This window comes from Halomonas sp. B23F22_10, assembly GCF_043496975.1.
GTDB lineage: Bacteria > Pseudomonadota > Gammaproteobacteria > Pseudomonadales > Halomonadaceae > Halomonas > Halomonas smyrnensis.
Map to the genome: position 1 here is coordinate 1 of NZ_JBIEKF010000002.1, position 48960 is coordinate 48960.

General features: G+C 66.7%; 44 protein-coding genes. 18 read left to right on the top strand and 26 right to left on the bottom strand.

Translation table 11 applies throughout. The annotated features are described in order from the left end of the window. Nucleotides 1-396: 396 nt before the first annotated feature. Entirely contained in the window at nt 397-870 is a 474-nt protein-coding gene (locus ACGTNF_RS04085) for a pilin (RefSeq protein WP_394601074.1), read from the bottom strand. A 319-nt stretch (nt 871-1189) separates the two neighbouring features. Between ACGTNF_RS04085 and pilB the strand changes: the two genes are divergently transcribed. Together pilB and ACGTNF_RS04095 are read left to right on the top strand one after the other, a co-directional pair. After that, nucleotides 1190-2977 (top strand): type IV-A pilus assembly ATPase PilB, encoded by a 1788-nt coding sequence (gene pilB, locus ACGTNF_RS04090; protein ID WP_394600549.1) that lies wholly within the window; start codon nt 1190-1192, stop codon nt 2975-2977. Nucleotides 2978-3001: 24 nt separating this feature from the next. Further along, nucleotides 3002-4234, top strand: a complete 1233-nt coding sequence (locus tag ACGTNF_RS04095) for a type II secretion system F family protein (RefSeq protein ID WP_394600550.1) — start codon at nt 3002-3004, stop codon at nt 4232-4234. A 340-nt stretch (nt 4235-4574) separates the two neighbouring features. On the opposite strand, the gene ACGTNF_RS04100 is transcribed toward ACGTNF_RS04095, so the two are convergent. Then, the gene (locus ACGTNF_RS04100; protein ID WP_394600551.1) at nt 4575-5219 is read right to left on the bottom strand and encodes a TetR/AcrR family transcriptional regulator; all 645 of its coding nucleotides are present in this window, start codon (nt 5217-5219) and stop codon (nt 4575-4577) included. Nucleotides 5220-5462: 243 nt separating this feature from the next. Here ACGTNF_RS04100 and lexA point away from each other — a divergent pair, with 243 nt between their 5' ends. Continuing rightward, nucleotides 5463-6125, top strand: coding sequence for a transcriptional repressor LexA (lexA, locus tag ACGTNF_RS04105; protein WP_394600552.1), 663 nt, complete (start codon nt 5463-5465; stop codon nt 6123-6125). A 154-nt stretch (nt 6126-6279) separates the two neighbouring features. Further along, complete coding sequence (gene dinB, locus ACGTNF_RS04110; protein WP_394600553.1) at nt 6280-7329, top strand: DNA polymerase IV; 1050 nt, start codon at nt 6280-6282, stop codon at nt 7327-7329. Nucleotides 7330-7469: 140 nt separating this feature from the next. Here the strand turns inward: dinB and purU are convergent, their stop codons facing one another. Next, nucleotides 7470-8324: a formyltetrahydrofolate deformylase gene (gene purU, locus ACGTNF_RS04115; RefSeq protein ID WP_394600554.1), complete on the bottom strand. Its 855-nt coding sequence runs from the start codon at nt 8322-8324 to the stop codon at nt 7470-7472. A 236-nt stretch (nt 8325-8560) separates the two neighbouring features. Between purU and ACGTNF_RS04120 the strand changes: the two genes are divergently transcribed. Then, nucleotides 8561-10153, top strand: coding sequence for a ribonuclease J (locus ACGTNF_RS04120; RefSeq protein ID WP_394601075.1), 1593 nt, complete (start codon nt 8561-8563; stop codon nt 10151-10153). Between the two features lie 261 nt (nt 10154-10414). On the opposite strand, the gene ACGTNF_RS04125 is transcribed toward ACGTNF_RS04120, so the two are convergent. From ACGTNF_RS04125 to mobA, 7 genes are all read right to left on the bottom strand, one after another. Then, nucleotides 10415-10708 carry an H-NS family histone-like protein gene (locus ACGTNF_RS04125; RefSeq protein ID WP_152479103.1) on the bottom strand — a complete coding sequence of 98 codons (294 nt, stop codon included), beginning with the start codon at nt 10706-10708 and terminating at the stop codon, nt 10415-10417. 253 nt (nt 10709-10961) lie between these two features. After that, a complete protein-coding gene (gene moaA, locus ACGTNF_RS04130) occupies nt 10962-11954 on the bottom strand; it encodes a GTP 3',8-cyclase MoaA (RefSeq protein ID WP_394600555.1) in 993 nt (330 codons plus the stop codon). Continuing rightward, the gene (gene moaE / locus ACGTNF_RS04135; RefSeq protein ID WP_394600556.1) at nt 11951-12412 is read right to left on the bottom strand and encodes a molybdopterin synthase catalytic subunit MoaE; all 462 of its coding nucleotides are present in this window, start codon (nt 12410-12412) and stop codon (nt 11951-11953) included. The genes moaA and moaE overlap by 4 nt, the downstream gene beginning before the upstream one ends. Before the next feature lie 2 nt (nt 12413-12414). Further along, nucleotides 12415-13224: a cyclic pyranopterin monophosphate synthase MoaC gene (gene moaC / locus ACGTNF_RS04140; protein ID WP_394600557.1), complete on the bottom strand. Its 810-nt coding sequence runs from the start codon at nt 13222-13224 to the stop codon at nt 12415-12417. Nucleotides 13225-13233: 9 nt separating this feature from the next. Further along, on the bottom strand, nt 13234-14496 hold the full coding sequence (gene moeA, locus ACGTNF_RS04145) for a molybdopterin molybdotransferase MoeA (protein ID WP_394600558.1): 1263 nt from the start codon (nt 14494-14496) through the stop codon (nt 13234-13236). Continuing rightward, nucleotides 14493-15080: a molybdopterin-guanine dinucleotide biosynthesis protein B gene (mobB, locus tag ACGTNF_RS04150; protein WP_394600559.1), complete on the bottom strand. Its 588-nt coding sequence runs from the start codon at nt 15078-15080 to the stop codon at nt 14493-14495. The genes moeA and mobB overlap by 4 nt, the downstream gene beginning before the upstream one ends. Next, nucleotides 15077-15679 (bottom strand): molybdenum cofactor guanylyltransferase MobA, encoded by a 603-nt coding sequence (gene mobA / locus ACGTNF_RS04155; protein WP_394600560.1) that lies wholly within the window; start codon nt 15677-15679, stop codon nt 15077-15079. Before mobA ends, mobB begins: the two co-directional genes overlap by 4 nt. 216 nt (nt 15680-15895) lie before the next feature. On the opposite strand from mobA, the gene ACGTNF_RS04160 reads away from it, so the two are divergent. Then, complete coding sequence (locus ACGTNF_RS04160; protein ID WP_394600561.1) at nt 15896-16480, top strand: cupin domain-containing protein; 585 nt, start codon at nt 15896-15898, stop codon at nt 16478-16480. A 6-nt stretch (nt 16481-16486) separates the two neighbouring features. On the opposite strand, the gene mmsB is transcribed toward ACGTNF_RS04160, so the two are convergent. The 3 genes from mmsB to ACGTNF_RS04175 all read right to left on the bottom strand — a co-directional run bounded on the left by mmsB (nt 16487) and on the right by ACGTNF_RS04175 (nt 19826). Further along, nucleotides 16487-17383, bottom strand: a complete 897-nt coding sequence (gene mmsB / locus ACGTNF_RS04165) for a 3-hydroxyisobutyrate dehydrogenase (RefSeq protein WP_394600562.1) — start codon at nt 17381-17383, stop codon at nt 16487-16489. Nucleotides 17384-17442: 59 nt separating this feature from the next. Next, nucleotides 17443-18582, bottom strand: coding sequence for an enoyl-CoA hydratase/isomerase family protein (locus tag ACGTNF_RS04170; protein ID WP_394600563.1), 1140 nt, complete (start codon nt 18580-18582; stop codon nt 17443-17445). Between the two features lie 77 nt (nt 18583-18659). After that, nucleotides 18660-19826, bottom strand: a complete 1167-nt coding sequence (locus ACGTNF_RS04175) for an acyl-CoA dehydrogenase family protein (protein WP_394600564.1) — start codon at nt 19824-19826, stop codon at nt 18660-18662. Nucleotides 19827-20047: 221 nt separating this feature from the next. On the opposite strand from ACGTNF_RS04175, the gene ACGTNF_RS04180 reads away from it, so the two are divergent. Next, entirely contained in the window at nt 20048-20491 is a 444-nt protein-coding gene (locus tag ACGTNF_RS04180) for a MerR family transcriptional regulator (protein ID WP_016856454.1), read from the top strand. An 85-nt stretch (nt 20492-20576) separates the two neighbouring features. Beyond that, entirely contained in the window at nt 20577-22268 is a 1692-nt protein-coding gene (locus ACGTNF_RS04185; protein ID WP_394600565.1) for an AMP-binding protein, read from the top strand. Nucleotides 22269-22507: 239 nt separating this feature from the next. Here the strand turns inward: ACGTNF_RS04185 and ACGTNF_RS04190 are convergent, their stop codons facing one another. Continuing rightward, the gene (locus ACGTNF_RS04190) at nt 22508-23086 is read right to left on the bottom strand and encodes a hypoxanthine-guanine phosphoribosyltransferase (protein WP_016856457.1); all 579 of its coding nucleotides are present in this window, start codon (nt 23084-23086) and stop codon (nt 22508-22510) included. Between the two features lie 49 nt (nt 23087-23135). Beyond that, nucleotides 23136-24149 (bottom strand): beta-N-acetylhexosaminidase, encoded by a 1014-nt coding sequence (nagZ, locus tag ACGTNF_RS04195; protein ID WP_394600566.1) that lies wholly within the window; start codon nt 24147-24149, stop codon nt 23136-23138. Nucleotides 24150-24325: 176 nt separating this feature from the next. Between nagZ and ACGTNF_RS04200 the strand changes: the two genes are divergently transcribed. From ACGTNF_RS04200 to ACGTNF_RS04215, 4 genes are read left to right on the top strand one after another with little or no spacing between them, the layout of a single operon-like run. Beyond that, nucleotides 24326-25177: a prepilin peptidase gene (locus tag ACGTNF_RS04200; RefSeq protein WP_394600567.1), complete on the top strand. Its 852-nt coding sequence runs from the start codon at nt 24326-24328 to the stop codon at nt 25175-25177. A 1-nt stretch (nt 25178) separates the two neighbouring features. After that, nucleotides 25179-25808: a dephospho-CoA kinase gene (gene coaE / locus ACGTNF_RS04205; protein ID WP_394600568.1), complete on the top strand. Its 630-nt coding sequence runs from the start codon at nt 25179-25181 to the stop codon at nt 25806-25808. Between the two features lie 43 nt (nt 25809-25851). Then, a complete protein-coding gene (gene yacG, locus ACGTNF_RS04210) occupies nt 25852-26082 on the top strand; it encodes a DNA gyrase inhibitor YacG (protein ID WP_035593542.1) in 231 nt (76 codons plus the stop codon). A 3-nt stretch (nt 26083-26085) separates the two neighbouring features. Then, on the top strand, nt 26086-26958 hold the full coding sequence (locus ACGTNF_RS04215; protein WP_394600569.1) for a DNA replication terminus site-binding protein: 873 nt from the start codon (nt 26086-26088) through the stop codon (nt 26956-26958). A 40-nt stretch (nt 26959-26998) separates the two neighbouring features. Here the strand turns inward: ACGTNF_RS04215 and ACGTNF_RS04220 are convergent, their stop codons facing one another. Then, nucleotides 26999-27304 (bottom strand): hypothetical protein, encoded by a 306-nt coding sequence (locus tag ACGTNF_RS04220; RefSeq protein WP_394600570.1) that lies wholly within the window; start codon nt 27302-27304, stop codon nt 26999-27001. A 322-nt stretch (nt 27305-27626) separates the two neighbouring features. On the opposite strand from ACGTNF_RS04220, the gene ACGTNF_RS04225 reads away from it, so the two are divergent. Continuing rightward, entirely contained in the window at nt 27627-28421 is a 795-nt protein-coding gene (locus ACGTNF_RS04225; protein ID WP_394600571.1) for a helix-turn-helix domain-containing protein, read from the top strand. Between the two features lie 96 nt (nt 28422-28517). Here the strand turns inward: ACGTNF_RS04225 and ACGTNF_RS04230 are convergent, their stop codons facing one another. The 8 genes from ACGTNF_RS04230 to ACGTNF_RS04265 form a co-directional block, all read right to left on the bottom strand. Beyond that, nucleotides 28518-28895 carry a histone-like nucleoid-structuring protein, MvaT/MvaU family gene (locus ACGTNF_RS04230; RefSeq protein WP_152479119.1) on the bottom strand — a complete coding sequence of 126 codons (378 nt, stop codon included), beginning with the start codon at nt 28893-28895 and terminating at the stop codon, nt 28518-28520. A 318-nt stretch (nt 28896-29213) separates the two neighbouring features. Further along, nucleotides 29214-30893 carry a 30S ribosomal protein S1 gene (gene rpsA, locus ACGTNF_RS04235; protein WP_394600572.1) on the bottom strand — a complete coding sequence of 560 codons (1680 nt, stop codon included), beginning with the start codon at nt 30891-30893 and terminating at the stop codon, nt 29214-29216. A gap of 177 nt (nt 30894-31070) precedes the next feature. Further along, complete coding sequence (gene cmk / locus ACGTNF_RS04240) at nt 31071-31760, bottom strand: (d)CMP kinase (RefSeq protein ID WP_394600573.1); 690 nt, start codon at nt 31758-31760, stop codon at nt 31071-31073. Beyond that, the gene (locus ACGTNF_RS04245; RefSeq protein ID WP_394600574.1) at nt 31757-34159 is read right to left on the bottom strand and encodes a bifunctional prephenate dehydrogenase/3-phosphoshikimate 1-carboxyvinyltransferase; all 2403 of its coding nucleotides are present in this window, start codon (nt 34157-34159) and stop codon (nt 31757-31759) included. Before ACGTNF_RS04245 ends, cmk begins: the two co-directional genes overlap by 4 nt. 1 nt (nt 34160) lies before the next feature. Beyond that, nucleotides 34161-35252, bottom strand: a complete 1092-nt coding sequence (pheA, locus tag ACGTNF_RS04250) for a prephenate dehydratase (RefSeq protein WP_394600575.1) — start codon at nt 35250-35252, stop codon at nt 34161-34163. 90 nt (nt 35253-35342) lie between these two features. Continuing rightward, a complete protein-coding gene (serC, locus tag ACGTNF_RS04255; protein ID WP_394600576.1) occupies nt 35343-36446 on the bottom strand; it encodes a 3-phosphoserine/phosphohydroxythreonine transaminase in 1104 nt (367 codons plus the stop codon). Nucleotides 36447-36469: 23 nt separating this feature from the next. Beyond that, nucleotides 36470-39172 carry a DNA gyrase subunit A gene (gyrA, locus tag ACGTNF_RS04260; RefSeq protein ID WP_394600577.1) on the bottom strand — a complete coding sequence of 901 codons (2703 nt, stop codon included), beginning with the start codon at nt 39170-39172 and terminating at the stop codon, nt 36470-36472. A gap of 108 nt (nt 39173-39280) precedes the next feature. Next, complete coding sequence (locus ACGTNF_RS04265; protein ID WP_394600578.1) at nt 39281-39700, bottom strand: acyl-CoA thioesterase; 420 nt, start codon at nt 39698-39700, stop codon at nt 39281-39283. 159 nt (nt 39701-39859) lie between these two features. On the opposite strand from ACGTNF_RS04265, the gene ACGTNF_RS04270 reads away from it, so the two are divergent. From ACGTNF_RS04270 to ACGTNF_RS04290, 5 genes are all read left to right on the top strand, one after another. After that, nucleotides 39860-40792 (top strand): recombination-associated protein RdgC, encoded by a 933-nt coding sequence (locus ACGTNF_RS04270; protein WP_016856473.1) that lies wholly within the window; start codon nt 39860-39862, stop codon nt 40790-40792. 26 nt (nt 40793-40818) lie between these two features. After that, nucleotides 40819-41973, top strand: coding sequence for a 1-acyl-sn-glycerol-3-phosphate acyltransferase (locus ACGTNF_RS04275; protein ID WP_016856474.1), 1155 nt, complete (start codon nt 40819-40821; stop codon nt 41971-41973). 63 nt (nt 41974-42036) lie between these two features. Then, nucleotides 42037-43203 carry a cation diffusion facilitator family transporter gene (locus tag ACGTNF_RS04280; RefSeq protein WP_394600579.1) on the top strand — a complete coding sequence of 389 codons (1167 nt, stop codon included), beginning with the start codon at nt 42037-42039 and terminating at the stop codon, nt 43201-43203. Nucleotides 43204-43277: 74 nt separating this feature from the next. Further along, nucleotides 43278-43994 (top strand): transglutaminase-like cysteine peptidase, encoded by a 717-nt coding sequence (locus ACGTNF_RS04285; RefSeq protein WP_394600580.1) that lies wholly within the window; start codon nt 43278-43280, stop codon nt 43992-43994. A gap of 3 nt (nt 43995-43997) precedes the next feature. Next, nucleotides 43998-45914 carry an EAL domain-containing protein gene (locus ACGTNF_RS04290; RefSeq protein WP_394600581.1) on the top strand — a complete coding sequence of 639 codons (1917 nt, stop codon included), beginning with the start codon at nt 43998-44000 and terminating at the stop codon, nt 45912-45914. 84 nt (nt 45915-45998) lie between these two features. Here the strand turns inward: ACGTNF_RS04290 and ACGTNF_RS04295 are convergent, their stop codons facing one another. Both ACGTNF_RS04295 and ACGTNF_RS04300 read right to left on the bottom strand, forming a co-directional pair. Beyond that, entirely contained in the window at nt 45999-46331 is a 333-nt protein-coding gene (locus ACGTNF_RS04295; protein WP_394600582.1) for a tryptophan synthase subunit beta like protein, read from the bottom strand. 94 nt (nt 46332-46425) lie between these two features. Continuing rightward, nucleotides 46426-48960, bottom strand: a 2535-nt coding sequence (locus ACGTNF_RS04300; protein WP_394600583.1) for a beta strand repeat-containing protein, incomplete at its 5' end; no start/stop codon positions are given.

Consider the following 48960-nt stretch of genomic DNA (forward strand, 5'->3'; position numbering starts at 1 on the left):
TGTCGTCGTCGCTTGCTTATGCAGCTTGATGTCCATGAATCTGCTCCCGGATGAATTGCTGAAGAAGCTCTCTGGCGGCTAGCAGAGGATAACTTCTATAGGCGATCCGATCATCCGGGACCCTACACCTAACAAAAAGAAGATGGCCGGCATAAGCCAACCATCTCCTTTAATTGGGGTCTTTAATTGGGGTCTGTCCCCGATTGTCCACGTTCTTAATTGGGGTCTGTCCCCGATTACGTTCCGATTTCGTCACGTTAATTGAATTGGGGTCTGTCCCCGATTGTGTCCCCGATTGGGGTCTGTAAACCCAAAAACGACTGGAAGCCCAACAAAGAAAACGGCCGGCATATGCCGACCGTTTCCGTTCATTTCGTTAGTTGGGGTCTGCCCCGATTACCCCTGCGTGGCGTTTGGATCAACGCCTTGACAGCTGCCAGGACGATATTCAGCGGAAATGCTACCACCACAAGTCCAGCCTGTTATCCTAAGATCTGTTCCAGAAGTACCAGATGTTTTAGGAGTGAGAGTCACTGTACCAGTCACGCCAGAGCTTAAATTCGTAGATGTAGCGACAATATTACTACCGTCCCATGTAGTCCCGCTCACAAATTGAGAATTTTGATTTGCAATAGAGAAAGTATCTGGAGGTAAAGAGCTATTAGATGACACATACTCAGAAACAGCAGTCCTACCAGCCGAAGCAGCCATGATTACCTCTGAAACTTGCGATCGAACAACGTATGCTTGATATCTCGGTATAGCCACCGCCGCCAGAATCCCGATAATCGCCACCACGATCATCAGCTCGATCAGGGTAAAGCCGCCCTGAGCGCGCCGCATGCCTTTCTTCATGCTCTGTGCCTTCATCTCGTTCACCCCTTGCTCGTTGTCCTTCACGGCGGCTGACTCTCAGCCCCGTGCACGGCGGCGACCCGCCACCCTGTCGATTACGTTAAGTTACGGCCAGCGCGACTGCAAGGCCGTCATCCATGCAAAATCTAATATATCATCCTTCGCTCAACCTAATATCGCATGACCTCACTCAGGTCAAAGGTTGATAGGACGCTCATCGCCTATGGCCGCTACCCGCGCGAAGGGACTAGAATCGCCATTAAGCCCCCATCATGATGCCGGCCAGGCCTCGCACTCGCCACACGGGGCCACCGGCCGGCCACCCAGGAGCTCCATGAACGACTATCGTCCTCCCGCCGCCGATCGCCAGCCTTCCTCACACCAGGCGGACACCTCATCCGCCGGCCGCCTGCGCGGCATGCGCGGCCTGGCCCGCCGGCTGGTGACGGACGGCCTGCTGACCGAGGCGGCGGCACAGCTCGCCGAGCAGGAGGCCCGGGAGGCCGAGACCTCGCTGCTCAAGCACGTCATCAGCACGGGGCTGGTCCAGGCGCGCCAGGCCACGCTCACGGCCGCCTGGGAATATGGCCTGCCGATCATCGATCTGGATGCCCTGCGGCTGGAGAGCCTGCCAGACGCCGGCGACTATCCCGACAAGCTGCTGCGAAGGCTCGGCGTGCTGCCACTGCACCGCCGCGGCCACAAGCTCACTGTCGCCGTGCCCTACCCCAGCACCCTGGCCCAGCTCGACGAGCTGCAGTTCGCCACCGGCCTGTCGCTGGAGGGCGTGCTGGCCCCGATCGATCAGCTCGGCCCGGTGCTGGAGGCCTACCTCGCCCGCAGCGAGTCGTCGATGCTCGACGAGCTGTCCAACGTCGACGATGCCGTGGGCGAGCTGGAATTCGGCGAGGACGTCGTCGACGTCACCAACGAACAGCAGGCGATCGCCAACGCCGGCGATGACGCGCCGATCGTCAAGTTCGTCAACAAGATCCTGCTCGACGCCATCCGCCGCGGCGCCTCGGACATCCACTTCGAGCCCTACGAGACCAGCTACCGGGTGCGCTTTCGCATCGACGGCATCCTGCACGATGCGGCCCATCCGCCCTTCGCCATGCGCAACCGCATCGCCGCCCGCCTCAAGGTCATGGCGCGGCTGGACATCTCCGAGCGCCGCCTGCCCCAGGACGGCGCCATCAAGCTCAAGGTCTCCTCGACCCGCTCCATCGACTTCCGCGTCAACTCGCTGCCCACCGTCTACGGCGAGAAACTGGTGCTGCGTATCCTCGATCCCAGCTCGGCCCAGATGGGCATCGAGCAGCTGGGCTTCACGCCAGAGCAGCGCGCCATGTACGAGAACGTGCTGGAGCACCCTCAGGGCATGATCCTGGTCACCGGCCCCACCGGCAGCGGCAAGACGGTGACGCTCTACACCGGCATCAACATCCTCAACGAGATCGAGCGCAACATCTGCACCGCCGAGGACCCGGTGGAGATCAGGGTACCCGGCGTCAACCAGGTCAACGTGATGCCGCGCATCGGGCTCGACTTCGCCAGCGCCCTGCGCGCCTTCCTGCGCCAGGACCCGGACGTGGTGATGGTCGGCGAGATCCGCGACCTGGAAACCGCCGAGATCGCGGTCAAGGCCTCCCAGACCGGCCACCTGGTGCTCTCCACCGTGCACACCAACTCCGCGGCGGAGACCCTCACCCGCCTGGCCAACATGGGCGTGGCGCCGTTCAATATCGCCAGCTCCGTGAGCCTGATCATCGCCCAGCGCCTGGCCCGGCGGCTGTGCCCGAACTGCAAGCAGCCCGCCGACATTCCGCGCGAGGCGCTGCTGGCCCAGGGCTTCAGCGAGGAAGAGGTCGAGGGCGCCACCATCTACGAACCGGTGGGCTGCCAGCACTGCACCCAGGGCTTCAAGGGCCGGGTCGGCATCTACGAGGTGGTGCCGATCTCCCATGCCATGAGCCAGCTGATCATGACCCACGGCAACGCCATGGACTTCGATACCCAGGCGCGCGAGGAAGGCCACCCGGACCTGCGCCGCAGCGGGCTGCTGAAGGTCATGCAGGGCATGACCAGCCTGGCCGAGGTCAACCGGGTCACCAAGGAATAACGCACGCAACGCGGGGAACGCACCATGGCAACGGCCACCTACCAGAAGGCCCGGAAGCTCAGGCTGTATCGCTGGCACTGGTCCGGCAAGGGCCCGCAGGGCCGCAAGATCAGCGGCGAGATCATCGCCAAGAGCCGTGTCGAGGTCGAGAAGGAACTCTCCGGCCAGAACATCATCGTCAAGACCATCCGCCGCAAGAGCGGCATCGGCAACGGCATGGGCAAGGTCAAGCCGCGCGACATCATGCTGTTCGCCCGCCAGATGGCGACCATGATCCGCGCCGGCGTACCGGCCCTGCAGGCCTTCCAGGTGGTGGCCGAGAGCATGAGGAAGCCGGCCATGCGCGGCCTGGTGCAGGAGCTGATGAACGAGGTCGCCGCCGGCGCCAGCTTCTCCGAGACGCTACGGCGTCATCCGGCCTACTTCGACCGGCTGTTCTGCAACCTGGTGGAGGCCGGCGAGCAGTCCGGCTCGCTGGACCGCATGCTCGAGCGCGTGGCCACCTACAAGGAGAAGGTGGAATCGCTCAAGGCCCGGGTGAAGAAGGCGCTGTGGTACCCCACCGCGGTGATCGCGGTGGGCATCGGCGTCACCGCGATCCTGCTGATCAAGGTGGTGCCGCAGTTCGAGAGCCTGTTCCAGGGCTTCGGCGCCGAACTGCCGGCGATGACGCGCATGACCATCCAGCTCTCGGAGCTGGCCCAGCAGTACTGGCTGTGGGCGCTGGGCGCGGTGGTGGCCGCCATCTTCTTCATCCGCGCCGGCATCGAGCGCTCCGAGCCCTTCGCCTACCGCATGCACGCCCTGGCGCTGCGTCTTCCGGTGATCGGCGACATCCTCGACAAGTCCTGCGTGGCCCGCTACTCGCGCACCCTGGCCACCACCTTCGGCGCCGGCGTGCCGCTGGTCGAGGCGCTGGAGACCGCCGCCGGCGCCTCCGGCAACAAGGTCTACGAGCGCGCGGTCGAGCAGGTCCGCGACGACGTCGCCACCGGCCAGCAGCTGCACTTCGCCATGCGCCTGACCGAGCAGTTCCCGGCGCTGGCGGTGCAGATGGTCGGCATCGGCGAGGAAGCCGGCGCCCTGGACGCCATGCTCAACCGGGTGGCGGACTATTACGAGGAAGACGTCGACAACAAGGTCGACGCCCTCACCTCGCTGCTCGAGCCGTTCATCATCGTGGTGCTGGGGGTGCTGGTCGGCGGGCTGGTGATCTCGATGTATCTGCCGATCTTCGAGCTGGGCAGCGTGGTCTAAAGGGCAAGCTGCAAGCTGCAAGCTGCAAGCTGCAAGCTGCAAGCTGCAAGCTGCAAGCTGCAAGCTGCAAGTCGGCAGCCTGAAACCGCCCGAAGCAAAAGAAACCCCGAAGGCCATGGCCTTCGGGGTTTCTTGTCGCTCGGCGCTTGTCGCTCGGCGCTTGTCGCTCGGCGCTTGTCGCTCGGCGCTTGTCGCTCGGCGCTTGTCGCTCGGCGCTTGTCGCTCGGCGCTTGTCGCTCGGCGCTTGTCGCTCGGCGCTTGTCACTCGGCGCTTGTCGCTCGGCGCTTGTCACTCGGCGCTTGTCACTCGGCGCTTGTAGCTCGGCGCTTGTCGCCGGCGCTATTCCGGCAGAGGTGCCTGAATGGCGGCGACCACCACCGGGCGCAGCTTCTGCACCAGCTCCGACACCGAGACCCGCTCGCCGTAGTCGTGCTCGGCGATGTCGCGCAGCGCATCCAGCCCGGAAAGCGTGAAGATCACCGACCCCAGGATGAAGTGCAGGCGCCAGAAGCGCTCGGCGTCAGGCAGCTCCGGCGTGGCCTGCCGCACCAGCTCGATGAAGCGGTTGAAGGCCTCGCCGTACTGCGCCTGGATGTAGCCGCGCAGGTGCCCCTGGGCCTGGCTGTAGGCGAGGCCCAACAGGCGCATGAACACCTTCAGGCTGTCCCGCTCGGCGGGCACCTCCAGCACCGTGCGGGCCATGGTCTCCAGCAGCTCCTCGAGCGGAATCTTGCTGCCGTCGCGGGCATGGCGCGCCTCGAGCTCGTCCAGCGCCAGATGAAAGCGTTCGGTGAAAGGATCGAGGTAGCGGGCGAACACCGCCTGGATCAGCGACTTCTTGGAGCCGAAGTGGTAGTTGACCGCCGCCAGATTCACCTTGGCCTTGCTGGTGATGTTCCGCAGCGAGGTCTCGGCGAAGCCGCGCTCGGCGAACAGCACCTCGGCGGTATCGAGAATGCGAGTGACGGTATCGGGCTGGGCCATCGGTTCGATCCGGTGTTGTGTGGTCTCGGGCGTGAGAAAACGCCTGTTTCAAACTGTCCTTGAATCATGAGAGTGCAGCGTCAGGCGCGGCAAGGTCAACCATCATACGTTTGAAACGGATTGGCCGAACACCACGGTGAGGAGGCTCGGTAGGAAAACGGCGCCGCGACCACGCTTTTACTGGATGGAATCCCATGCTGTATACTTGATCAATACTCGCCCCCCATCCGCTCCGGAGGCCGCATGACTCGCCCCCTCACGTCACGCCAGCAGAACGTCTATGACTTCATCGTCAAGACCATGAACGAGCTGGGCTATCCGCCGACCCGAGCGGAAATCTCCCGTGCCCTGGGCTTCAAGTCGCCCAACGCCGCCGAGGAGCACCTGCGCGCCCTGGAGCGCAAGGGCGTGATCCGCGTGATTCGCGGCACCTCCCGCGGCATCCGCCTGCCGGCCCAGGAGGCCGAGGCCAGCGAGGGCGCGGCGAACGACGAGCCGAGCCAGAGCCAGGGCCTGCCGATCATCGGCGAGGTCGCCGCCGGGAGCCCGATCCTGGCCGCCGAGCATATCGACCGCTATTGCCCGCTGCCGGCGGAATACTTCACCCCCAGGGCCGACTACCTGCTGCGGGTGCGCGGCCTGTCGATGAAGGACGTCGGCATCATGGAAGGCGACCTGCTCGCCGTTCACCGCACCGAGCGCATCCGCGACGGCCAGATCGTGGTCGCACGCCTGGAAGACGAAGTCACGGTCAAGCGCTTCCACCGCCAGGGGCACAAGGTTCGCCTCGACGCGGAGAATGCCGACTTCGATCCCATCGAGGTCGACCTGCGCCATGACGCCTTCGAGATCGAGGGCATCGGCGTGGGGGTCATCCGCGGCGGCAACGGCCAGGCTTTAGCGTAGGCACTTCCTGAGCTTGTCCATACGGCGTTAAAGCTCTCCTCAGAATGCTCATTGAACCGCTCGTCAACTCGCGCGCGAGCCCGGTCCGCCTCTCGTCGAGCTTTGCCTTGTCTGGACTGCGCTCAGAAAGCGCTATAGCCAGGAGGTTTCTTCCTTGACGCGCAAGATCCTGCACGCCGACTGCGACTGCTTCTACGCCGCCGTCGAGATGCGCGACGATCCGAGCCTGCGCGATATCCCCATCGCCATCGGCCGCTCGCGCGAGCATCGCGGGGTCATCGCCACCTGCAACTACCCCGCCCGGGCCTTCGGCATCCACTCGGCGATGCCCACGGCCCAGGCCCTGCGCCTCTGCCCGCACCTCACCCTGCTGCCGGGCGACTTCGACAAGTACCGCGAGGTCTCCCGGCAGATCCAGGCCGTGTTCTATGAACTGACCCCGCTGGTGGAGCCGCTGTCGCTGGACGAGGCCTATCTGGACGTCACCGATGTCGAGGGCTTCCAGGGCAGCGCCACCTGGATGGCGCAGTGGATCAAGCGGGAATGCTTCGCGCGCACCGGCATCACCGTCTCGGTGGGCGCCGCGCCGGCCAAGTTCCTGGCCAAGGTGGCCAGCGACTGGGAGAAGCCCGATGGGCTGACGGTGATACCGCCGGATCGCGTGGCGGCGTTCGTGTCGCAGCTGCCGGTCGGCAAGCTGCACGGCGTGGGGCCCGCCACCAAAGCCCGACTCGAGGCGCTGGACGTGGCGACCTGCGCGGACCTACGCCGCCTGCCACGCGAACGACTGCTAGAGGAGTTCGGCAAGTTCGGCCAGCGGCTGTTCGAGCTGGCCCGCGGCATCGACGAGCGCCCGGTGAAGGTGGAACGGGAGCGCAAGTCGGTCAGCGTCGAGAGCACCTTCGACCGCGACCTGCCCGACCTGGCCAGCGCCCAGGCGGCGCTTTCGCCGCTCTGCGACAAGCTAGTCCAACGCCTGGCCCGGCACGGCGAGCCGGCGGTCGCCGGCCTGTTCGTCAAGGTGCGCTTCGACGACTTCAGCCTGACCACGCTGGAAAGCCGCGGCCAGGCCATCGACCGCGACAGCTACCAGCGCCTGCTGGAACAGGCCTGGGCCCGGGCCTCGCGCCCGGTGCGCCTGCTGGGCGTGGGCGTTCGGCTGCAGCCGGAGGCCGCCCGTCAGCAGCTGACGCTGCCCCTCTAGGCATCTCGCCCCGGCGGCTGGCGCCGCCTCCCGGCCATAAGGCAGAAAAAGAGCGCAGGAAAAGAGCGCCGGGTCAGGCCGTCAAGACGGAGCCGGCCACGCACGGGCCGGCTCGAAGACGGGCGCCTCAGCGGCGCCGGTCAGGCAAACACCACCGTCTTGTTGCCGTGCACCAGCACGCGGTCCTCGAGGTGCCAGCGCAGGCCGCGGGCCAGCACGGTCTTCTCGACGTCGCGACCGAAACGCACCAGATCGTTGGGCGTGTGGCAGTGGCTGACCCGGTGGATGTCCTGCTCGATGATCGGGCCGGCATCCAGCTCCTGGGTGACGTAGTGGCAGGTGGCCCCGATCAGCTTCACGCCGCGCTGGTAGGCCTGATGGTAGGGCTTGGCCCCGGCGAAGGACGGCAGGAAGCTGTGATGGATATTGATCACGCGACCGGCGTAGCGCTCGCAGAGGCTCGGCGGCAGGATCTGCATGTAACGGGCCAGCACGATGGTGTCGGCCCGCGCTTCCTCGACCAGGCGCTGCACTTCAGAGAAGGCGATCGACTTGTCCGCGGGATCGACCGGCACGTGATGGTAGGGAATGCCGTGCCATTCGACCAGCGACCGCATGTCCTCATGATTGGAGATGACCGCGGCGATGTCGCAGTCCAGCTCGTTGGCCGTCCAGCGATAGAGCAGGTCCACCAGGCAGTGGCTCTCGCGGGACACCATCAGCACCACGCGCTGTCGCGTCTGGGTGTCGGTCAGCGACCAGTCCATCTCGAATTCGTCGGCGATCGGGGCGAAGGCGTCGCGCAGCGTCTCGGCGGACATGCCGATGGAATCCGCGAGTATCACGTAGCGCATGAAGAAGCGCCCGGACTCCAGGTCGGAGTGCTGGCTGGCCTCGGTGATGGAGCCGCCCTGCCCGGCGATGAAGCTCGAGACACGCGAGACGATCCCCAGGCGATCGGGGCAGGAAACCACGAGACGGTAGTAGTGTGACATCGAAAGACCGTAGATTGGATAAGCCGAATAATCCCCCATTGTAGCGAAATCCTGCCCGTCGAGTCAGACCCCGCGCGTCCGAGGCGTCGCGTTGTGACGCCGTGCCACCATCCCGTATAGTGATCGGCACATTTTCCGTCGACGTCCCTTCGATGCCACAACCCCGCGCCCAGATCCGCCCCCGCCGCCGACCTCCCTTGCGTTTCCTGCCGCTGGGTGGCTGCGGTGAGATCGGCATGAACCTCAACCTCTATGGGTATGCAGAAAAGGAGCACGAGGAGCGCTGGATCGCCGTGGACTGCGGCATGATGATCCGCCAGGACCTGCCGGACAGCCCGCTGCAGGTGCCCGATCTGTCCACCCTGGACACGCTGGGCATCGCGCCCGAGGCGCTGATCATCACCCACGGGCACGAGGACCATATCGGGGCCGCCGCCTGGCTGTGGCCGCAGTGGGGCTGCCCGATCCACGCCACGCCGTTGGCGGCGGGGCTGCTGCGCGCCAAGTTCGCCGAACGCGGCCTGTCGCAGTCGGCGATCCACGTCATCGAGCCCGGCGAGGCGCTGAGCGTCGGCCCCTACAGCCTGCGCTACCTGCCGCTCACCCACTCGATTCCCGAGAGCTGCGCGCTGCTGATCACCGCGGGCTCGCATCGCGTGCTGCACACCGGTGACTGGAAGCTGGATCCCGAGCCGCTGATCGGCCCCGCCGTGGATGCCGAGCTCTATCGCGCCCTGGCGCCGGTCGATCTGGTGGTCGGCGATTCCACCAACGCCCCCCTCCCCGGCCACTCGCGCAGCGAGGGCGAGGTCGCCGAGGCCCTGACCCGCGCCATCGAAGGCTGTCGGGGACGCGTGGTGGTGAGCTGCTTCGCCAGCAACCTGGCCCGGGTGCTGGCCATCGGCCGCGCCGCCGAGCGCTGCGGCCGGCGCGTCGCGCTGATGGGGCGCTCCATGGAGCGCATGGTCGGCGTGGCCCGCGGCCTCGGCTATCTGGACGACATGCCGCCGCTTGTCCCGATCTCCGACATGGGCTACCTGCCGCCCGAGGAAGTGCTGGTGATCGCCACCGGCAGCCAGGGCGAACCGCGGGCGGCGCTGTCACGACTGGCGCGGGGCCGCCATCCCCACGTCGAGCTGGAAGCCGGCGACAGCGTGATCTTCTCCTCCAAGGCGATTCCCGGGAACGAGCGCCTGATCGAGCGGCTCAAGCGCGGCCTGAGTCATCTCGGCGTGTCGCTGCTCGACGAGAGCAATCATGAAGAGCTGCACGCCTCCGGACACCCCGCCCAGGACGAACTGACCACCTTCTACGGCTGGTCTCGCCCGCGCCATTTGCTGCCGGTACACGGCGAGCCTCGCCATCAGCAGGCCCATCAAAGCCTCGCGCAGTCGCTCGGCATCGAGGCGCCGATCATCCCGCGCAACGGCGACATGATTCGCCTCGACGCCGACGGCCTGCATCGGGAAGCCCGCCACGCCCAGACGCCGCGCATCATTCATCAGGACGAAGTCGCTCGCCTGCCAGGCCTGGGCGGCGGCGAGGCGCGCCACGGACAGCTGCATCTGGCCCTCACGGTCATGGCCACCGAGCAAGGGTGGACGCGCATCGGGCGCCTGCTGCTGGATGTCAGCGAGGCCAGCCCGCTGGACGAGGATGCCTTCGTCGACTGGCTGGACGACTGTCTGGACGACATTCAGGTGGAGTCGCTGGCGGATCTTCGTCTAGCCCTGCGGCCGCGCATGCTCGCCTGGTTCGGCGATCACCTGCGCCGGATGCCGGAGATCCATCTGCAGATCCTCGCCGCCGAGGCCGAGACGTCGGGATAACGCGGCAAGCGGCAAGCGGCAAGCGGCAAGCGGCAAGCGGCAAGCGGCAAGCGGCAAGCGGCAAGCGGCAAGCGGCAAGCGGCAAGCGGCAAGCGGCAAGCGGCAAGCGGCAAGTCGACAGCCTGAAACCGCCCGAAGCAAAAGAAACCCCCGAAGGCTACACCTCCGGGGGTTTCTTTTAGCTCGGCGCTTGTAGCTCGGCGCTTGTAGCTCGGCGCTTGTAGCTCGGCGCTTGTAGCTCGGCGCTTGTAGCTCGGCGCGTCACGCCTTGTCGGCGGCCTTCTTCGGCGGACGACCGCGCTTGCGCTGGGGCTGCTCGGGCACCAGATCCTCGACGGAAAGCCCCGCCTCGTTGATCTGTTCGCGAATCTCGGCGAGCTTGCGAGCCTTGTCGGCTTCCTCTTCCTGGCGCTGACGCTCCTCGTCATTCTTCTGCTCGATGACTTCGCCGATGACCTCGGCCAGCTTGTGCAGTTGCTCCATGCTGAGCTGACGAGCCGCCGCACGGGCCACGTTCTTGTTGCGAGCGATACGCTCCAGGGTTTGCTCGGTCATTGCCCCCTCCAGGACGCTGATTGATGGCCGGTTACAGTCAACCGATAACGATAAAAGTATATGCTCTACGGCAGGGTTGGCAAGCAATGTTGGCAAGAAAAAGCCGCCGGAAATATCGCGCATACCGCGAAGAAAGAAGGAGGCATCGCGACAGCGAGGAGAGGATTGCTCTGGAAAAGTCGTGCGAATGACTCGGGAAGGAAGCACGGCCGGGAGACCGATAATGCCTGATTCCCGGCCCAGGCGAGTGTCGTTAGCCGCCGGTCATGTTCATGAAGCGCACCACCTGCACATCGCCATCGGTGGTGAAGTGGTGTCGCTCGGGTTTGAGCGGCATGGCCTTGATGATCGCCGCCTTGAGCGCCTCGATATCGCCGGGGTGACGGCGCATCACGGCGCGTAGGTCCACCGAGTGTTCGTTGCCCAGACACAGCAGCAGCCGGCCCTCCGCCGTGACGCGCACCCGATTGCAGCTGGAGCAGAAGTTGTGGCTGTGCGGCGAGATGAAACCGACCCGGGTATCGCTGTCCGGCATGCGGAAATAGCGCGACGGCCCGAGCGTCGATTCGGTGGTCGGCAGCAGGGTGTGACGCGTCTCGACCAGCGCCTGCACCTCGTCGCTGGAACAGAAGGTTTCCTCGCGCCCGTGATCGGAGACCTCGCCCAGCGGCATCTCCTCGATGAAGCTGATGTCGAGCCCCTCGCGGCGGGCGAAGTCGACCAGATCGATGACCTCGTCGTCGTTGCGCCCCTTGAGGATGACGGCGTTGAGCTTGATGCGCTCGAAACCGGCCGCCTTGGCGGCGCGAATGCCGTCGATCACCCGCTGCAGATCACCGGTACGGGTCAGCCGCCGGAAGCGCTCCGGGTCCAGCGAATCGATGCTGATATTGAGCCGCTGGAGACCGCCCTCACGCAGGCGCTCGGCATACCGGGGCAGACTGGCACCGTTGGTGGTCATGGCGAAGTCCTTGAGCCCCGGCAAAGCGCCGATGTCATCCACCAGACGATCGATGTCGCGCCGCACCAGCGGCTCGCCGCCGGTCAGACGCACCTTCTCCACCCCGAGTTCGGTAAAGGCGCGGGCCACCAGCGCCAGCTCCTCCAGGGTCAGCACCTGGGCACGAGGCAGAAAGGTCATCTCCTCGCTCATGCAGTAGACGCAGCGAAAATCGCAGCGATCAGTCACCGAGATACGCACGTAGCGCACCCGCCTGCCGAAGTCGTCGATGAGCTCGTCGGTCATGATGACACCTCCCAGCGCTCGGCATCGCGATGATCGGTCTGGCGCTCGGCCACCCAATAATCACCGCTGGCCGTGTGCTCCTTCTTCCAGAAGGGAGCACGGGTCTTAAGATAATCCATGATGAAGTCGCAGGCCTCGAAGGCGGCTCGCCGATGGGCACTGGCGACCACCACCAGCACGATGGGGTCGCCCGGCAACAGCCGGCCGATGCGATGAATCACCCGCACCCCCTGCAGGGGCCAGCGGGACTCGGCCTCATCGACGATGGCCTCGAGAGCGGCCTCGGTCATGCCCGGGTAGTGTTCCAGGCTGAGCGCCTGCACCTCGGGACGTTCATTGAAGTCTCGCACCAGGCCGGTAAACCCGACCACGGCGCCGATATCGGTGCGCGCTTCGATCAACCGGCGCTGTTCCTCGCCGGCGTCGAAGGCCTGTTGTTGTACTCGCACACGTGACATGGTCAGCCTCCGGTGACCGGGGGGAAGAAGGCCACCTCGTCCTCGGCGGTCAGCGGCGTGGCATTGCCCGCCATCACCTGATTGACCGCGCACAGCACGCGCCCCTCGTCGAGGCCGGCGAAGCGCGGGTCCGAGGCCTTGAGGGCGGCCTTGAGCCCGCCCACGTCGGCCCGCTCGAGGGCATCGAAGGGCAACGACACCTCGCCGACCCCGAGGCGCTCGCGAAGCTCGGCGAGGCATTTCACCAGGATGCAGGGCTCGCCGGCGGCACAGCGCGCCCCGAGCGAGACCTCGCCGGCCTCGCCCTCGCCGGTGACGATCGGGGCCTCGGCGACCTCGCCTTCCCGAGCGTAGTCCCCGGACTTGCCGCCGGTCTTGGTCTCGAGGCGGATCTCGCCGATCTCCATCGCCTTGTCCACCGCCTTGCACATGTCGTAGAGCGTGAGGCAGGCCACGGACACGGCGGTCAGCGCTTCCATCTCGACGCCGGTGCGGCCGTTGAGCCGGCAGGTGGCGGAGACGCGCACGCTGGCACTGGCCTCGTCGAGCTCGAAGTCCACGCTGACCTTGGACAGCGCCAGCGAATGGCACAGCGGGATCAGCTCGTGAGTGCGCTTGGCGGCCTGGATGCCGGCGATGCGGGCCGTGGCCAGCACGTCGCCCTTGGGCAGTTCGCCATCGGCGAGCAGCGCCAGGGTCTCCGGGCGCATGCGAATGGCCCCGGAAGCACGCGCCTCACGGCGGCTCTCGGCCTTCTCGCCGACGTCAACCATGTGGGCTTCGCCGCGGGCGTTGAGGTGGGTCAGGCTCATAAAGGCGCCTCATGACAGTCGAAAAAGGGGTTGGATGGCCACCGCCTCACCGGGTTCGACAACGGCACGCGCCGCATCGATCTCGATCAGGCAGTCGGCAGCCACCATGGAAGACAGGATACCGGAGCCCTGGGCCTCGGTGGGCCGCACCCACAGCCGTCCCTCGTCGTCGCTGCGACAGGTGGCGCGCAGGAAATCGGTGCGCCCGACGCGGCCCTTGAGCGACGTCTCGGCCAGGGCCGTGTGGCGCCGCGGGGCGAGATCGTCACGCCCCTGGAGTCGCCTCAGCAGCGGCGCCACGAACTGCAGGAAGGTCACCATCGCCGCCACCGGGTTGCCGGGCAGGCCGATGAAGGGCACCTCCCGCTCGCCGAGCGTGCCGCAGGCCAGCGGTCGCCCGGGGCGAATGGCCAGCCGCCAGAAGGCCAGCCGGCCGACGCCCTCCAGCGCCTGGCGGGTGAAGTCGGCCTGCCCCGCCGACACGCCGCCGCTGGTCAGGACCAGATCGGCACCGCGGGCGGCACCGCCGAGCGCCTCGACCAGCGCCTCATGGTCATCGTCGAGGATGCCGAGATCGATCACCTCGGCGCCATGCTCGGCCAGCAGGCCGGCCAGCGAGAAACGGTTGGCATCATAGATGCCGGCCGACGGCAGCGCCTCGCCCGGGGCGGTGACCTCGTCGCCGGTGGAGAAGATCGCCACCCGGGGCCGACGATGCACGGCGGCCTCGGCGAGGCCCAGCGAGGCCAGCAGGCCCAGCTCGGCCGCCCCCAGGCGGGTCCCGGCGGCCAGCGCCGGCTGACCGCGGGCGATGTCCTCGCCGGCCTGGCGCACGTTCTGGCCGCGACACACGGTCTCCGGCCGCTCCACCGCGACGTCATCACCGGTGACGCTCAGCTGCTCGCCCATGATCACGGTATCGGCGTCCGGCGGCAACGGGGCCCCGGTGGTGATCGTCACGCACTCGCCGGCGGCCAGCGGCGCCTCGCGGCGATGCCCGGCCAGCACGGCACCCACCCGGCGCCAGCGAGCGGGACGCTCGCCATCCGCCTCGTCATCGCCCCATGCCAGCGCGATGCCGTCCATGGCGGCATTGGTGTTCTGCGGCACATCGATGGGCGAGCGCAGCGCCTCGGCCAGCACCCGGCCCTGCAGCGCGGACAGCGCCACCCGCTCGGCGGGCAGCGGCCCCGCCACCAGCGCCATCAAGGCCTCACGGGCCTCGTCCGGCGACAGCGTGCGCTCGCCGAGATCGAAGCAGGACAGCGTCATGACGCCGCGTCCTCGCCCCGAGGGCGACGCCGGTCAGGCCAGCGTGACGGCCAGGCGGCGATCCAGTCGGCGAGTCGTTCGGGATCGTTCAGGTCGAGCCGCTCGACGTCGTCGGGCAGATCAGGCTCGCCGTCGCTGGCCACCGCCACGATCCAGGCGTCCTCGGCCGCGCGCAGCGGCTTGCCCACCGCCTCACGGTAGAGCTCGAGCTTGGGCAGCGACCAGGCCTTGAAGCCTTCGACCAGCACCAGGTCCGGCCGCTGAGGGCGCACCATCTCGATCAGCTCGGCGAGATCGGCCTCCTCGCGATCGGGGGTCTCCATCATCAGCGCGACCCGGGCCCGGGACGCCACCAGGATCGGCTCGGCGCCGGCCTGACGCAGGCGATGGCTGTCCTTGCCCGGCTGATCGACGTCGAAGGCGTGATGGGCATGCTTGATCACCGCCACCCGCAGGCCGCGCTCGCGCAGCGCCGGCAGCAGGCGCTCCAGCAGCGTCGTCTTGCCGGTGCCGCTCCAGGCGGCAATGCCCAGCAGCGGCAGGTCATCCTCCAGCGGCACGGAGCCGACGGGTGTGTCGCTCATGGGCGCAGTGTCTCCCGGCGACGCGCTTCCAGGCGCCGCGTGTCATCCAGGGTGTTGAGATTGACGAAGGCCTCGGCGCGGTCCGACATGTCCACCGCGCACCAGGCATGTCGCGCGATCCAGCGGTCGACCTTGCGCTCGCCGGCGGCCAGCGCCTGGCCCAGGTCGTCGACCAGCGAGCGGCGCAGCAGCATCACCACCGGCTGCAGGCGCTCGCCGTCGTGGGCCACCGCGATATCGGCGTCGCCTCGGCCCGCCACGAGCCGCGCCACCAGGTCGTCCGGCAGCGCCGGGCAATCGCAGGGCACCGCCACCACCCAGTCGCTGGCCGCCGAGCGCAGGCCGCTGTAGAGGCCCATCAACGGGCCCATGTAGCCCGCCTCGGCGTCGGCGATGACCCGATCGGCCCACTCGGCGTAGGCCTCGGGATGCCGGTTGGCGCTGATCAACAGCTCCGCCACCCGCCCGACCAGCGGCGCGATGGCATGGCTCACCAAAGGACGGCCGTCGAAGGGCGCGAGCCCCTTGTCGCATCCGCCCATGCGGCGGCCCTGGCCGCCGGCCAGCACCAGTCCAGTGAGGGCATCACGCTCTATCACGACCCGGCTCCCGCGAGGCATTCGGTAGTGCGTCCCATGATGCCTCAGCGCCACGATGGGTGCCATGTCCACAGAGGCAGCGCCCTGTCCGAGACCGACCTTTGACGTCGCGCCTTATCGTCGCCGCCGGGAGACGGTATCATCCGTCCATAATTCTGCACGACAGATGCTTCGCCGACCGACAGAGGACCGCCACCCGCACGCGGACAAACGACGATGGAAGACGGTTTCAATGTAGGCGCACGGCTGCGCCAGCTACGCAAGGAAAAGGGGCTCTCCCAGCGCGAGCTCGCCAAGCGCGCCAAGGTGACCAACAGCAGCATCTCGCTGATCGAACAGAACAGCGTCAGCCCGTCGGTGAGCTCGCTGAAGAAGATCCTCGACGCCCTGCCGGTGTCGATCAGCACCTTCTTCGCCGGCGAGGAGGCCAGCCACCCCCGGCCCTTCTACAAGGCCAGTGAGCTCACCGAGATCGGCGATGGCCTGCTGTCCTGGCGACTGGTGGCGGCGCGCCGCCCGGATCGGCGCATGTCGATCCTGCACGAGCGCTACCCGCCCGGCGCCGACAGCGGCGCGGACATGCTGGAACACGACGGCGAGGAAGGCGGCGTGGTGATCTCGGGCCAGATCGAGATCACCGTCAGCGGCGAGGTGGAGGTGCTGTCACAGGGCGATGGCTACTACTTCGACTCGCGCCTGCCCCACCGCTTTCGCAATGTCGGCGACGAGGAGTGCGTGATCGTCAGCGCCAACACCCCGCCGTCGTTCTCCGACGGCGGGGAAGAGCTGCATCACGGCTGAGCGCGCTCACTCACCGGCGCGATAGAGCCACTGGATGCTGGAGAAATCGCGCTGGCCGCTGCCCTGGGCGCTGTGCAACGCGAACAGGTTGCGCGCCTGGGAGCCCATGGGCACGCTGGCCCGAGCCTTGAGCGCCAGCTCCCAGGCCAGGCCCAGATCCTTGGCCATCAGGTCAGTCAGAAAGCCGCCCTGATAGTCTCGCGACGCCGCCGAGCCTTCCATCACCCCCGGCCAGGGGTTGTAGACGTTGAGCGCCCAGTTGCCGCCGCTGCTCTGCTTCATGATCTCGGACAGCACCGCCGGGTCGAGCCCGTTCTTCACCCCCAGCGCCAGCGCCTCGGCGGTGCCGCTCATCAGGATGCCGAGCAGCATGTTGTTGCAGATCTTGGCGACCTGCCCCGCCCCGACGTCCCCGGCGTGGAAGATGTTCTTGCCCATGACCTCGAGCACCGGCCGGGCCTGCTCGAAGCCTGACTCGCTGCCGCCGACGATGAAGGTCAGCGTGCCGGCCTTGGCCCCGCCGATTCCCCCGGAGACCGGCGCGTCCAGATAGCTCAGCCCCCGCTCGGCCGCCGCTGCGCCGACCCGGCACGCATCGTCCGGCGAGATGGTCGAGGCATCGATCACCAGCGGCTTGTGCGTCAGCGCATCGAGCAACCCGGGCGCCCCATCGCGGCCGAGGTAAAGGCCGAGCACGTGGGCCCCGGCCGGCAGCATGGAAATGACCACCTCGGCGTCGCAACAGGCCGCCTCGGCGCTGTCGGCGCGCCGGGCGCCCTGCCCCTCGAGCTCCGCCATGGCGGCCTCGACCAGGTCGAAGACGCAGACGTCGTGGCCCGCACTCAGCAGGTTGGCGGCCATCGGCGAACCCATGTTGCCGAGTCCGATAAAAGCGATGTTCATGGCGTGGCTCCTTGTCTTGTTGTATTGGCAAACCCTGAAAAATCACGGCCCGGAGGCCGTCAGCCGACCCGCTGCCCGACGCCCAGATCCCTCAACGGATGCGCCTCGCTCGACCACGGCGAGGCGAGCATCGCCTGGAGGTCGGCCTCCGGCACGCTGGCCACATCGGCATGCGACCAGCGCGGCGTCTTGTCCTTGTCGACCAGCAGCGCGCGCACGCCTTCGGCCAGATCGCCGCGCTGGCAGCACTGCACCGAGAGCCCGAGCTCGTCGCGGAAGGCGTCGGCCAGCCCGGTGTGGCGATGACGCTCGAGCATCCGCCACACCAGGTGCGCGGTCAGCGGACAGCCGGCGGCGAGGCGCGCGCGATTGGCCGCGAGCCACGCATCGTCACGGTCGTCGGCGAGAATGCGCGCCACGGCATCGGCGGCACTCGTCTCGCCGACCAGCGACTGCAGGTGATCGCGCCGTGGCCAGACCTGCCCCTCCGGGGCCTGCTCGCGGGCCTCGAAGCGGTCGAGCACCCCTTCCACCGCCAGCCGGCACGCCGCCGGGGCATGATCGCCGTGGTCGGCCTCGACCAGGGCGGCGAGCAGATCATCGCGGCGCGCGCGGGGCACGAAGCGATCGGCCAGCCCCAGGTCCAGGGCATCGCGGGCGTTGAGCTGGGCCCCGGTCAGCCCCAGGTAGGCGCCGATGCCGGGCGGCATGCGATTGAGGAACCAGCTCGCGCCGATGTCGGGGTAGAGCCCGATGGTGATCTCGGGCATGGCGATCAGGGTGGTCTCGGTGACCACACGCTGGAAGCCGCCGGCCAGCAGCCCCAGGCCGCCGCCCATGACGATGCCGTCGCCCCACACCAGCAGCGGCTTGGGATAGGTGTGGATGCGGTGATCCAGCCGGTACTCGGCGGTGAAGTAGCGCGTGGCGAAGGTCTCGTCACGGGCCGCGTCGTCGGCCAGCGATCGATACAGCGCCACCACGTCGCCGCCGGCGCAGAAGGCCTTGCCGCCGGTGCCTTCCAGCCACACCGCCACCACCCGCTCGTCCCGCGCCCAGGCCTCGAGCCGGTCTTCCAGCAGCTGGATCATCTCCAGCGACAGCGCATTCAGCGCCTTGGGCGCATTGAGGGTCGCCACGCCGATCCGGCCGCCGCCGCGCGTGGGGAGTTCGTCGAAGCTGACCACGGGGTCCGACATCACTGTCTCCTGATAGTCCGTGTGAGAGAGTCCGTACGAGGGTGACGGCCGTCCGCCGGCCGCTCCCGGGTGTCGGGTCACTGCAGGCCTTCGACGACGCCGTCGGCCAGCAGCCGGCGAGCGACGATCAGCCGCATGATCTCGTTGGTGCCCTCGAGGATCTGGTGCACGCGCGTGTCGCGCACCAGCCGCTCGAGGGGATATTCGCGGATATAACCATAGCCACCGTGCAGCTGCAGGGCCTCGTTGCAGACGTTGAAGCCCATGTCGGTGGCGAAGCGCTTGGCCATGGCGCAGTGGGCGGTGGCCTCCGGGTCGCCCTGGTCGAGCCGCCAGGCGGCGTGGCGCACCATCAGCCGTGCCGCGCTGAGCTCGCTGGCCATGTCGGCCAGCTTGAACTGCAGCGCCTGGAAGCTCGCCAGCTCGCGACCGAACTGCTTGCGCTCGCCCAGGTAGTCCCGCGACAGCGTCAGCGCCTGCTGGGCCGCGCCCAGCGAGCAGCTGGCGATATTGAGCCGCCCGCCGTCGAGCCCCTTCATGGCGAAGCGGAAGCCTTCGCCCTCCTCGCCCAGCCGGTTGCCCACCGGCACGCGCACGCCGTCGAAGCTGATCAGGCAGGTGGGCTGGCTCTTCCAGCCCATCTTCTCTTCCTTCTTGCCGACCGCGATGCCGGCGGCATCGGCCGGCACCAGGATCGCCGAGATGCCGCCAGCGCCGCTGTCCGGCGCGCCGGTGCGCGCCATCACCACCAGCACCTGGGTCGCGCCGGCGCCGGAGATAAACATCTTGCTGCCGGAAATCACGTACTCGTCGCCGTCACGCACCGCCCGGGTGGTGAGGCTGGCGGCGTCCGAGCCGGCGCCCGGCTCGGTGAGGCAGTAGGAGCCCAGGGCGTCACCCGCTATCATGGCCGGCAGATAGCGCTCGCGCAGGGCATCGCTGCCCCAGCTGGCGACCATCCAGGTCACCATGTTGTGAATGGTGAGGTAGGCGGTGGTACTGATGCAGCCCTGGGCCAGGCGCTCGAAGATCAGCGAGGCATCGAGTCGCGACAGCCCCAGCCCGCCGTGTTCCTCCGGGGTATAGAGGCCGAGGAAGCCGGCCTCGCCGGCCCGACGGATGACGTCGACGGGAAAATGGCTGCGGGCGTCCCAGTCGGCGGCATGATCGGCCAGCTCGGCCCGGGCAAAGTCGGCGGCCGCATCGGCCAGCGCTCGCTGGTCTTCGGTCAGCGCAAAATCCATGGAAACACCTCCGTCGAGAGAATCGGGAACGGCCGAGTGCCGGGCCAGCGATGCACATCCGCGGGATCCTCCCGGCGGCTATCGCCAACCTAGCAATGGCTCGGGTTATCCCATATCCCGCCATGGTCTAACAAGCACTTTACGTTAACGTAAACCTCGTCTAGGGTTCTCGGACGAGGTGGGAAACCGCCGGTGGACCACCCGGCTACAGGATCGATCACATGACGCGAACGCCCTCCCAGGCACAGGACAGCGACAACGACGCCCTACCCCGGCAGCAGCGCACCTACACCATCGGGGAGCTGGCCCAGATCTTCGAGGTCACGCCCCGCACCATTCGCTTCTACGAGCAGGAGGGCCTGCTGGCCCCCTCGCGCCAGGGGCAGAAGCGCATCTACCGCGAGAAGGATCGCGTGCGCCTCAAGCTGACCCTGCGCGGCAAGCGCCTGGGCTTCTCGCTGGCCGAGATCCGCGAGGTGGTGATGATGTACGACGCCATGCCGGACGGTAACGCGCGCCAGCTCAAGCGGCTGCTGGAGCTGCTGGCGGAGAAGCGGGCCAACCTGGAGCGCCAGCTCGAGGACATCCGCCTGATGCGCCTGGAGATCGACGATGTGGATCAGCGGGCGCGGGACGTGCTGCGCCAGCTGGAGGACACGCCGTAGCCGGGGCGGCCACCGAGGCAGGGTTTCCCGATTTTCCCGAGACAACACCGCCATGTCCCGAGATAACACAACAAAGAGAGCCACCATGCCACGCCAGCCTCGACACGCCAGCTATCTGAGCGGCATCAGCGACACCCCTCTCAAGGGCCAGACCATCGGCGACTGCTTCGACGACACGGTCGCGCGCTTCCCCGACCGGGACGCCCTGATCAGCCGCCACCAGGGCCTGCGCTACCGCTGGCGGGAGCTGCAGGACGCGGTGAACCGCGCGGCCCGCGCGCTGATGGCGCTGGGCGTGGCCAAGGGCGATCGGGTCGGCATCTGGTCGCCCAACACCGCCGAGTGGGCCATCACCCAGTTCGCCACCGCCAAGATCGGCGCCATCCTGGTCAACATCAATCCCAGCTACCGCACCCACGAGCTGGAGTATGCGCTGCGCCAGTCCGGCACCTCGACGCTGATCCTGCAGGGGCAGTTCAAGACCACCGACTACGTAGCGATGCTGGCCGAGCTGGTGCCGGAGCTCGATGACGTCGCGCCCGCGGACCTCACGAGCGCCACCCTGCCCAACCTCAGGCGGGTGATCTGCCTGGATGGCGCCCGGGCGCTGTCCGGCATGCACAGCTGGGCGACCATGCTCACCCACGCCGACCGGGTCAGCGACGCGCAGCTGGCCGAGCGACAGGCCGAACTCGAGTTCGACGAGCCGATCAATATCCAGTACACCTCTGGCACCACCGGCGCCCCCAAGGGCGCCACGCTCTCCCACCACAACATCCTCAACAACGGCTTCTTCGTCGCCCGCACCCTCGACCTCACCGAGGCCGATCGCATGGTGATCCCGGTGCCGCTCTACCACTGCTTCGGCATGGTGATGGGCAACCTCGGCTGCATGACCCACGGCGCGGCGATGATCTATCCCGGTGACGGCTTCGACCCGCAGGCCACCCTGGCGGCGGTGGCCGAGGAGCGCGCCACCGCGCTCTACGGCGTGCCGACCATGTTCATCGCCGAGCTGGAGCATCCCGAGTTCGAGCATTTCGATCTCTCCAGCCTGCGCACCGGCGTCATGGCCGGCTCGATCTGCCCCATCGAGGTGATGCGCAAGGTCATCGAGCGCATGCACATGCAGGGCGTGACCATCTGCTACGGCATGACCGAGACCAGCCCGGTGAGTCTGCAGACCCGCACCGATGCCCCGCTCGAGCAACGCGTGACCACCGTCGGCAGCATCCATCCGCACCTGGAGGTCAAGCTGGTCGATCCCGGCACCGGCGCCCTGGTGCCGCGCGGCGAGCCCGGGGAGCTGTGCACCCGGGGCTACAGCGTGATGCTCGGCTACTGGCACAACGAGGAGGCGACCGCCAAGGCCATCGACGACGCCGGCTGGATGCACACCGGCGATCTGGCGACCATGGACGACGACGGCTATGTGGCCATCGTCGGGCGCATCAAGGACATGATCATCCGCGGCGGCGAGAACATCTATCCGCGCGAGATCGAGGACTTCCTCTACACCCACCCGGCGATCTCGGATGTACAGGTCATCGGCGTGCCCGACGACAAGTACGGCGAGGAGGTGATGGCCTGGGTCAAGCTCGCCGAGGATGAGACCCTCGACGAGGACGGGCTCAAGGCCTTCTGCCAGGGCAGGATCGCCCACTACAAGATCCCGCGCTACGTGAAGTTCGTCGACGACTTCCCGATGACCGTCACCGGCAAGATCCAGAAGTTCAAGATGCGCGAGGAGGCGACGCACGAGCTGGGACTGGCGTAGGCGCCGAGCGCCGAGCGCCGAGCGCCGAGCAGAATAGTGCTCACCTGCCGACTCGAACGCCACGAAAAAACCTCCAGCGAGGTGACTCTGCTGGAGGTTTTTTCTTGGCTGCTTGGCTGCTTGGCTGCTTGGCTGCTTGGCTGCTTGGCTGCTTGGCTGCTTGGCTGCTTGGCTGCTTGGCTGCTTGGCTGCTTGGCTGCTTGGCTGCTTGGCTGCTTGGCTGCTTGGCTGCTTGGCGCTTACATGCCCTTGGGCGCGAAGATCCCCGGCGCGTTGCGCCAGTAGCCCTTGTAGTCCATGCCGAAGCCGAACACGTAGCGATCCTCTACCTCGAGGCTGCAGTAGTCGGCCTTGAGATCCGGCATCGCCTTGCGATCGTGACGCTTGTCGACCAGCACCGCGGTGGAGATGCTGGCGGCACCGGCCTCGCGGCAGTAATCGAGGATGGCGGCCAGCGTGGAGCCCTCATCGAGGATGTCATCGACGATCACCACGTGACGGCCGGCCATCGGCACTTCGGGGGACACGCGCCAGAACAGCTCGCCGCCGCGGGTGCCGCCGCGATAGCGAGTGGCATGCAGGTAATCGACCTCGAGCGGGAAACCGAGCCGGGTCAGCAGGTGGCCGGTGGTGATCAGGCCGCCGTTCATCACGCAGTAGAACACCGGCAGCTTGTCGCCCAGGTCGGTCGCGATCTCTTCGGCCATGCGGTCCAGGGCACGCTCGACCTCTTCCTGGCTGATCAGGCAATCGGCGGAATCCATGACCTCACGCATGTCCGACAGGGACGGGAGGGCATTGGCATCGAGTTTAGGCATCGTCAGCTCGTCGTAGTTCGAAAGTCAGAGTTCGAAATTCAGGAAACCGTCAGTCGGCGGCCATGGCCTCGAGGTGCGCATGCACCCGACGCCAGCGCGACAGCGCCACGAGCGCGTCGAGATCGGGGCGCGCCCGGCCGTAGCGCAGCTTGGCGGCGCGCTTGGTGGTGCGGCCCTCGCAGGCCTCGACCACCTCGAGGGCGGCGGCGCGATCGTTGCACACCAGCAGCATGTCGCAGCCGGCCTCCAGGGCCAGACGGGCACGCTCGGCGGGCGCGCCGACGCTGGTCGCGCCGGCCATGCTCAGATCATCGGAGAAGATCGTGCCCTTGAAGCCCAGCGACTCGCGCAGCATCCCGAGCCAGGCCGGCGAGAATCCGGCCGGGCGGTGGTCGAAGGCCGAATACACCACATGGGCCGGCATGATGCCGCCGAGACGCGACGACAGGGACGCGAAAGGCACCAGGTCACGCTCGCGCAGCGCCTCGAAGGGGCGCGCGTCCACCGGCAGCTCGTGGTGCGAGTCCGCGGCCACGCCACCGTGTCCGGGAAAATGCTTCCCCACCGAGGCCATGCCGGACTCGTGCAGCCCTTCGACGAAGGCACCGGCCAGCTGCGTCACCACCTCGGGATCGGCACCGAAGCTGCGATCACCGATCACCGTGGACTGGCCGTCGTCGACGTCGAGCACCGGCGCGAAGCTGAGATCCAGCCCGCAGGCCGCCATTTCCATGCCGAGCAGCCAGCCGGTGTCCTGGCACAGGCGTCGGGCGACTTCGGGCGCCGCCCGATGCTCACGGCCGAGCCGGCCCATGGCCGGCAGTCGGGTCACCCCCTCACGCAGGCGCTGCACGCGCCCGCCCTCCTGGTCGATGGCCAGCAACAGTTCCGGGCGCACCTGCCGGATCGACCGGCACAGTCCCCGCACCTGGGCCGCATCTTCGACGTTGCGGCCGAAGAGAATCACACCACCAACCGCGGGACGCATCAGCAGCTCGCGCTCCTCATCACGCAGCTGCGTCCCTTCCAGGTCCAGCATCACCGGTCCGAGCGTCTGGGTCATGTTCGCCTTCCTGACGGATGAAGGGAGGCGATTCTAGACCAAAGCCAGCGCCGACGACAGTCCGCGGCACCCCCCCTCGTTTGAGAAGATAGATGACCCCGGACAAGTCGTCGCGGGCTCCGTAGAATGGGCGCCATCACCTTCTCGCCCTACTACCCGCGGATAAGGAGCGTCCCTTGCCTGTCGATCTTCCCCCTGTGCTGCTGTGGCCGCTGGCTGCGGTGATCGGTCTGTGCCTCGGCAGTTTCCTCAATGTGGTGATCACCCGCCTGCCGGTCATGCTGATGCGCGAGTGGCGCGCCGAGGCCCGCGAGGCGCTGGAGCTCGAGGCCGAAGACACCCCGACCTTCCACCTGGCCGCGCCGCGTTCGATGTGTCCGCGCTGCGAGTCGCCGATCGCCTGGCACGACAACATCCCGCTGCTCGGCTGGCTGAAGCGCCGCGGGCGCTGCGCCCACTGCGATACGCGCATCAGCCCCCAGTACCCGCTGGTGGAGCTGGCCGGCGCCCTGCTGACGCTGGCGGTGACGGCGCTGTTCGGCCCTACCCTGGAGGGGCTGTTCATCCTCGGCGCCTGCCTGAGCCTGCTGGCGATGGCGGCGATCGATCTGCGCACCCAGCTGCTGCCGGACGCGCTGACCCTGCCGTTGCTGTGGGCCGGCCTGCTGTACCAGCTGCTGTTCCAGCCGCTGCAGCTGCCGGGCGCGGTGATCGGCGCCATGGCCGGCTATCTCTCGCTGTGGGGCTTCTACTGGCTGTTCAAGCTGGTCACCGGCAAGGAAGGCATGGGCTACGGCGACTTCAAGCTGTTCGCCGCGCTGGGCGCCTGGCTCGGCTGGACCTTCCTGCCGATGATCCTGATCCTGGCCGCCGGTGCCGGCGCCATCGTCGGCGTGATCGTTCAGCTGGCCGTGCCGCGCCTGCGCGGCGCGCCGATGCCCTTCGGCCCCTGGCTCGCCGCGGCCGGCTGGATGGCGCTGCTGCTCGGCGAACCGCTGATGGCCACCTACCTGAATCTGGTGCTGTGAGATGTCCGAGACGACCCTGATCATCGGCGTGACCGGCGGCATCGCCTCCGGCAAGTCCACCGTGGCCCGCGCCTTCGCCGCGCACGACATTCCCTGGGTGGATGCCGACGACGTGGCCCGCGAGGTGGTCGAGCCCGGCGAGCCCGCCCTGGCCGCCATCGTCGAACACTTCGGCCCCCGGGTGCTGCAGACGGACGGCCGCCTGGATCGGCGCGCGTTGCGCGAGATCGTGTTCGCCGACGAGGCCGAGCGCCGCTGGCTGGAGTCGGTCACCCATCCGCGCATCCGCGAGCGCCTGCTCGAGCGACTGGCCGCGTTTCGCGAGGGCCCGGCCCCCTATGCGCTGCTGGTCTCGCCGCTGCTGTTCGAGTCGGGCCAGCATGCGCTGGTCGACCGGGTGCTGGTCATCGACGTGCCGGAGGCGCTGCAGATCGAACGCACCGCCGCCCGCGACGGCGTCGACGAGGCCCAGGCCCGCGCCATCGTGGCCGCCCAGATGCCTCGCGACACGCGCCTGGCCCGCGCCGACGAGGTGCTCGACAATGCCACCGACGAGGCCGGCCTGGCGGCCCGGGTCGCCGAGCTGGACCGGCGCTATCGGGCGCTTTCCGGTTTGCCCCCGGCGCGCTGATTCGTCATCCTTTCCTCGATTTACTGACGCCGAGAGAATCCCCATGAGCCAAGCCGAGTCCGAGCGCCCCCTCGAGGTCGCCTGCCCCCAGTGTCGCACCAAGGTGGCCTGGAGCGAGGACAACCCCTATCGCCCCTTCTGCAGCAAGCGCTGTCGCCTGCTCGATCTGGGCGCCTGGGCCGACGAATCGCACCGCATCGCCGGCGAGCCCGCCATGGACGAGACCGACATCGATGCCCTGCTGGCCCGCGCCGATCGCGACGGCGGCGTCTAGGCGATGACCAGCCGTGCGCCCGAATACCAGCTGCTGGCTCGACTGGAGGCCGCCTTCGACGGCCTGATCGAGGCCAGCGAGGCACTGGTGAGCACCTGTCGAGACGAGGGCGGACAGACCTGGGCCTTCGGACGCGAACGCGCCGATGCCGACTGGCTGCACGAGGCGTTGCTGGACGTCTGGTATCAGGATGGGCAGGACGGACGCAGCACGCGCAGTCATGTGGGACTGGTGGCCGCCACGCCGGCGGTCATGGACGCCGCCCTGCGGGTCAACGGCGCCAAGCAGGCCTTCGCCGACCTGCTGGCCAGGATTCGGGAGGAAGAGCCCTCGCTGCTGCCCGAGATCAAGGCGGTGCTGCCCTTTCGCCATCCCGAGCTGCATACCCATCTGCGCGGCAGCGGCCTGGCGAGACTGCATCTCAAGCAGTGCTGGCGAGGCATTCCGCTGGCCCCGGCACCGGTGGCCAGGGTGCGCTTCGCCTGGTACTCGAGCGGGCGCTCCATCAAGCGGCTGAGCGTGCGCGAGGCCGAGCAGAAGCTGCTGGCCCTCGATACCGACGCCCCGCATGTGCACATCCAGCTGCGCCAGCTGGCCGGGATTCCGGACGGCGAGCCGCTGGCCCAGGTGCAGACCCAGGCACCGCTGATGCGGGCCAACCTGTTCTTCACGGAACCGCTGGAAGACGGCCACCGGCGACGCGCCATGAACGTGGCGCTGCCGCTGTTCGTGCCGGCCGACGACGGTCGCCTGCCGGATCACAACCAGCCGCCGGACCATCCCCCCCAGACGCGCACGCGGGCGCGTCGCCGCGACGAGCGACTGGAACAGGAGCCGCTGCTCCCGAGCCTCAGGGTCTATCGCTACCGTCGCTGAGGGCCGCGCCGGATCTTAGGTGAAGCGCCTCAGGGGCATGTCAGGCAATGCGCCCGAGCCCCTGCAGCGTCCGCAGAAGATCGCTGACGCTGTCCTCATCCTGGGCATAATCCTGCATCAACTCCCGGAGACGGCGCTCGAAGAGCTGCTGGCGACTCTCCGGCGCTTCCATCGGCAGCTCAGGCGGCTCATCCGGAGAACGAACCGGGGACCCGGTGGAAATATCCAGGGCCGGACCGGAAGTGTCGAGCTCACGCAGCGCCTCGGCGAAGGCATCATCGAGTTCACGGAACTTGCGTAACTTCTCACGCTCATCCATGGGTTTTTGAAATCTGTGCTGTTTCATTCGCAACCAGTCGGTTCAAGGCCTGGCCAGAGGAGGAAGACAACGAGGGCCATGGCCGGGCGAGATAACAGCACGATTATACCCACCTCCCCCTCGACAAGCACCCATCCTGTGGCTTTTGGCGCCTATTATGTGCCGAAACGTTCATTACCCGGAGGCAAACTTGCCTTCGCCCCCCGTTAGACTGCATAAAGCAGTGACTGTAGCCTTATAACGACATCAACCGACACGCAGACCACATTCCGGCAAGAAGATCTGCCAGCCATCGATCACGACCGGCATCACGCAAGGCACTGGAAACAACGCAGCAAGGGAGTCGGGCATGTGCCAAGACATGATGCGCGCGGAAATATGGTTGCAGGACACGCTGGGCAACCAGAAGGGCATCGAGGAACTCGCCAGCAGAATTGGCTATTCCTCATCACAGGTCAGACGACGCTTCCGGGATTACTTCGGACTATCACCGGGCGCCTATCGAGACAGACTGCGACTCGAAAAGGCCGCACGCCTGTTAATTCACACGACTTGCCATATCAGCCGGATCGCCAGCATCTGCGGGTATCAGAATCATTCGGCGTTTTCGCGCGCCTTTCAACGTCAGTACGGCCAGCCGCCGCGTCGCTATCGGCAGGCGCGGCGTGTGTCGCTCAAGCGCCGCCTTAACGAGACCGAGGGGTTCTCCTACGCCATCAGGGAACTGCCCGCACGCAAGGCGGTGCTGACGCGCCTGTATCGACCACAGCGGCTGTGTGACAACCTGCGCGACTGGCTCCGCCACACCGAGGGCGCCGAGGCCTTGCCCAGCCGCCTCGAGCGAGCCACGCCCTTGGCCATCTTCCATGATCGCCCACTGGAAGGCGCGCTGCCCCGGCTCGATCTCGGCATGCAGCTCAAGGCCCACAGCACCAGCCTGGCGCTGCCCCCGGCCTTCCGCATGCTCGACCTTCCCGCTCAGCGCCACGCCTGCCTGCCGCTGCAGCATGCCAGCCAGCTGGATGACGCCGTACTGTACATGGCGTGCCGAGGCGTCTCCGGGGCCGGCGAGCCACTCAGCGGCGACCCTCCCCTGCTGCTGCAGACCGAGGACAGCCTGGAACTGCATGTTCCCCTGCTGTGACTGGGACCTGAATCCAAGACACAAAGACGCCGCCCAAGAGGCGGCGTCTCTTAATGCCAGCTGAGCTTCGCCGTATACCCGGCCTTACCGCCGATATCAGTCCTCGGTGCGCACCAGCCAGGACTCGACGGTCTCGGAACCGAACTCGTCTTTCCAGGCCTTCAGGGTCTTCTGATTACCGCCGCGAGTTTCGACGACTTCGCCGGTCTGCGGGTGCTTGTAGATCTTCAGCTTGCGCTTGCGACGGCTGCCGGCGCTGGGGGCCGCGGCCTTGGGCGCCGCACCGGGCTTGGGGTTCAGCAGTTCGATGACATCATTCGCGCTCTTGTCGAACTCTTTCATCAGGGCTTCGAGCTTGGTCTTGAATTCCAGCTCGGCCTTGAGGCGCTCGTCATTCTCCAGGCGATCGAGTTCATCCTGGAGTTGCTTGAGCTGCTGTTCTTTCTGCATGTAATTGCTGAGCAGTGATGACATGTAATCGTTCCTTGTCTGGGGGAGTTTCGGGAATGCCACAACATTATTGCGCCTATTGGCATATCACGCAACTACAGAACAACTCGCGAAGAGTTGAAGGCCACGGTTAAATATAAAACTTACGCCAATAGCGCCTTTATTCATCATTTTTAATATGATGATCAACCCGCAAGTTGCCACCGATGCCGCCGACATCCCGAAGACGGCATCCACGAAGCTGCAAACACCCACTCGCAACCAATAAAAAAAGAGGCGCCGCCCTCGCGGGCGGCGCCTCCGGTCTAGCCAAGATTCGCTAAAGGAGCAGAGCCCCGAATCTTAGTCCTGACCCATCTGCTGCTTGATCAGATCACCGATGGTGGTCGGACCATCCTGATCGGTTTCCTGCTGATCGCGCAGCTTGGTCATGTTGCGACGAGTGTCGTCCTGATCCTTGGCCTTGATAGACAGGCTAATCTGACGGCTCTTGCGATCGACGCTGACGATGCGCGCTTCGACGCTGTCGCCTTCGTTCAGCACGTTGCGCGCATCTTCGACGCGGTCAGCGCTGATCTCGGAGGCCTTGAGCACGGCCACGACATCGGTCGCCAGCTCGACGTGAGCTTCCTTGGCGTCAACCTCGACCACACGGCCGGTGACGACGGAGCCCTTGTCATTGACGGCGAGGTACTCGGCAACCGGATCGCTGTCCAGCTGCTTGACGCCGAGAGAGATGCGCTCACGCTCCGGATCGATGGACAGGATGACGGCTTCGGCTTCATCGCCCTTCTTGAAGTTGCGAACAGCCTCTTCGCCGGTCTCGGTCCAGGAGATGTCGGACAGGTGAACCAGGCCGTCGATGCCGCCTTCCAGACCGATGAAGATACCGAAGTCGGTGATCGACTTGATGGTACCGGCAACGCGGTCGCCCTTGTTGTACTGGGCGTTGAAGGTTTCCCAAGGGTTGGCAGTGCACTGCTTGATACCCAGGGAGATACGACGACGCTCTTCGTCGATATCCAGCACCATGACGTCCACGTCGTCACCGACCTGAACGACCTTGGACGGATGGATGTTCTTGTTGGTCCAGTCCATTTCGGAGACGTGAACCAGACCCTCGACACCCTCTTCCAGCTCGGCGAAGCAGCCGTAGTCGGTGAGGTTGGTGACGGTGGCGTGCACCTTGGTGCCTTCCGGGTAGCGAGCCTTGATGTTGACCCACGGATCCTCGCCCAGCTGCTTGAGGCCCAGGGAGACACGGTTGCGCTCGCGATCGAACTTCAGCACCTTGACGCTGACTTCATCGCCGACAGACACGATCTCGCTCGGATGCTTGATGCGCTTCCAGGCCATGTCGGTGATGTGCAGCAGGCCATCGACGCCGCCCAGGTCGACGAAGGCACCGTAGTCGGTCAGGTTCTTGACGATACCGATGATCTGCTGGCCTTCCTGCAGGGTGGCGAGCAGAGCTTCACGCTCGGCGCTGTTCTCGGCTTCGAGAACGGCACGACGGGAAACGACAACGTTGTTGCGCTTCGGGTCGAGCTTGATGACCTTGAAGTCCAGTTCCTTGTTCTCGAGGTGCGTGGTGTCGCGCACCGGACGCACGTCGACCAGGGAACCCGGCAGGAAGGCGCGGATGGAATCCACGTCGACGGTGAAGCCGCCCTTGACCTTGCCGTTGATCACGCCCTTGACGATTTCTTCCTTCTCGAAGGCAGCTTCCAGGACCTTCCAGGCCTCGGCGCGCTTGGCCTTCTCGCGAGACAGACGGGTCTCGCCGAAGCCGTCTTCCACGGCTTCCAGAGCGACATGGACTTCGTCGCCGACGGCGATGGTGAGTTCGCCGTTATCGTCGCGGAACTGGGCCGCGGGAATCTGACCTTCGGACTTCAGGCCGGCATTGACGGTGACCCAGTCACCCTCGATGTCGACGACGGCAGCCGCGACGATGGCGCCCGGCTCCATGTTGATGTCCTGGAGTGACTGTTCAAACAGTTCAGCAAAGCTTTCGCTCATGATGTTCCTACGTGATCAACGTTGTGCGGCAGGGCCGCTCCTCCGTACCACCAGCGAGTACGGGCCATTTCAGACTGCTCCCGGGGATGTTGGCGCTGGTTCGACCTGGCCGGGCTTACGGGACACTTGGGTGCCCGACCACGTCATCACATCGTTCCGGGAGCGCCGCAAGGGAGCTCAGGTGCCGGAGGCGAGCCCACGCTGGGCCAGCAGCTCCGTCAGCCGATCCACCACTTCCGGTATCGCCAGGCTCGTGGTGTCCAGCTCGACGGCATCTTCGGCCGGTACGAGTGGCGCCACGCTGCGTTGCATATCGCGCGCATCGCGTGCCTGAATCTCCTTGAGAAGACTCGATAGACTAGCATCCACCCCTGCCTCCCGCAACTGGCGCTGGCGACGATGCGCCCGCTCCTCGGCACTGGCCGTGAGGAAGATCTTCAGCGGCGCATCGACGAACACCACGGTGCCCATGTCGCGCCCGTCGGCGACCAGCCCCGGGGCCTGGCGAAAGCCGTGCTGCCGCTTGAGCAGCGCCTCGCGCACCGCCGGCAGCGAGGCGACTCGCGAGGCCGCGTCACCGACCTGCTCGGTACGGATCGTGCTCGTCGCGTCATCGCCCTCGAGCAGGATGCGCGCTTCGCCGTTCTCGGCCAGGAACACCACGTCCAGGGTCTCGGCGATGGCCGCCACCGCCGGTTCATCATCCAGCGCCACGTCGTGCCGGGTGGCCGCCAGGGCCGTCAGCCGATAGAGCGCGCCGCTGTCCAGCAGGTGCCAGCCCAGTCGCTCGGCGACCAGACGACTGATGGTGCCCTTGCCAGCCCCGCCGGGGCCGTCGATGGTCAGTACCGGCGCCCGATCGCTCATGACGCCTCCTGCTGTTCTTCGAGGGAAAGCCCCACACGGCGGGCCAGATCCACGAAACCGGGGAAGGACGTCCCCACGTTGGCGCAGTCGTCGATGACGATCTCGTCGGAGGCTCTCAGGGCCGCCACGGCAAAGGCCATGGCGATGCGGTGGTCGCCCAGGCTGTCGATGCGACCGCCACCGTAGCTCGGGCCGTCGGCGCCCTGCCCTTCGAGGCGACCGACGATGTCGATGCCATCTTCATAGAGACGGTTCTCGACCCCCAGCACGGTGAGGCCATCGGCCATGGCCTTGAGACGATCGGATTCCTTGACGCGCAGCTCGGCGGCATCGCGCAGCCGGGTCGTGCCTTCGGCATTGGCGGCCGCCACGAACAGCGCAGGAAACTCGTCGATGGCAAGCGGCACCTGGTCGACCGGAATGTCGATGCCCTTGAGCGGCGCATAGCGAATGTGCAGGTCGGCCACGGGCTCGCCGCCCACCTCGCGCTCGTTCTCGAGACGCAGGTCGGCCCCCATCTGCTGCAGAATGTTGATCACGCCGATGCGGGTCGGGTTGATGCCCACGTGCTCGAGCACCAGATCGGCGCCCGGCGTGATGGCGGCCGCCACCAGGAAGAAGGTCGCCGAGGAGATGTCCGACGGCACATCGATGGGCGCCGCCGCCAGCTCACCGCCGCCCTGCAGCCAGCAGGTGTCACCCTGGCGCTCGACCTCATAGCCGAACCCGTTGAGCATGCGTTCGGTGTGGTCGCGGGTCGGTGCCGGCTCACGCACCCGGGTCTCGCCCTCGGCATAGAGCCCGGCGAGCAGCAAGCAGGACTTCACCTGGGCGCTGGCCATCGGCATGTCGTAGGTGATGCCCTTGAGCGGCTGGCCACCCTTGATTTTCATCGGCGGGCGGCCGCCCTCGGCGGTCTCGATCACAGCACCCATCTCGCGCAGCGGATCGGCCACGCGACCCATGGGGCGCTTGGTCAGCGAGTGATCGCCGGTCAGCTCGGTATCGAACGACTGACCGGCCAGCAGCCCGGCGAACAGGCGCATGGCCGTGCCGGCGTTGCCCACGTAGAGCGGTCCGGCCGGCGCCTTGAGGCCGTGCAGGCCGACGCCGTGCACGGTGACGCGCCCCTGGTGAGGCCCCTCGATGGCCACGCCCATCTCGCGGAACGCCTGCAGAGTGGCCAGGCTGTCCTCGCCCTCCAGAAAGCCGGAGACCTCGGTCACGCCCTCGGCCAAGGCGCCGAGCATGATCGAGCGATGAGAGATCGACTTGTCGCCGGGTACGCGGATGCGCCCGGTCACACCGCCGCCGGGGCTGACCCGGTAGCGCAGCTGGTCTTGTGCTTGCATCTGGTATTCCGCCTGGTAACTGGTCTGGTTAAGCAGGGTATCGAAGTAGTGTCGGGCATGACTGGCGCGATCGAAGGTCGCCAGCATGGCATCGGTGTCGCCGCGCTCGACGGCGTCGCGCAGCCGGGCCACACCGGATTCGAAGTCGTCGAGGGCATGCAGCACGGCGTCGCGATTGGCGACGAAGATGTCACGCCACATCACCGGATCGCTGCCGGCGATGCGCGTGAAGTCGCGAAAGCCGCCGGCGGCGTAGCGGAAGATGTCGAGCCGCTCGTCCTGGCGCGCCAGGGTATCCACCAGCGAGAAGGCCAGCAGGTGCGGCAGATGGCTGGTGCGGGCCAGCACCTCGTCGTGACGCTCCACGCCCATCTCCAGCACCTCGGCGCCGGCGCGCTCCCACAGCGCACGCACCTTGCCCAGCGCCTCGGGATCGGTGGTCGGCTCGGGCGTCAGGATCACCTTGTGGCCGACGTAGAGCTCGGAGTTGGCCGCCGCCACGCCGCTCTTCTCGGAGCCGGCGATGGGGTGGCCGAGCACCAGATTCGGCGGCATGCTGCCGAACACGGCCTCGGCCGCTTCGCGAATGGCGCCCTTGGTGCTGCCCACGTCGGTGATCACCACTCCCTTCGCGATGGCATCCGCGTCGGCGAGCTCGGCCATGACCTGGCGCATCGCCAGCACCGGAACCGCCAGCACCACCAGATCGACGCCGTCGAGCAGCGACGCCAGGCGCGTGTCGCCGCGGTCGACCAGCCCCATCTCGATGCCGCGCGCGATCTCGTCGGCATCGGGGTCGCAGGCCAGGATTTCGGCACGCTTATCAGCGGCCCCGAAGCCGGCCGCACCCCCTTCAGCGGCCCCGAAGCCGGCCGTAGCTCCTTCAGCGGCCCCGAAGCCGGCCGCACCCCCTTCAGCGGCTCCAAAGCCGGCCGCGCCTTTTCCAGACGCCCCGAAACCGGCCTTGCGCAGCGCCGCGGCGAGCGAGCCGCCGATCAGGCCGAGACCGACGATCAGCACCCGGTCGGGCATGGCATTCCGTTGCATCCTAGAGCACGCCCTGGGGATAGGAGCCCAGCACCTTGAGCTCGGCGGCGCGCAGGCGCACCTCCTCGAGCACCGCGGCAACCCGCGGTTCGTCGCGATGGCCCTTGAAATCGATGAAGAACACGTAGTTCCACACACCGGTACGCGAGGGCCGCGTCTCCAGGCGCGTCATGTCGATCTGGTGGCGATGGAACGGCTCCAGCAGGTCGTGCAGGGCGCCGGGCTGGTTACGCATGGCCACCACGATGGAGGTCTTGTCCTCGCCGGACATCGGCACCTGCTGGTTGCCGATGATCAGGAAACGCGTGGAATTGTCCGGGCTGTCCTCGATCTTCTCGGCCAGACGCGTCAGGCCGTAGAGCTTGGCGGCCATGTCGCCGGCAATGGCGGCGCTGTGCCACTCGGTCTTCACCAGGCGAGCCGCCTCGGCATTGGACGACACCGGAATGCGCTCGGCGTGAGGATAGTGGGCATCCAGCCACTTGCGGCACTGGGCAAAGGACTGCGGATGCGAGTAGATCCGCGAGACCTTGTCCGGGCGCGTGGTCTCGGCCACCAGCAGATGGTGATGAATGCGCAGCACCACCTCGCCGCAGATGCCCATGCCGGAATCCATGAAGGAGTCCAGGGTGTGGTTGACCACCCCCTCGGTGGAGTTCTCCACCGGCACCACGCCGTAGTTGACGGCACCGGCCTCCACTTCGCGGAACACCTCGTCGATGGCCGCCATCGGCAGGCTGACCGCACTCTCGCCGAAGTGCTTGAGCGCCGCCTGCTGGGTGAAGGTACCTTCCGGCCCCAGGTAGGCGACCTTGACCGGCTGCTCCAGCGCCAGGCAGGCCGACATGATCTCGCGGAACAGCCGGGCCATTTCCTCGCCGTCGAGGGGCCCCGGGTTGAGCTCCATGATTCGCCGCAGCACCTGGGCCTCACGCTCGGGCCGGTAGAACACGGCCTTGGGGTCGCCCTGGGTCTTGACCTCGGCCACGCGGCGGGCACACTCCGCCCGCTCGCTGATCAGCCGCAGGATCTCGCCGTCCAGCTCGTCGATACGCTGACGCAGCGAATCGAGATTGATGGGGGCATCACTCATCGGTGGTTCCCTTTTCCTCGGGGCCACGCCCCGTTGTCATACGGAGATTCAGGCGTGAAGGCGGGCACCGAAGGGACGCCCGCTTTCACCTCACCCGTTGCGCTTCTCGAAGTCGGCCATGAAGTCGACCAAGGCCTCCACGCCGGCCTCGGGCACAGCATTGTAGAGGCTGGCCCGCATGCCGCCGACGCTACGGTGACCCTTGAGGTTCAGCAGCCCCGCCTGCTCCGATTCCGCCAGGAAGGCCTTGTCGAGCCGGTCGTCGGCGAGGACGAACGGCACGTTCATCCGCGAGCGATTGATCCGGGCGATCGGGTTCGAATAGAAGTCGCTGCCGTCGATGGCGGCGTAGAGCTTCTCGGCCTTGCGTGTGTTGAGGGCATCCATGGCCGCCAGGCCACCGATGTCGTGCTTGAGCCACTGGAACACCAGGCCGGCCAGGTACCAGCCGTAGGTCGCCGGGGTGTTGACCATGGAGCCGGCCTCGGCCAGCGCCTTGTAGCCCATCAGGCTCGGCATCTCGGCGCAGGCACGATCGAGCAGGTCGTCGCGCACGATCACCAGGGTCAGACCGGCCGGCCCGATGTTCTTCTGGGCACCGGCATAAATGATACCGAACTGCGAGACGTCGATCGGCCCGGACAGGATGCTCGACGACATGTCGCACACCAGCGGTACCTCGGTGCCGTCCGGGCGCACGCCGCGGGGCACGTAGTCGAACTCGATCCCACCGATGGTCTCGTTGGCGGTGTAGTGCAGATAGGCGGCATCATCGCTCAGCGCGATGTCGGCCTGGCGCGGCACGGCGCTGTGACCGTTCGCCTCGCTGGAGGCCGCGATGGGCGCCGCACCGAACAGGTGACGCGTCTCGGCGATGGCCTTCTTGCCCCAGATCCCGGTGTGCAGGAAGTTGGCGCTGCCGCCGTGGCCCAGCAGGTTGTAGGGCACGGCGGCGAACTGCAGCGTCGCCCCGCCCTGGGTGAACAGCACCCGGTAGTTGTCGGGAATCGCCAGCAGCTCGCGCAGATCGCGCTCGGCCTGTTCGGCGATGGCCACGAACTCGGCGGAGCGATGACTCATCTCCATCACCGAGAGGCCACGCCCCTGGTAGTCCAGCAGCTCGTCGCGGGCGCGCTCCAGGACCGGCTTCGGCAAGGCAGCCGGGCCGGCGCAAAAGTTGAAATGGCGTGTCATCAGCGTTGTCGTTCCGTTAGCTATTACTGATCATCGTCCTCGGCGGACGGCTCGCTGCCGGCCTCGGCATCGGGACCGTCAATGACGCCCTCTTCCTCGCCCTCGGCAGGCGTCGCCTCGTCCTCGGGCTCGTCGATGCGCACGGTCTTGACCAGCGCTTCGGCCTCGCCCAGGCGAATCAGCATCACGCCCTGGGTGTTGCGCGAGCTGATCGACACCTCGTCGACACGAGTGCGCACCAGGGTGCCGCGGTCGGTGATCAGCATCATCTCGTCGGCGCCGTAGACCTGCATCGCCGCCACCAGGGCGCCGTTGCGCTCGCTGGTCTGCATGGCGATCACGCCCTGGCCGCCGCGACCGCGCAGCGGAAATTCCTCGAGGCGAGTGCGCTTGCCATAGCCGTTCTCGCTGGCGGTGAGGATGTAGATCTGGCCACCGTTGCCGCCCGCGTCCTCGACGCTCTCGACCGACTCGTCCTCGCCTTCGCTGTCGATCCGCTGGCTCTGCGGGATGATCAGGCTGATCACCTCGGCACCCCCCAGCAGCTTCATGCCGCGCACGCCGCGCGCGGTACGCCCCATGGCACGCACGTCACTTTCCTCGAAGCGGATCGCCTTGCCGTTGGACGACAGCAGCATGGCGTGGTCCGAACCGCTGGTGATGGCGGCACCGACCAGGCGATCGTCCTCTTCCAGCTCGATCGCGATCAGGCCCACGCTGCGCGGCCGGGAGAACTGCTCCAGGCTGGTGCGCTTGACGGTGCCCTTGGCGGTGGCGAAGAAGATGTAGCACTCGGGGTCGTAGTCGCGCACCGGCAGGATGGCGTTGATCGACTCGCCCTCGTCCAGCGGCAGCAGATTGACCAGCGGCTTGCCGCGCGAGCCGCGGCTGGCGGCCGGCATCTCGTAGACCTTGAGCCAGTAGACCTTGCCGCGGTTGGAGAACAGCAGCACGGTATCGTGGGTCGAGGCCACCAGCAGGTGCTCGATGACGTCCTCGTCCTTCATCGAGGTGGCGGACTTGCCGCGGCCGCCGCGGCGCTGGGCCTGATAGTCGGACAGCGGCTGGGTCTTGGCGTAGCCGGAGCGGGACACGGTGACCACCATGTCCTCCTCGGCGATCAGGTCCTCGATGGACAGGTCGAGGTGGCTGACCTGAATCTCGGTGCGGCGCGGCTCGCCGAACTGATCACGCACGGCGGTCAGCTCCTCGCGAATCACTTCCAGCAGGCGCTCGGCGCTGGCCAGGATCTCGGTGAGCTCGGCGATCCGCTCGAGGATCTTCAGGTACTCGTCGAGCAGCTTCTCGGTCTCGAGGCCGGTCAGGCGATGCAGGCGCAGCTCGAGAATGGCCTGGGCCTGGGCCGGCGAGAGGCGATACTCGGTGGCCTCCTCGTTGAGGCCGAAGCCTTCTTCCAGCTCCTCGGGCTTGCAGGAGTGGGCCCCGGCGCGCTCGAGCATACCGGTCACCTGCCCCGGCGACCAGCTGCGGCCGAGCAGCTTCTCCTTGGCCTCGGCGGCGTTCGGCGAGGCCTTGATCAGCTCGATCACCTCGTCGATGTTGGAGATGGCGACGGTCAGGCCTTCGAGAATATGGCCGCGCTCGCGGGCCTTCTTGAGCTCGAACAGGGTCCGGCGGGTCACCACCTCGCGGCGGTGGCGAATGAACGCCTCGAGCACCTGCTTGAGATTGTGGGTGCGCGGCTCGCCGCCCTCGAGGGCCACCATGTTGATGCCGAAGACGTTCTGCAGCTGGGTCTGGGCGAAGAGGTTGTTGACCACCACCTCCCCGGACTCGCCGCGCTTGACCTCGATGACGACCCGCAGGCCGTCCTTGTCGGACTCGTCGCGCAGCTCGGCGATGCCGTCGATGCGCTTGTCCTTGACCAGCTCGGCGATCTTCTCGATCAGCCGCGCCTTGTTCACCTGATAGGGCAGCTCGGTGACGATGATGTGGTCGCGACCGGTCTTGTCATCGTGTTCGATGGTGTGGCGGGCACGCACGTAGATGCGCCCGCGGCCGGTGCGATAGGCCTCGAGGATGCCGGCACGGCCGTTGATGATGCCGCCGGTGGGGAAGTCCGGACCGGGGATGTACTCCATCAGATCGTCGACCGACAGGGTGTGATCGTCGATCAGCGCCAGGCAGCCGTCGATCACCTCGGTCATGTTGTGCGGCGGGATGTTGGTCGCCATGCCCACGGCGATGCCCGAGGAGCCGTTGACCAGCAGGTTCGGCACCTTGGTCGGCAGCACGTCGGGGATGCGCTCGGTGCCGTCGTAGTTGTCGACCCAGTCGACGGTGTCCTTCTCGAGGTCGGCCATCAGCTCGTGGGCGAGCCGGGCCATGCGCACCTCGGTATAACGCATCGCGGCGGCGTTGTCGCCGTCGATGGAGCCGAAGTTGCCCTGGCCGTCGACCAGCACGTGGCGCATGGAGAAGTCCTGGGCCATGCGCACGATGGTGTCGTAGACGGCGCTGTCACCGTGAGGGTGGTACTTACCGATGACATCGCCGACGACGCGCGCCGACTTCTTGTACGGCTTGTTCCAGTCGTTGCTCAGCTCGTGCATGGCGTAGAGCACGCGGCGGTGGACCGGCTTCAAGCCATCGCGCACGTCGGGCAGCGCACGGCCGATGATCACGCTCATCGCGTAATCGAGGTACGACTGCTTGAGCTCGTCCTCGATGTTGACTGGCAGAATCTCTCTGGCGATGTCACCCATGGGTCGTCGAATCCTTTGCACTGCAAGAGGTTGGCGCGCCGTCTGGCCGTGAGACGGCGCGCCATTTCAGCCGAACATGATACCACTCCGGGCGCCGCAAAGCAGCGGTCATGCGACGACCAGCGGCGCCAGAGCCTCGCGCAGTTCGCCGCTGATGCTCACCGCCTTGTTGGTGGCCACGTCCAGCAGCACGAAGGTGATATCGGCGCTGGCCACCGACTTGCCGTCTCGGGCCCGGCGCACCTCCTGGCGCATGCGGGCGCTGCGGCTGCCGAGCTCGGCGAGGCCGGTGACGATCTCCAGCTCGTCGCCGGCCGACGCGGCGCGCCGATAGTCGATGTTGAGATTGACCACGACGAAGGCCACTTCGCCGCGCCCCACCACCTCGCCGAGCGCCGGGCGCTCGTCGAAGAAGCTCCAGCGCCCCTCTTCGAGGAACTCCAGATAGCGGGCATTGTTGACGTGGCCATAGCCGTCGAGGTGGTAGCCGCGCACGCGCAGCGAGACGATGGAGCGAGGATCATCCATGAGACATCTCCCGGGGAATGAAGAGCGAAACCCGATTCTATTCAGCCCCGACGCCGACCTTCAAACAGCAGTTTGAACGCGAGACCGATCGGGCGCTGGCACCCCCGTTCCCCATTCGCCATAATGTGCCTCCTTTATTGCCCAGGATACGCTTCATTCATGTGGTTCAAGCACTTGCATCTCTATCGCCTGCACGACGCGCCCGAGCTGGACGCCGCCCGCCTCGAGGAAGCGCTGGGAGAGCAGGCGTTTCGCCCGCTGGGCGGCAGTGAAGCCCGTCGCCTCGGCTGGTGCGCCCCGGCCGGCCGGGCCGGCACCCAGCTGCTGCACGAACTGCAGGGCCAGCGCCTGATCACCGCCCTGCGCCAGGAACGCCTGCTGCCGGCCGCGGTGGTCAAGGAAGAGCTGGAGGAGCGCGTCGAGGCGATCGAGGTCGCCGAGAGCCGCAAACTGCGCCGCCAGGAAAAGCTCACGCTCAAGGAGCAGGTCTACGAGGAACTGCTGCCGCGCGCCTTCGTGCGCAGCCAGAAAGTCGACCTGTGGTGGGACACCCGGCGCGGCCTGATCGCCGTCAACACCAGCAGCCGCAAGCGCGCCGAGGAACTGCTCGACCTGCTGCGCGAGACCCTGGGCAGCCTCAAGGTCACCCCGCTGGCCAGCCAGACCCTGCCGATGCGCGCCATGACCACCTGGCTCGGCGATGCCGCGTCGCGGCCGGAGGACATGGCGCTCGGCGACCAGGTCGAACTCAAGGCCAAGGGCGATGACGGCGTGCTGCGGGCCCGCCAGGTCGACCTCGACAGCGACGAGATCCAGCAGCTGCTCGAGAGCGGTCGCCAGGCCAGCAAGATGGCCCTGGGCCTCGAGGGCCGGCTGACGTTCGTGCTCCACGACGACCTGGCGGTCAAGTCGCTGCGCTTCGACGACGCCCTGATCGACGAGGCCGGCCAGACCGACGACGGCGACGACGCCCTGGTGCGTCTGGAAACCGATTTCATGCTGATGACCCAGGCGCTGGCCGACGGCATCGAGCGCCTGCTGGCCTGGCTGGGCGGTGAAGCCCAGGCTGGCCAGGCCACTCCCTCCGCCTGACCCACACGGCCGCGCTCATGACGACCATGCAAGACCAACACGACAACGATCCCTGGGCCGAGATCCGGCCCTATCATGACGAGGAAGTGCCCGAGGTACTCGAGCGCCTCGCCCGGGACCCGGAGCTGCTCGACGCCCTGACCCGCTTTCGTCTGCCGCGCCTGGCGAAGTGGATGCCGCGGCTGTCGCGGACCATCGCCAGTGCCGCGGTACGGCGCGAGGTGCGCGGCGTCACCTCCATCCGTGGCTTCCAGGATCGCATCGCGTCCTACATGCAGCGGATGCTCCGCAACTCGACCACCGACTTCCGCGTCGATGGCCTCGAGCAGCTGGAACCCGACACGGCCTATCTGTTCATCGGCAACCACCGCGATATCTCGCTGGACCCGGCGTTCGTCAACTACGCCCTCTATCTGGCGGACCGCAACACGGTACGCATCGCCATCGGCGACAACCTGCTGCAGAAGCCCTATGTCACCGACCTGATGCGGCTCAACAAGAGCTTCATCGTGCCGCGCAGCGCGCGCGGCAAGCGCGCCATGCTGGCCGCCTATCAGAAGCTCTCGGCCTATATCCGCCACTCGATCACCGGTGACAACCACTCGATCTGGATGGCCCAGCGCGAGGGCCGGGCCAAGGACGGCATCGACGGCACCGACCCGGCGATCGTCAAGATGCTGAGCATGGCGCGACGCACCGTCGACCGCGATGCCGGCATCGGCGAGGCCATCGCCGAGCTGCGCGTGGTGCCGGTATCGATCAGCTACGAGTACGATCCCTGCGACGTCCAGAAGGCCCGCGAACTGCACGCCGTGCACACCAGCGGCGGCTACGACAAGAGCGAGTTCGAGGACATCCGCTCCATCGTGGCCGGCATCACCGGTCAGAAGGGCCGTGTCCACCTGCGTTTCGGCACCCCGCTCTCGGCGGACTTCGACAGCCCCGACGCGGTGGCCGCGGAGATCGATCGTCAGGTGCTCGGCGGCTACCACCTGTTCCCCAGCCACTATCTGGCCCTCGAGGCCCTGGGTGACGCGCCGGAACTGCTGGACCTGAGCGAGGTCACCGACGCCGACCGCGCCCGCTTCAAGGCCCGCCTCGCCGAGGTGCCGGCCGAGCTGCGCGGCTGGTGGCTGGCCCAGTACGCCAACCCGGTACGCAACGTTCACGGCAGCATCTAGGCCGACTGTCGTATGCTGTGAGGCGACAGGGAGTGTCGCCCCACCGCTGACGGGAGAGCCAGGATGACGCCGAGCCACGAACAACGAGCCAGTCAGGCCCGGGAAGCCCACAAGGTCACGCTGGTCGGCGCGGTGGTGGACTTGCTGGTCGGCATGGCCAAGCTCATCGCCGGCCTGGTGGTGGGCTCGGCGGCGCTGGTCGCCGACGGCATCCACTCCTTCTCCGACATCCTCACCGACCTCTTCGTGGTCGCGGCCACCCACTTCGGCCGCCAGGCCCCCGATCGCGGCCACCCCTACGGCCATGGGCGCATCGAGACGCTGGCCACGCTGTGGCTCGGCGGCGTGCTGATCTTCGTCGCCGGTGCCATCGCCTGGGCCAGCCTGGGGCGACTGATCGGCGGCGAAGCGGTTCCCGCACCCGGCGGCTGGGCGATCGCCATCGCCGTCGTGTCTCTGCTCGCCAAGGAAGCCATCTATCACTACACGATGCGGGCCGCCCGGCGCATCGGCTCGCGCCTGCTCGAGGCCAACGCCTGGCACTCACGCTCCGATGCCCTCTCCACCCTGGTGGTGCTGGTCGGCCTGGTCGCGACCCAGCTGGGTTTCGCCTGGATGGATGCCGTCGCGGCGATCATCGTCGGCGTGATGGTCGGCCGGATCGGCGGCCGCCTGCTGTGGGAATCCAGCCAGGAACTGATCGACACGGCGCTGCCGGAGGACGAGCAGGCGCTGCTGAAGCGCACCGCCGAGACGGTGCCGGGCGTGCGCGGCGTTCACGAGCTGCGCACCCGTCGCATTGCCGGCGATGCTTTGCTCGACCTGCATATCGTGGTGCCGCCGCGAGTCACCGTGTCCGAGGCCCACGAGATCGGCAATGCCGTCAGCCGCCGACTGCGCGAGGCCATGCCGCAGCTGGCCGATATCACCTTCCATGTCGATCCCGAGGACGACGAGGGGCAGACCGAGCACAGCCTGCGCCCTGGCCTGCCCCTGCGCGACGACGTCGAGACCCTGCTGGACCATGCCTGGGGCGCCTCGCCGACCTGGCGGGCACGCGTCGACCTGGACCTGCACTATCTGGATGACCGCATCGATGTGTCACTCTACCTGGAGACTCTCCCCGCGACCGTCGACCTGGACGCTGCCGCCGCCGAACTGCGCCGCGCCGCAAAGGGCCTCGACTGGCTGGGTCGGCTGAGACTCTGGCAGGGACCGGGGCGCGGCTGAGCGCCCTCGGGCTCTCGCATTAGCGCCGCCTCCCGCCTAAGATTTGACTCATCTTCATTCATTAGCGGGACGACATGTCCAACCCCTCTCGCCACGGCCCGGCATCTCCCGGCCGCCGACGCTGCCTGGCGATGCTTGGCGGCCTGCTGGCGGCCGGCGCCTTGGGGCTGCATACCGCCGACTCGCAGGCACGCATCGACCGCACACGCCTGCGCGACAGCATGCGGCAACAATATGGTGAGGGCGGCGTTTCGGTGCTGGAAGAGTGGCTGGCGATGCTGGACGAGCTGAGAGGTGCCGCCGTCGACGCGCAGCTGCGAGGGGTCAACGACTTCGTCAACCGTCGGGTGCGCTGGCTGGAAGATCCCAGCGTATGGGAGCAGGAAGACTACTGGGCCACGCCGCTGGAAACACTGGGGCGCGGCGCCGGTGACTGCGAGGATTTCACCATCGCCAAGTACGTGTCGCTGCGCGAGCTGGAGGTGCCCGAGCCACAGCTGCGACTGATCTACGTCAAGGCCCGTATCGGCCGCAGCGACATCACCCAGGCACACATGGTGCTCGGCTATTATGCCTCCCCCGGCGCGGAACCCCAGGTCCTGGACAACCTGGTGACGTCGATCACGCCGGCCAGCCTACGCACCGATCTCGACCCGCTGTTCAGCTTCAATGGCAGCGGCCTGTGGGCCGGAGGTTCCGGCCAGTCGCGCGCCGATCCGGTAGCGCGTCTATCGCGTTGGCGCAGCGCCATCGACCGCATGCGGCGGCAGGGCTTCATCCAAGGAGGATAATGCATGTCACTCATCAAGCAGCTCTGGCTAATCATCGTGGGCCTCGTGCTGCTGTCCTTCGGGGCCAGCCTGTTCATCGGCGTGAGCACGAGCCGTGCCTACATCGAGCAGGAAGTGCGCATCAAGAACGCCGACAACGCCAATGCCCTGGCGCTGACCATGACCCAGATGCCCAAGGACGACGTCACCCTGGAGCTCTTGATCGCCGCCCAGTTCGATACCGGCTACTATCGGCGCATCGAGCTGCGCACGCCCGAGGGCGAGCTGATCGAGTCCCGCCAGGCCGACGAGGCCATCGGCGACGTACCGGCGTGGTTCGTCGATCTGATCGACTTCAACGTGGCGCCGGGCGTGGCGGTGATCCAGGACGGCTGGCAGCAGTTCGCCACCCTGTCCGTGGAGAGCCAGCACAGCTACGCCTATCGCTCGCTCTGGAACAGCACCTTGAAGTTGACCGGCTGGTTCACGTTGGCCGGCGCCCTCGGCCTGCTGCTGGGCGGCTGGCTGATTCGCGGGATCCGCCGGCCACTGCACCGCGTCGTCGAACAGGCACGGAACATCGGCATGCGCCGATTCACCACCTCTCCGGTTCCCCGCACCCAGGAGCTCGGTGACGTGGTCGAGGCCATGAACCAGCTGAGTCGCGACGTCGGCGACATGCTCGGGCGCGAAAGCCAGCAGCTCGATGTCCTGCGTCGCCGCCTGCAGCATGACGCGATCACCGATGCCCTGAACCGCGATGCCTTCCTCGCCCAGCTGCAGCTCCATCTGGAGAGCCATGACTTCCGGGCCAGCGGCGGCCTGGCGCTGATCCGCGTCAGCCACCTGGCTGATGTCAATGAACGACTCGGCCATTCCGGCGCGGATGGCCTGCTGAAGGAGCTCGTGGTCGCGCTGGAGCAGCTGGCCCAGGACCACGGCAGTGGCCTGGTCGGGCGCCTCAACGGCAGCGACTTCGTCCTGCTGCTGCCCGGGCTCGACGATCTGACCTTCGCTCAGCAGAAGCTGAACACTCGCCTCAAGACCCTGACGGAGGCTAGTGACGCCTCGCTCCTGCTGCCTGGCGCGATCTGTCACTATGCCCAGGGCGACAATCGCGGCACGCTGCTGGCCGGCCTCGACGGCGCCCTGTCGATGACCGAATCCAACGGCCAGCACGATATCGCCATCATCGACGGCGAGCGGTCCGCCAGCCTCTTCAAGAACCATGCCGAGTGGCGAGAGGCGCTCCAGGGCGCCCTCAGGGAAGGAGTGTCTCTGGCCCACTACCCGGTGCTGGACCGCGACGGCAAGCTGCTGCACTTCGAGTGCCCCTCACGGCTGCGCCTGAAGCAGCAGTGGCACTCCGCCGGCGTGTTCATCCCCTGGGTCTCACGGCTGGGGATGACGACACAGCTCGACCTGGCCGTCGTCGATGCCGCCCTGCAGGACATCACCCAGCGTCAGCAGCCGGTCGGCATCAACCTCTCGGGCGACTCGATGCGCGATGCCCACTTCGCCCTGGAGCTTCGCGCGCGCCTGAGCGCCCGCCCCGAGGCCGCCCGTCGGCTGTGGGTCGAAATCCCCGGCAATCTGGCCATTCAGGATCTCGAGCACTTCCGCAGCCTGTGCAAGGCGCTTCAGCCTCTGGGCTGCCGGGTGGGGCTCGAACACGTCGGCGCCGAGTTCGCGCGTATCTCCAACCTTCACGACCTTGGCCTGGCCTATCTCAAGCTCGACAGCTCGCTGACACAGGGCATCTCGGACAGCCATGAACAGCAGACGATCCTGCGCGGCATGGCGACGCTCTGTCACTCGCTCGGCACCCTGGCCATCGCCGAGGGCGTCGAGACTCACGACCAGGCCGGCACGCTCTTCGAGGTAGGGCTCGACGGGGTGACCGGCCCAGGCATTCGCCACAATGACAAGACCGGCTTCTAGCCGTTCCCACGCCCCAACGAACCCCGCCGGCCACGAGGCCGGCGGGGTTCGTTGAGACATTCTTCAGCATGCCGGCGCAGGCGCTCAGATCACGTCATCGCCACCCTCGCGATCCGACACCAGATGCAGGCCATTGAGCCGGCGACGCAGCGACTGTCGCTCCATGACCTTCTGCTGGGCCGCCTCGGGCAGCTCGGTGAAGCGAATGAGCCCCTTGTCCATCAGCAGCTCGATCACGTCCTCCAGCACCCGCACGAAGGCCAGATCCGACGCCTGGAAACGCGACTTGCCGGACTCACCCTCCGACAGAAACGCCAGCAGCTCCGGCGAATCGGCCGGCAGGAACTCGGTGCAGTGCGGCGTTTCCTCGCGACTCACCAGCTGGATATGCCCACCCTCGTCTCGCTGGACGTACATGATTCGCTCTCCTCTGGGTCACTGACCGCATATTAGCAGGCACGGGACCAAGAAAAGCGCCCGGCGTGAGCCGGGCGCCATGGTGAAACGCAACTCACTCGATATCGAGCTGGCCGTTGTTCTGAAGGTCCGACACGGATGTCACCACATTCTGCAGTTGGATGATCTGGTCCGCAGCACTGACGTCGCCCGAGGTCATATCTCCCGAAGTACTGATATGCAGCGTCGTATTGGTGCCGTCGTCGGTCGACTGAATATAGCTGGACAGGTCTTCGCCATCCTGCATACCGGCCATCAGGTCCGACAGGTCCAGCTTGTCCGCGTTGGCATCGGTGCCGAAGGTGCCCGTCGTGAAATCGGTGACCGTATCCTCGGCGGGCGTCGAAGAGCTGCCTTCATCACCGAGATTCCAGGCGAAGACATCGGCCCCGAGGCCACCGGTAAGGGTGTCATCTCCGACACCACCACTGAGCACCTGCGAGCCGGCTCCTCCCACAAGCACGTTATCTCCCGCATCAATACTCAGGAGATCGCTATTCTGAACCGTAATGTCTAAGGAACCGGACACATTGTCGCCGTCCGCGTCCGTAGCGGTATAGCCAAACTCCAAAGTCTTAGGCTCCCCCTCATCTAGCGAGAAGGTCGAAACCGATGTAACCCTCAAAGAGGTTTTCGTACCGGCCGCCAGATCCACATAATCCAGGTAAGCACCCGACGGGGCAGTAATGAACAGGCTGCCATCCACCAGTGAGCTGGACGTGGCAACACCTGTGCTACTCGTACCATCGGTGAAGTAGGCGGTATAGGAAACAGACTCGCTCCCAGTCAGTCCATTCATGCCGATTTTGGCGACATAGGCCAGATTTTGCGCACCACTGGCCCCCTCGTCGTCAAATTCCAGCCTCATCACTTCACTCGTCTGGAATAAGTTGTTGTCGATACCCATGCCCTGCGTACTGGGGTTGACGTTGCCATTTCCTGTTATCTTGACCGACCAGTTACCGGTCGCGTCAGAGCCAAAGGTGGCATCTTCGTAAATATAGTAAGCAGGCTGTGGCCCACTGGCTCCCACTGAGCTCTGAAGGTCAGAATTGAGAACAGCCAAGTCCAAAGCCTGTAACTGCTCGAAGATGTAGGTACCATCCTGCTGCGCTGTCAACGTGAACACGACCTGTCCACCAGCCGTCGCGGTAAGTAACGCCCCACCGGAAGATACCTGGTAACTGATCTCCTTGCCGCCAGAAGTAAGCCCTGCCGGCGGAGTGCCAGAAAGGGTTACGCTACCAGGATAATCTGCACCAATATCGGCGAGATTTCCGTTAACGGTGACGCCGATTTCATTCAGACTCACGGCATTGGTAACGCTCGGCACTGGTGCATCGTCGATCGCGCGAATCACCAGGTCATCGCTGGCCGTGGTGCCGCCCACGCCATTGACCTGAATCGCGATGCTGTCGTCGAAGTGCTCCAGCGTGACGAGATCATCGCCGGTCACGGACTTGCTGTCGTTGTCGATCGTGGCGTTCAGCGTGTAGGTGTAACTGATGGTGCCACCGAAGCTGTCGCCGCTGTAACCGTCCAGGGACAGCGTGCCTTCACCGGTATTCACCGTCTGCGCGCCATCAAAGGCCTGCACCTGGGCCAGCGTGAAGGTGGTACCACCGATCACGACGTTCTGAATGCCATCACTGGCCGAGATCGTGAAGCTGCCTGTGGTGGTCTCACTGCCACTGCCCGCATCGCTGCCGTCGGGGGTCAGACCGGCTTCATAGACGGTGCCGTCCGGTCCGGTGGCCGCGGCAGTCACCACGGCGGCTCTGTCATCGGCGCCGCTGATGGTGATGGTCAGGCTGGCCGGGCTCTCGTCGCCGTCGGCATCGGTCAGCGTGTAGGTGAAGGTCTCGGTGAGGCTATCGCCCTCGCCCAGCGCCTGCACGGCGGGATTACTGTTGTCGAGCGCGTAGCTCCAAGTGCCGTCGCCGCTATCGATGAAGGTGCCATAGCTGGCCTGGGGGTTGTCGAAGGCCACGCCCGCGGGCCGGTCGGCACCCAGGGTGTCGTTGGTGAGCACGTTACCAGTCAGCGCCGTGGTGGTGTCCTCGGCGATGCTGGCGTCGGTATCGTCCATGGCGATGGGCTCGTCGTCGGCGATATCGATGGTCAGCGTGTCGTGGGCCTTATCGCCGTCCTGGTCGGTGACGGTGACGGCGAAGCTCTCGCTGTCGGGCGCCCCATCAGCGTGGTCGATGGCCGCGTCCAGCGTGTAGCTGTAGCTGTAGACGCCGCCCGCCAGGGTGACCGTGAGGGTGCCGTAGTTGCCCTGCACCGTGCCCCCGCCGGTGACGTCGATGCCCGTCCCGTCCTTGTCGACGATGACCAGGCCGTCGGTGGCCGCCAGGCTGTCATTGCCGGCGTCGATGGCAAAGGTGCCGTCGGTGGTCTCGCTGGCATCGTTGGGATCCGAGGAGCCGCCGCTCAGGCCAGCCTCGGACACGCTGTCGGGCCCGGCTTGAACGCCCTCGGCATCCGGATCCGTGTCGATCTGGAGCTGCGGCTCGCTGTCGGCCTCCACGGTGAGGGACACCGTGGCGGTGCTGGTGTCGCCGTCGGCGTCGGTGATGGTGTAGGT

Coding starts and splice junctions, on each gene's coding strand:
- ACGTNF_RS04270 (WP_016856473.1), top strand. CDS start 39,860: ATGTGGTTCAAGCACTTGCATCTCTATCGCCTGCACGACGCGCCCGAG.
- gyrA (WP_394600577.1), bottom strand. CDS start 39,172: ATGGGTGACATCGCCAGAGAGATTCTGCCAGTCAACATCGAGGACGAG.
- ACGTNF_RS04295 (WP_394600582.1), bottom strand. CDS start 46,331: ATGTACGTCCAGCGAGACGAGGGTGGGCATATCCAGCTGGTGAGTCGC.
- ACGTNF_RS04170 (WP_394600563.1), bottom strand. CDS start 18,582: ATGTCGGACCCCGTGGTCAGCTTCGACGAACTCCCCACGCGCGGCGGC.
- mmsB (WP_394600562.1), bottom strand. CDS start 17,383: ATGAACATCGCTTTTATCGGACTCGGCAACATGGGTTCGCCGATGGCC.
- yacG (WP_035593542.1), top strand. CDS start 25,852: ATGAGCCAAGCCGAGTCCGAGCGCCCCCTCGAGGTCGCCTGCCCCCAG.
- ACGTNF_RS04175 (WP_394600564.1), bottom strand. CDS start 19,826: ATGGATTTTGCGCTGACCGAAGACCAGCGAGCGCTGGCCGATGCGGCC.
- moaE (WP_394600556.1), bottom strand. CDS start 12,412: ATGTCACGTGTGCGAGTACAACAACAGGCCTTCGACGCCGGCGAGGAA.
- ACGTNF_RS04180 (WP_016856454.1), top strand. CDS start 20,048: ATGACGCGAACGCCCTCCCAGGCACAGGACAGCGACAACGACGCCCTA.
- ACGTNF_RS04185 (WP_394600565.1), top strand. CDS start 20,577: ATGCCACGCCAGCCTCGACACGCCAGCTATCTGAGCGGCATCAGCGAC.
- moaC (WP_394600557.1), bottom strand. CDS start 13,224: ATGAGCCTGACCCACCTCAACGCCCGCGGCGAAGCCCACATGGTTGAC.
- ACGTNF_RS04220 (WP_394600570.1), bottom strand. CDS start 27,304: ATGAAACAGCACAGATTTCAAAAACCCATGGATGAGCGTGAGAAGTTA.
- ACGTNF_RS04225 (WP_394600571.1), top strand. CDS start 27,627: ATGTGCCAAGACATGATGCGCGCGGAAATATGGTTGCAGGACACGCTG.
- ACGTNF_RS04290 (WP_394600581.1), top strand. CDS start 43,998: ATGTCACTCATCAAGCAGCTCTGGCTAATCATCGTGGGCCTCGTGCTG.
- ACGTNF_RS04275 (WP_016856474.1), top strand. CDS start 40,819: ATGCAAGACCAACACGACAACGATCCCTGGGCCGAGATCCGGCCCTAT.
- ACGTNF_RS04085 (WP_394601074.1), bottom strand. CDS start 870: ATGAAGGCACAGAGCATGAAGAAAGGCATGCGGCGCGCTCAGGGCGGC.
- mobB (WP_394600559.1), bottom strand. CDS start 15,080: ATGAGCGACACACCCGTCGGCTCCGTGCCGCTGGAGGATGACCTGCCG.
- coaE (WP_394600568.1), top strand. CDS start 25,179: ATGTCCGAGACGACCCTGATCATCGGCGTGACCGGCGGCATCGCCTCC.
- ACGTNF_RS04230 (WP_152479119.1), bottom strand. CDS start 28,895: ATGTCATCACTGCTCAGCAATTACATGCAGAAAGAACAGCAGCTCAAG.
- ACGTNF_RS04265 (WP_394600578.1), bottom strand. CDS start 39,700: ATGGATGATCCTCGCTCCATCGTCTCGCTGCGCGTGCGCGGCTACCAC.
- moeA (WP_394600558.1), bottom strand. CDS start 14,496: ATGACGCTGTCCTGCTTCGATCTCGGCGAGCGCACGCTGTCGCCGGAC.
- ACGTNF_RS04160 (WP_394600561.1), top strand. CDS start 15,896: ATGGAAGACGGTTTCAATGTAGGCGCACGGCTGCGCCAGCTACGCAAG.
- cmk (WP_394600573.1), bottom strand. CDS start 31,760: ATGAGCGATCGGGCGCCGGTACTGACCATCGACGGCCCCGGCGGGGCT.
- ACGTNF_RS04190 (WP_016856457.1), bottom strand. CDS start 23,086: ATGCCTAAACTCGATGCCAATGCCCTCCCGTCCCTGTCGGACATGCGT.
- moaA (WP_394600555.1), bottom strand. CDS start 11,954: ATGACCGACGAGCTCATCGACGACTTCGGCAGGCGGGTGCGCTACGTG.
- ACGTNF_RS04245 (WP_394600574.1), bottom strand. CDS start 34,159: ATGCAACGGAATGCCATGCCCGACCGGGTGCTGATCGTCGGTCTCGGC.
- ACGTNF_RS04285 (WP_394600580.1), top strand. CDS start 43,278: ATGTCCAACCCCTCTCGCCACGGCCCGGCATCTCCCGGCCGCCGACGC.
- ACGTNF_RS04280 (WP_394600579.1), top strand. CDS start 42,037: ATGACGCCGAGCCACGAACAACGAGCCAGTCAGGCCCGGGAAGCCCAC.
- nagZ (WP_394600566.1), bottom strand. CDS start 24,149: ATGACCCAGACGCTCGGACCGGTGATGCTGGACCTGGAAGGGACGCAG.
- rpsA (WP_394600572.1), bottom strand. CDS start 30,893: ATGAGCGAAAGCTTTGCTGAACTGTTTGAACAGTCACTCCAGGACATC.
- pilB (WP_394600549.1), top strand. CDS start 1,190: ATGAACGACTATCGTCCTCCCGCCGCCGATCGCCAGCCTTCCTCACAC.
- ACGTNF_RS04215 (WP_394600569.1), top strand. CDS start 26,086: ATGACCAGCCGTGCGCCCGAATACCAGCTGCTGGCTCGACTGGAGGCC.
- ACGTNF_RS04100 (WP_394600551.1), bottom strand. CDS start 5,219: ATGGCCCAGCCCGATACCGTCACTCGCATTCTCGATACCGCCGAGGTG.
- pheA (WP_394600575.1), bottom strand. CDS start 35,252: ATGAGTGATGCCCCCATCAATCTCGATTCGCTGCGTCAGCGTATCGAC.
- ACGTNF_RS04095 (WP_394600550.1), top strand. CDS start 3,002: ATGGCAACGGCCACCTACCAGAAGGCCCGGAAGCTCAGGCTGTATCGC.
- lexA (WP_394600552.1), top strand. CDS start 5,463: ATGACTCGCCCCCTCACGTCACGCCAGCAGAACGTCTATGACTTCATC.
- serC (WP_394600576.1), bottom strand. CDS start 36,446: ATGACACGCCATTTCAACTTTTGCGCCGGCCCGGCTGCCTTGCCGAAG.
- ACGTNF_RS04125 (WP_152479103.1), bottom strand. CDS start 10,708: ATGACCGAGCAAACCCTGGAGCGTATCGCTCGCAACAAGAACGTGGCC.
- ACGTNF_RS04120 (WP_394601075.1), top strand. CDS start 8,561: ATGAACCTCAACCTCTATGGGTATGCAGAAAAGGAGCACGAGGAGCGC.
- purU (WP_394600554.1), bottom strand. CDS start 8,324: ATGTCACACTACTACCGTCTCGTGGTTTCCTGCCCCGATCGCCTGGGG.